Consider the following 57671-nt stretch of genomic DNA (forward strand, 5'->3'; position numbering starts at 1 on the left):
CTTCGTCGATACCCTGCTCACCCAGGCGCGCGAGCACAAGGTGAAGCTGGTGCTGCTGTGGTTCGCCACCTGGAAGAACAATGGCCCGGCGTATGCCCCATTGTGGGTCAAGGCCGACAACCAGCGCTTCCCGCGCGTGATCACCCGCGAGGGCAAGGCGATCGGTTCGTTGTCGCCGCATGCGCAGGCCACACTGGACGCCGACCGCAAGGCGTTCGTGGCCTTCATGCAGCACCTGAAGAAGGTGGACCCGCAACACACGGTCATCATGATCCAGCCGGAGAACGAGCCGGGCACCTATGGCAGCGTGCGCGACTTTTCGCCGATGGCGCAGAAGCTGTTCGACGGGCCAGTGCCGGATGAGCTGATCAAGCGCTTGAACAAGCAGCCGGGCACCTGGGCGCAGGTATTCGGCGCCGATGCCGATGAGTTCTTCCATGCGTGGTCGATCGGCCGTTACATCGACCAGGTGACTGAAGCCGGCAAGGCCGAATATCCGCTGCCGATGTACGTCAATGCCGCGCTGCGCGGGCCGTTCAATCCGGGTCAGCCCGGGCAGTACGCCAGCGGCGGCCCTACCGACAACGTGCTCGATGTCTGGAAGGCCGCCGGCCCGCATATCGATCTGCTGGCACCGGACATCTACATGCCCGAATACCGCATGTACACCACGGTGCTGGAGCGCTACGCGCGCCCGGACAATGCCTTGTTCGTGGCCGAAACCGGCAACCGCCCGGAGTACGCGCGTTACCTGTATCCCACGCTGGGCCACGACGGCATCGGCTGGTCGGCCTTCGGTATCGACTTCACCCGTTACTCCAACTACCCGCTGGGCGCCAAGCACGTCAACGAAGAGACCCTGGCGCCGTTCGCACTGGGCTACAAGGCGGTCAGCATGGGCATGCGCCCGTTCGCCAAGGCCGCGTCCGAAGGCAAGTTGCACGGCACCGCCGAAGAACCCGGCCAGGCCGTGCAGGAACTCAAGCTCAACGATCGCTGGAGCGCCACCATCACCTACGGCGTGCCGCAGTTCTGGTTCAAGGGCGATCCACCGGGCAATCCCGAACCGATCGGCGCCGCCCTGATCGCCGAACTGGGGCCGGACGAGTTCCTGGTCACCGGCTACCATGCGCGCGTGACCTTGCACCCGGCCAGCGACGCCACCGCCAACATGTTCTACGACCGCGTCGAGGAAGGCGTGTACGAGGGCACGCAGTGGCAGTTCCAGCGCAACTGGAACGGCGACCAGACCGACTACGGGGTCAATTTCTCCAGCGTGCCGCAACTGCTCAAGATCAAGCTCGCCACCTACAAGTAATCGCCACGTGAGACGGCGCCGCCTTCGGGCGGGCGGCCGCTGCGCGGAATCGCCATGCAGCACGTCGATTCCGCCGCATCGACAGGGCTTGCCCGACCATCGCCGCCTTGCGTGCTGCTTCATAAACGAAAGCCATGCGCTGCCGCCCCCGCAGCAGCGATTCGACATTCAAAGGGAGTGACCATGCAAACCACCATCCGTTCCGCCGGCCCCGCGCCTGCCAATCGACGTACACCGCTTGCCCATTGCCTGGCGTTGTCGCTGGCCCTGCTGGCCAATGCCGCGCACGCGCAGGAAGTACGCAAGGCCGCCGATGGCGTCACCGTGGTGCCCAGCACCAAGGGCGCCGCACCGGTGCGGCTGCAGGTGGTCGATGCCGGCATCATTCGCGTCAGCGCCGATCCGGATGGCGACTTCGCGCGCAGCCCCAGCCTGATGCGCGTGCCGGTGCAGGGCGACACCGCGTTCCAGCTGGCCGAGCAGGGCGACAGCGTGCAGCTGAAGACCGGCAAGGTCACCGCCACCGTGTCCACCGTCGATGGCCATGTCAGCTTCGCCGATGCCAACGGCAAGCCGGTGCTGGCGGAAGTGGCGGGCGGGCGCAGCTTTGCGCCGCTCAAGGTCGAAGGCAAGCAGTATCTGAGCGTGCGCCAGCGCTTCCAGTCGCCCGACGACGAAGCCTTGTACGGCTTCGGCCAGCACCAGCAGGGCTGGATGAACCAGAAGGGCCGCAACGTCGAACTGCAGCAGAACAACATCGACATGGCGGTGCCTTACCTGGTGTCCAGCCGCAATTACGGCCTGCTGTGGGACAACAACTCGATCAGCCGTCTGGGCGACCCACGCGGCCTGCAGCCGCTGCCCAAGACGCTCAAGCTGTACGACGCCAAGGGCAAGGCCGGTGCGCTGACCGCACGCTATGCCATCAACGGCAAGCAGGTGCTCGAGCGTCGCGAGAAGGAGGTGAACTACCAGTACCTTAGCGACCTGACCAAGTTCCCCAAGAAGGCGATCACCAAGGACAAGGACAGCCGCATGCAGGTCAGCTGGGAGGGCGAGATCGAAGCGCTCACCGGTGGCGAGCACAGCTTCTCGCTGTACTCGAGCGAGTACGCCAAGCTGTACGTGGACGGCAAGCTGGTGATCGATCGTTGGCGCCAGAACTGGAACCCGTGGAATCATGAGTTCACCCTCGATCTGCAGCCGGGCCAGCGCCACACCGTCAAGATCGAATGGGACCTTATCGATCCCAGCTACATCGCGCTGCTGCACCGCGATCCGCTGCCGGCCGCCGAAGCGAAAGACCTGTCGCTGTGGTCCGAAGCCGGCCAGATGATCGACTATTACTTCGTCTCCGCCGATTCCTACGACCAGGCCGTGGCCGGCTACCGCGAGCTCACCGGCAAGTCGGTGATGCTGCCCAAGTGGGCCTACGGCTTCTGGCAGAGCCGCGAGCGCTACAAGAGCCAGGACGAGCTGGTGGGCGCGGTGGCCGAATACCGCAAGCGCAAGCTGTCGCTGGACAACATCGTGCTCGACTGGTCGTACTGGCCGGAAAACGCCTGGGGCTCGCACGATTTCGATCCGCAGCACTTCCCGGATCCGGACGGCATGGTCAAGGCCGTGCACGACATGCACGCGCAGATCATGATCTCGATCTGGCCCAAGTTCTATCCCACCACCGCCAACTACAAGGAACTGGATGCCGCCGGTTTCATGTTCAAGCGCAATGTGGAAGTGGGCGAACTGGACTGGATCGGCAAGGGTTACAAGAACTCGTTCTACGACCCGTACTCGGAGAAGGCGCAGGCCATCTTCTGGCGCCAGGTCAACGAAAAGCTCAACAGCAAGGGCTTCGATGCCTGGTGGATGGACGCCGACGAACCGGACGTGCATTCCAACCTGGACATCGGCGAGCGCAAGGCGCGCACCACGCCCAACGCGCTGGGCACGTCCACCGAGTACTTCAATTCGTACCCGCTGCCGCACACCCACGGCGTGTACGTGGGCGACCGCGCGGCCGACGACAAGCGCGTGTTCATCCTGTCCCGCAAGGGCTACGCCGGTACCCAGCGCAATGCGGTGGCGGTGTGGAGCGGCGACATCGTGTCGCGTTGGGACGATATGCGCGACCAGATTTCCGCGGGCGTCAACATGGCGCTGTCGGGCCTGCCCAACTGGACCTTCGACATCGGCGGTTTCGCGGTGGAGAAGCGCTACGAGAACCAGGATCCTGCGCACCTGCCCGAATGGCGCGAGCTCAATACGCGCTGGTTCCAGTTCGGTGCGTTCGTGCCGATCTTCCGCTCGCATGGCCAGTTCCCGTACCGCGAAATCTGGAACATCGCCCCGGAAGGCACGCCGTTCTACGAGAGCATGGCCTACTACAACCGCCTGCGTTACGCCTTGCTGCCGTACATCTATAGCCTGGCCGGCGATACCTATCAGCGCGATGGCGTGATCATGCGCGGCATGATGATGGACTTCCCGGATGACGCGAAGGTGCGCGACATAAACGACCAGTACCTGTTCGGACCGGCGTTCCTGGTTGCACCGGTGACCCGCTTCGGCGCCACCTCGCGCCAGGTGTACCTGCCGGCCGGCACCAGCTGGCTGGATTTCGCTACCGGCAAGCGCTACGAAGGCGGCCAGAGCATCGAAGCGGCCGCGCCGATCGAACGCATGCCGCTGTTCGTGCGTGCCGGCTCCATCGTGCCGACCGGCCCGGTGCAGGAATACGTGGACCAGACGCCGGATGCAGCGCTCACCGTGGTGGTCTACACCGGTGCCGATGGTGCGTTCTCGCTGTACGAGGATGACGGCAAGGGCTATGGCTACGAGAAGGGCGATTTCAGCCGCATCCCGCTGGTCTGGAACCAGGCCAAGGGCGAGCTGAGCATCGGCAAGCGCGAGGGCAGCTGGACCGGCATGCAGGCCAAGCGCACCATCAACGTGCGTTTCGTCGATGGTCCACGCAGCGATGCCGGTGCGCTGGAGCCCAAGTCCGATACCAGCATCCAGTACGACGGCAAGCCGGTCAGCGTGTTGCAGCGCAAGATTGCGTCCGGCAAAGCGCGTCGTCGATGATCGCAGGCTGTCTTCAGTCGATGAGCGAGCAGATGCCGGAACGCCGCAAGGCAGTCGCGGGCGGGTCCGGTGAGGCAGCACGGCGGTGGCCGTGCTGACCCGGCGCGAACTGTGCAAGGCCAGCGGGGCCGCGCTTGCGGTCCTGGGTGCCGCACCGGTGGCCGCAGAGGCCGCACGCTCCGGCAGCGACGCGGGGTTGCCGGCCGTGGCGCCGGCAGACGCCCTGCAGCTGTGGTATCGCGAACCGGCCAACGAATGGGTGCAGGCCCTGCCGGTCGGCAATGGCCGGCTCGGCGCGATGGTGTGGGGCGGTATTGCCCACGAGCGCCTGCAACTCAACGAAGACACGCTCTACGCGGGCGGGCCCTACGATTCCACCAGCCCGGAGGGTCTGGCCGCGTTGCCGCAGGTGCGTGCGCTGATCTTCGCCGGCCGCTATGCGCAGGCCGAGCAACTGGCCGACGCCAAGCTGTTGTCGCGCCCGCTCAAGCAAATGCCTTACCAGCCGTTGGGCGATCTGTTGCTGGATTTCGATCGTGCCGATGGCATCAGCGACTACCGCCGCCAGCTGGATCTGGACACGGCGGTGGCCACCACCACGTTCCGCTCCGGTGGTGCGCTGCATCGGCGCGAAGTGTTCGTCTCCGCGCCGGCGCAATGCATCGTGGTGCGTCTGTCCTGCGATCGGCCGGGCGGCATTTCGTTGCGGGTCGGCATCGACAGCCCGCAGGGCGGCGAGGTCACGGTGGAGCAGGGCGGCCTGCTGTTCAGTGGTCGCAACGGTGGCTTTGCCGGTATCGACGGCAAGCTGCGTTTTGCCCTGCGCGTAGTGCCGAAGGTCACCGGTGGCACCGTCACCCATGTGCGCGACCAGCTACGTTTCGACGCTGCCGATGAAGTGGTGTTGCTGCTGACGGCCGCAACCAGTTTCCAACGGTTCGATGCGGTGGATGGCGATCCGCTGGCGTTGACCGCAGCAAGCCTGCAGAAGGCCGCTAACTCCGATTACCCCGCATTGCTGCGCGCCCACCTGGCCGATCACCGTCGCCTGTTCCGGCGCGTGGCGATCGACCTGGGTACCAGCGAGGCCGCACGCCTGCCCACCGACGAACGCGTGCAGCGGTTCGCCACCGGCAACGATCCGGCCCTGGCGGCGCTGTACCACCAGTACGGCCGTTACCTGCTGATCTGCAGCTCGCGGCCCGGCACCCAGCCGGCCAACCTGCAGGGCATCTGGAACGACCTGATGCAGCCGCCGTGGGAAAGCAAGTACACCATCAACGTCAACACCGAGATGAACTACTGGCCCAGCGAGTCCAACGCACTGCACGAGTGCGTGGAGCCGCTGGAATCCATGCTGTTCGACCTGGCCCAGACCGGCGCGCACACCGCGCGCAAGTTGTACGACGCGCCGGGCTGGGTGGTGCACAACAATACCGATCTGTGGCGCCAGGCCGGGCCGATCGACGGTGCCAAGTGGAGCCTGTGGCCGATGGGCGGGGTCTGGCTGCTGCAGCAGCTGTGGGACCGCTGGGACTATGGCCGCGACCGGGCGTACCTGAGCAGGATCTACCCGCTGTTCAAGGGCGCAGCCGAGTTCTTCGTTGCTACCCTGGTGCGCGACCCGCAAACCGGCGCGATGGTCACCAATCCATCGATGTCGCCGGAAAACCAGCACCCGTTCGGCGCGGCCGTGTGCGCAGGTCCCACCATGGACGCGCAGCTGTTGCGCGACCTGTTTGCGCAATGCATCGCCATGGGCAAGCTGCTGGGCGTGGATGACGAACTGGCACAGCAGTTGGCACGCCTGCGCGAGCAATTGCCGCCCAACCGCATCGGCAAGGCCGGGCAGTTGCAGGAGTGGCAGCAGGATTGGGATATGGACGCGCCGGAGATCCATCACCGCCACGTCTCGCATCTGTACGCGCTGCATCCTTCCAGCCAGATCAATCTGCGCGATACGCCCGAGCTCGCCGCTGCCGCACGGCGTTCGCTGGAAATCCGTGGCGACAATGCCACTGGCTGGGGCATCGGCTGGCGCTTGAATCTGTGGGCACGGTTGGCCGACGGCGAGCATGCGTATCGCATCCTGCAATTGCTGATCTCGCCCGAGCGCACCTATCCGAACCTGTTCGACGCACACCCGCCATTCCAGATCGACGGCAACTTCGGCGGCACCGCCGGTATCACCGAGATGCTGCTGCAAAGCTGGGGCGGCAGCGTGTTTCTGTTGCCGGCCCTGCCCAGCGCTTGGCCGCGCGGCAGCGTGCGTGGCCTGCGCGTGCGCGGCGGTGCCAGCATCGACCTGGAATGGGATGGCGGTCGCTTGCAGCAGGCACGCCTGCACAGCGATCGTGGCGGGCGCTATCAACTGTCCTACGCAGGGCAGACCCTGGACCTGGAACTGGGCGCGGGCCGCACCCAGCAGGTGGGACTCAACAACAACCGATTGGTGAAGCAATGAGCTTGTACGTAGGACTGGACGTGGGCACGCAGAGCGTCAAGCTGGTGGCCTACGATCCGCAGGACCGCGCCGTGGTCGCCACCATCGCAGCGCCGATGGAGCTGATCAGCCGCGACGATGGCACCCGCGAGCAGCAGGCGCAGTGGTGGATCGACGGCATCGTGCATTGCTTCGCGCAGCTCGATGCCGGGCAGCGCGCGCAGGTGCGCGGCATTTCGGTGTCCGGCCAGCAGCACGGCTTCGTGCCGGTGGCTGCCGACGGCAGCGTTACCGCGCCGGTGAAGCTGTGGTGCGACACCAGCACTGCATTGGAATGCGAGGAGATCATGGACGCCGTGGGTGGCGCGGCAGGCAGCGTGGCGGCCGCAGGCAACCCGATCCTGGCCGGCTACACCTCATCCAAGCTGCCGTGGACGCGCAAGCATCGCCCCGATGCGTACGCGGCCATGACCACGGTGATGCTGCCGCACGACTACATCAATTTCTGGCTCACCGGCGAGCGCTTTGCCGAAGTCGGCGATGCCTCCGGCACCGGCTGGCTGGATGTGCGCACGCGCCAGTGGTCCGAGCGCATGCTCGGTGCGGTGGATGCGCAGCGCGATCTGCGTACCGCACTGCCGCCGCTGGTGGACACCGGCGCGGTCTATGCCTTGTCCGACGCGGCGGCCGAGGCGCTGAACCTGCCGGCCGGCGTGCGCGTGACCACCGGCGGTGGCGACAACATGATGGCCGCCATCGGTACCGGCAACGTGGTGCCGGGCCGCCTCACCATGAGCCTGGGCACCAGCGGCACCTTGTTCGCCTACGCCGATCACCCGGTGGTGGACGACGAGGCGCGCTGGGCCGCGTTCTGCTCGTCCAGCGGCGGCTGGCTGCCGCTGATCTGCACCATGAACTGCACTGTCGCCACCGAAGCGGTGATGCGCATGTTCTCCATCACCCGCGAGCAGACCGAAGCGATGATCGCCGACACCGCGCCGGGCGCCGACGGGCTGGTGTTGCTGCCATTCTTCAACGGCGAGCGCACGCCCAATTTGCCCGATGCGCGCGGCTGCCTGTTCGGCATGGATCTGCACAACACCACCGCTGCGCATTTCTATCGCGCCGCGATGGAAGGGGCGACCTACAGCCTGCGCAATGGCTTCGATGCCTTCGTCGCTGCCGGCCTGCAGTTCGATACCATCCTGCTCACCGGCGGCGGCAGCAAGAGCGCGCAGTGGCGGCAGATGGTCGCCGACGTGTTCAACCTGCCGGTCGTGGTGCCGACCCAGCCCGAGGGCGCCGCCTTTGGTGCCGCCTTGCAGGCGCTATGGGCCTGCGACCGCGACGACGGTGGCACCGATGCGTTGTCGGATGTGGTGCTGGAGCACCTGCAGGTGGACGCCGCGCTGGCCGCCCAGCCGGATCCGCAGCGCGTGGCCCGCTACCAGCAGCATTACCAGACCTTCCTCAAGCACCTGCACGTTGTCAGCCCGCTCTACGCTGACTGATTCACTCCCCCAGAACCAAGGACATCACACCCCATGAGCAACACCGTCTACATCGGCGCCAAGGAATACTTTCCCGGCATCGGCAAGATCGGCTTCGAAGGCCGCGATTCGGACAACCCGCTGGCGTTCAAGGTCTACGACGCCAACAAGACCATCGGCGACAAGACCATGGCCGAGCACCTGCGCTTTGCGGTGGCCTACTGGCACAGCTTCTGCGGCAATGGCGCCGACCCGTTCGGCCCGGGCACGCGTGCGTATCCGTGGGATGTGGGCAATACCGCGCTGGCACGTGCCGAAGCCAAGTCCGATGCCGCCTTCGAGTTCTTCACCAAGCTCGGCGTGCCGTACTACTGCTTCCACGACGTGGACCTGGCGCCGGATGCCGATGACATCGGCGAGTACGAAAAGAACCTGACCCACATGGTGGGCATCGCCAAGCAGCGCCAGGCCGACACCGGCATCAAACTGCTGTGGGGCACCGCCAATCTGTTCTCGCATGCGCGCTACATGAATGGTGCATCGACCAACCCGGACTTCAACGTGGTCGCGCGTGCGGCGGTGCAGGTCAAGGCCGCCATCGATGCCACCGTTGCATTGGGTGGCGAAAACTACGTGTTCTGGGGCGGCCGCGAAGGCTATGCCTGCCTGCACAACACCCAGATGAAGCGCGAGCAGGACAACATGGCGCGCTTCCTCACCCTGGCACGCGATTACGGTCGCGCGATCGGCTTCAAGGGCAACTTCCTGATCGAGCCCAAGCCCATGGAGCCGATGAAGCACCAGTACGACTTCGACAGCGCCACGGTGATCGGCTTTCTGCGTCAGCACGGCCTGGACCAGGACTTCAAGCTCAATATCGAAGCCAACCACGCCACGCTCTCGGGCCACAGCTTCGAGCACGACCTGCAGGTCGCCTCCGATGCCGGCCTGCTCGGCAGCATCGATGCCAACCGCGGCAACCCGCAGAACGGCTGGGACACCGACCAGTTCCCGACCGACCTGTACGATACCGTCGGCGCGATGCTGGTGGTGCTGCGCCAGGGCGGGCTGGCACCGGGCGGGCTGAATTTCGATGCCAAGGTGCGCCGCGAATCGTCCGACCCGCAGGACCTGTTCCTGGCGCATATCGGCGGCATGGACGCGTTCGCACGCGGGCTGGAAGTGGCCAATGCGCTGCTGACCTCCTCGCCGCTGGAAACCTGGCGCGCCGAGCGCTACGCCAGCTTCGACAGCGGTGCCGGTGCGGATTTTGCGGCGGGCAAGAGCACGCTGGCGGACCTGGCCAGCTACGCCGCCGGCCATGCGCCCACGCAGATCAGCGGCCGCCAGGAAGCCTACGAAAACCTGATCAATCAGTATCTGACGCGTTGATGTCCCGTGGCTGGCGGCGCATTGCGTCGCCAGCCGATGGCGCCCACCCCCGTGGCCGCTCCCTTGCATGTTCCCAGGTGAACCCATGTCCAGTGTTTCCATTGACGGCGCCCCCGATGCCGGCGAGAACACCCGTTTCATCATCCTGATCAGCTGCGTGGCCACCATCGGCGGCTTCCTGTTCGGCTTCGACAGCGGCGTGATCAATGGCACCGTCGATGGCCTGAAACAGACCTTCCACTCCACCGCCGCCGAGACCGGTTTCGAGGTCGCCTCGATGCTGCTGGGCTGCGCCATCGGCGCCTTCTTTGCCGGCCGCCTGGCCGACCGCTGGGGCCGCCGTGCGGTCCTGATCATTTCCGCCGCGCTGTTCCTGCTCTCGGCCATTGGTGCCGGCGCCTCGCACAGCTCTGGCTTCTTCATCTTCGCCCGCGTCATGGGCGGCTTCGCGGTGGGTGCGGCCAGCGTCATCTCGCCGGCCTACATCGCCGAGGTCGCTTCGGCGCGCTATCGCGGTCGGTTGGCCACCATGCAGCAGATCGCCATCATCAGCGGGCTGTTCTGCGCGTTCCTGAGCAATTACCTGCTGGCCAACGCCGCCGGTGCCTCCACCGAGCCGCTGTGGGCGGGGCAGGCCGCCTGGCGCTGGATGTTCTGGATGCAGGCAGTTCCCTCGGTCCTGTTCCTGGTGTTGCTGCTGGTCATCCCTGAGAGCCCGCGTTTTCTGGTGGTCAAGGGCCGCCGCGAGCAGGCGCTGGTGGTGCTCAAGCGCCTGTACGGCAACGCGGCCGCGCAGACCAAGCTGAGCGAGATTTCCGCCTCGATGTCGGCCGACCAGCACAAGCCCAAGTTCTCCGACCTGATCAACAAGGCCACTGGCAAGATCCGCCCCATCGTCTGGATCGGTATCGGCCTGGCGGTGTTCCAGCAGCTGGTCGGCATCAACGTGGTGTTCTACTACGGCGCAGTGCTGTGGCAGGCGGTGGGCTTCTCCGAGCAGGACGCACTGCTGATCAACGTGCTCTCCGGCGGCCTGAGCATCGGTGCCTGCCTGGTCACGGTGATGCTGGTGGACAAGATCGGCCGCAAGCCGCTGCTGTGGATCGGCTCGGCCGGCATGGCGGTATCGCTGGCACTGGTGACCTACGCGTTCGCCACCGCCTCGCTGGACCCCAACGGCAAGCTCGCCATGTCCGATTCCATGGGCATGCTGGCGCTGGTGGCGGCCAACGTCTACGTGGTGTTCTTCAACGCCTCCTGGGGCCCGGTGATGTGGGTCATGCTGGGCGAGATGTTCCCCAACCAGATCCGCGGCTCGGGCCTGGCCATCGCCGGCGCCGCGCAGTGGACCTCCAACTTCGCCATCACCGTCAGCTTCCCGATCCTGCTCGGCAGCATCGGCCTGGCCGGCGCCTACGGCATCTACACCGTCGCCGCGTTCATCTCCGTGTTCTTCGTGCTCAAGTACGTCTACGAAACCAAGGGCAAGGAATTGGAGCAGATGGAGGGTTGATTTCAGTGCGTTGTGCCGATATCGGCATGGGAAGCGAAGAAGGCCGCGCATTGCGCGGCCTTCTTCGTTAATGATCCCGCATGAGGTCTTTCCAAAGTCCCGCATACCTGCATCGCTTCAGGCGCCTCGACTGCCTGCAGTGATGGCCTGCGCTGTGTCAGGCCGCTTGATTCCGCGTGGCCCAACGCACCAGCAAAGTGCAATGCACATCTTCAACGGCGATAACCGCCTGGAAGTGCACCGGCTCTTTTTGCAAATTGTGCGCCACCGCTATACTCCAGTAGGCAGTTTCCCTCCAAACTAGGGCGAATCGTGGGACCAAGGAGCGGTGGTATGGCGGTAGCTAAAGAGCTTGTCAGGGGCATGCTGATCAGCGTGTGCTACTGCTTGGTGTTTCTGATGCTTTGGCGTTTGTCGATCGACCAATGGTATCTGCCGGTTGGTTTGCGTGTAGTCACCTTGCTCTTCCGGCCTTATCGTGAATGGCCTTTTCTGTTGGCAGGTGACGCTGCGGCAATGTTGTTCTTGCGTATTCCGCTTGGAGAATTGCAAGGCTTCAATCCATTATGGTCATATCTGAGTCCCTTCCTGCATGCGCCTTTGATTGCTGGGGCGATTGGCCTGCTTCGGTACCAGGTCCCTCACATTGTCAAAAGCCAGCAATGGTTTATTCCTGCTGTTCTTGTCGTGGCTCTCTGGAATGCTATATGTAGCTTGGTATTAAATTCGACCCTAGGCGGACCGCGGGCTGACCCCGTGCTTGACCTGCTATTGCGCTATTGGTCGGGCAGCTATCTGGGCATGCTGGTCTTGGTTCTTCCTGCGATCTTGTGGTCGAACTGGAACGATGGTCCTGTACGCCTGACTCTTCAACGAGATCTCGCAATCGCGGTAGCTGTTATTCTAAGCCTGTTTTTCTTGTTGGGGGTTTCACAAGATCCATCGACCCGAAACATCTTGATGATTGCGATGCTTGTGCCAATGGTCGTGTTGACTTTCAGGCATGGGTGGAGAGGCGGCGCTCTTGGATCACTATTGGCAAGCTTCGCAATTGAGTTCTCGCTTCCTCGGGTGTATCAGATCGGGTTCTTTGATCAAGAGGTTTTTAGTATCCAGTTGCTTTATGCGGTCACCACGACAGCTCTTTTTGTCTTCAATGCTCGTTTGCGCGAGCCTGCCCGCGATAAGGTTTCGAATCAGCCAGGAGATGACGCCTTCACGCTAGCCCGGGCGAGCTATTCCAGCGCTGAACGCATGCTGCGCAATCGGGTACTCGAATACTCGGATATCAACGTGCAGATCAACAAGATGCGCAAAGACGTGGTAGCCGATTTGAGGCTGAAAGGGCAACATTCTGTGGCGATGGAAATGACGCGAGTCGGTGTTCTTGAGTCGCGATTGCTTCAGCAGTATGTGGCTGCGCTGTACCCGCTGGAAATCGAGACACATGGGCTGTATCAGGCGTTGCGTTCGCCAGCGCTTGAACGTTTCTGCCAATCTCAGTTTCAATGCGTGTTTCGTGGTGACTGTAGGAAACTATCACTGGAACTACAGTTGAGCGCTTATCGCAGTGCGCTAAATTGTGTTGAGCTCTTGCCATCGGCTGGTAGACACTTCATCCAGGCTCGTGCGTGGACAGGGAAAGGTGCTAGAGGCGTTTTGCTGCGTGTGATTTCGGATTCGTCGTCAGCTAAAGCGGCCAAGTGCGACACAAACGATGCAGAGGCCGAACTGAAGGCGCGATTGAAAGCGCATGGCGGCATATTTCGCCGCCGCCATGCCTCGGTTCTAACCTTTATGGTTGCCGAGCCCATCTCCGTTGAAGTCAGGGGGAGACTATCCAGTATTCCCCAGTTGCTTCCCGCCGGTTGAACACCGTGAAGTTCTTTGTCTTGTAGACGAGTCGTGCTTGATCGCTCTGAGTTGCATCAACCACCGTCGGATTGTTTGAACTCGTGCTTGCCGAAATCCTGTTTGCTGCAGGCAACACGACGCGTTCTACATCCTTGCCCATTGGCAAGGTCCAGAGTGCGTTGTCTACTCTTGCTACCACTGCGTGGACGACTCCCGTTACATCGTTGATCTGAAGATATGTCACTCCATCACGATGGAGTTCATAAATGGCAAACGAAGGGTCCATGGTCAGGTTGGCAGCCTTGGGGTTGCTATCGCCAAGTCCTGTCGTTGCATGTATGCCGACACCACCATTGCCACAGCACTGAGCCATGGTCACGCCTGATGCCAACATTCCAGAAATGGCGCAAAAAGCCATAAGCCAAATTTTTGCGTTCTTCATGATTTTGCCTTCCCCCTGCATGGGGCAACTCCGCCTGCGATTCAGGCGCCTATACGTTACGTGGTGAATGGCACATTTTGTTGATCGTTTGTCGCAGAAAATCGTTGCGGCATACCGTTCTCCGATCAGCGAGCAATAGTTAACCGTGTCAGCTGTTAGTTGGACTTATCCGATCAAGCGCAATGTACGTTGCTGAGGCGCGCTATCTAGCGACTTGGCTTGAGTTCGCCATCTGCACGCTCAAACCATGCAATCACCCGCCGGTGATGAGGTTCGCCCCAGCGACGCAGGAATTGCTGGGTGTGGTGCTCCCTGGGATCGCGCAGGCTGGCGAGCCGTTGGGCGATGAAAGGCGCGGTCAGTGGCTGGGCGCAGTCGACTTCGATGCAGTGGCGCCAGGCGCTATAGCTGGCTGGGATGACAGCGGATATCGTGATGCTCTCTGGTAAGAGTGAACGTCGGGGTATTGGCGGTGCGCGGTGGGCTTGATTTTGCGCCGAAAGTGTTACTTTATAACACTTGATCTGTCATTTCTTCTGGTCACCTTGTGTCGCGTTCCTTGCTGCCGAGTGTTGTTTGCCTACTCACCATGCCGGACCTTCCATGCTCCAAGTGGGGCGGTGGCTGCGCCCGCTCTTCGGGATTGGCCCGATGAGGCGGCGGCAGGTCTTGGGTTTGGCAGGCGCAGCCTTGGTGCTGTCGCCGAGCCTGGTCCATGCGCAGTCGCTGCCGAGGCTGCGCACCTTCGACCTGCAGCGTCAGGATGGAGGGCTGCGGCTTCGACTCGCTCTGGGTACGCAGGTCGCCTACCGCAGTTTCAGCTTGTCCAATCCGGCGCGCTTGGTCGTCGACCTGTCGGGTATTTCGACGCAGGCACCGCAGATGGATCCAGTGCCCGAAGGTTTTGCAGTCACCGCCATCCGCAGCGGCCCGCATGGTGATGGGCTGCGCGTCGTGCTCGATCTGGCGCAGCCGCTGACGGCCACAGCGCGATGGGAGGACAGCGTGCTGGTGTTCGATCTTGCTGCCGCTCCCGGCGCTGCGTCGTTGCCCGCGGCGGATCCGGCTGCTGCGACGGCAGCGGTCACACGCTCGCGCCTGCATCCGTACGTGATCGCCATCGACGCTGGCCATGGCGGCAAGGATCCTGGCGCGGTCAGCGCGGATGCGCGTTACGAAAAGCATGTGGCCATGGCGGTGGCAGGGCGGCTGCATCGGCGGCTGGCCACCGATCCGCGCTACCGGCCGACCATGATTCGCAGCGATGACAGCTTCGTGCCGCTGCACGAGCGAGTCATGATCGCGCATCGCCGCAATGCCGATCTGTTCGTCTCCATCCATGCCGATGCGGCTCCGAATGCGCAGGCGCGCGGTGCGTCGGTGTTCGCCCTGTCCGAAAACGGTGCCAGCTCGGCGCTGGCGCGCTGGATTGCCGATAGCGAGAACGCTGCCGACGCTATGGGCAATGCCGCGCGCCGGTTGCGGGTGCCCAGCAATCCGGTGCTGTCGCAGGTGCTGGCCGACCTGTCGTTGAGCGGCACCATCGCCAGCAGTGTGGCGTTCGGCAAGTTGATGCTCGGGCGTCTGCAGCAAGTCACGCACCTGCATCAGGGCGAGGTCGGGCAGGCCGGTTTTGCGGTGCTGAAATCGCCGGATATTCCGTCGTTGCTGGTGGAGACCGGCTTCATGAGCAATCGCGACGACTGTCGACGCCTGTGCGGCGACAGCCATCAGGACGAGCTTGCGCAAACGCTGCACGCCGGCATCGACGACTACTTCGCCCTCAACGCCCAGCACATCAGCCGCTCTTAGGCCTTCCCCGCTCGCGTATGACGCGTACTCCCACTTTTTGATCGACGAGTTTGCAATGTCCGCCACGCTTCCCGATGTTGCCGTTTCCGAACCTTCCGTGCCGGGCGCGCCGTTGCGCTGGGTGGGTATGCATGACATCGCCATTCCAGTGCGCCTGGACGAGGCCGCACCTAGCGGGACAGTGAATGCGCGCGCCAGCGTGCAGGTGGATCTGCCGCGCGCCGACCTCAGGGGGATCCATATGTCGCGGTTGTATCGCCTGCTGGACCGGCACCTGGAGCAGCCGGTGGCGCCGGCGATGCTGTCGCAGTTGCTGCAGGTCTTGATCGACAGCCACGCCGATTGCGGTAGCCGTGCCGCGCGGGTCTCGCTGGCGTGCGAGGTGATGCTTCGCACGCCGGCCTTGCTCAGCGAAGGCCTTTCCGGCTGGCGCGCATACCCGGTGCGCATCGATGCACAGCGCGTGGCAGGGCGCTGCCAGCTGCAGCTGCAGATCGAGGTCCTGTACGCCTCGACCTGCCCGTGCTCGGCGGCGTTGTCGCGGCAGCTGTTGAGCGAGGCGTTTGTGCAGCACCACCACGGCCGCACCGCGATGCCGCTCGACGAGATTGCGCAGTGGCTGCAGGCACACGGTTCGTACGCCACCCCGCATAGCCAGCGCAGCGTGGCGCAAGTGCGCGTTGATCTGGACGATAGCGCATCGCAGCTGGACATTCGTGCGTTGGTCATGCTGTGCGAACGCGCACTCGCTACGCCGGTACAAGCTGCGGTACGTCGCATCGACGAACAGGCATTTGCGCGGTTGAACGGCGCCAACCTGATGTACGTCGAAGACGCCGCCCGTCGGCTGCGCGCGGCATTGGCCGAGCGCCACGCGGCATTCCACGTGGCAGTGCGCCATCTGGAAAGCCTGCATGCGCACGATGCCGTTGCCGAAACCGGCAGCGATCGCGCCGACATCCATCCGCTGTCCAGTTGAGGAGTGCGCATGTTTTGCAAAGGCCGCAGACGCATCACACCCACGCCGCGCAAGCGCGCGGTGTCGTTCAGTGCAATGAAGTGTGGCGAACATGCCTTGCGTGGCGCGTTGTTCGTCGATCCTGCCGTGCTGCTGGCACTGATGTGGCTGGTGTGAGCGACGCCGCTGGTAGGCGCGCCGGGATAGGGCGCCGGGCTCGGGGTGGAGCGGCCATCGCAGGTCGAACACGCTGGTGGGCCACAGGACGTGGACGAGAACCGGCCTCGACCATACAGTTCCAAGCAGCATGCACCAGATCCGAGCCGCGCGTGCCGTTGCCGCGGCGCTGCCGCCGCCTGTAGTGGCGTGGCGGCTCGCCTATCGCAGGACACCGGTGCCATAACGCAAAAACCCCGCATTGCGGGGTCTTGGCGTCCTCTGCGGCAAGACCAACGTGGCGCTCCCTAGGGGGCTCGAACCCCTGTTTTAGCCTTGAGAGGGCCACGTCCTAACCACTAGACGAAGGGAGCGTTTTGTCGCGTCTTGTGCAGCGCGCTAGTATAGTGAGGTAATAGCCGTTGGGCAATCCTGCAACACAAGACGGAAGCGCCATCATCGAACCCTCAGTTACATCCCCGTTCACGCTGCGCGTCATTCCACGCGATCAGCACACCATCTCGCGCAAGGACATCAGCCCCAACGCGCTGCGCGTGTTGTACCGCCTGCGCGAATCGGGCTTTGGCGCCTACCTGGTCGGCGGCGCGGTGCGCGACCTGCTGGTCGGCGGCCATCCCAAGGATTTCGACGTGGCCACCAGTGCGACGCCGGAAGAGGTCAAGGCGCTGTTCCGCAATTGCCGCCTGATCGGCCGCCGCTTTCGCTTGGCGCACGTGGTGTTCGGCCGCGAGATCATCGAGGTGGCCACCTTCCGCGCCAACAGCGACGATGGCAGCGGCGACCGCGAGCTGGATAACGGCCGGCTGGTGCGCGACAACGTCTACGGCACCATCGAAGACGACGCGATCCGCCGCGACTTCACCTGCAACGCGCTGTACTACGCCATCGAGGATTTTTCGGTGCGCGATTACTGCGGTGGCTTCGAAGACGTGCAGGCGCGGTTGATGAAGCTGATCGGCGATCCGGAACTGCGCTACCAGGAGGATCCGGTGCGCATGCTGCGCGCGGTGCGGCTGGCGGCCAAGTTGAATTTCGAGATCGAGGCTGGCACGGCCGAGCCGATCCCGCGCCTGGCCGGGCTGTTGTCCGAAGCTGCGCCGGCGCGCCTGTTCGAAGAAATCCTCAAGCTGTTCCTGTCCGGGCATGGCGTGGCCAGTTTCGAAGGCCTGGAACGCTATGGCCTGCTCGGCGTGCTGTTTCCGGAAAGCGCGGCGGCGTTGAAATCCAACCGCAGCGGCGCGCTGCGCGCGATGGTGCTGGAAGGCTTGCGCAATACCGATGCGCGGGTGGCCAACGACGAGCCGGTGTCGCCGGCGTTCCTGTTCGCGCTGCTGCTGTGGCCGGCGTTCTGCCGCACGCTGATGGGGCTGCAGGCGCAGGGCGTGCAGCCGGAAGATGCGCAGCGCCGCGCGGCCGACCGGGTCACCTTGCACCAGCTGGAGCGTGTGGCCCTGCCGCGCCGTTTTTCGTTGCCGATGCAGGAAATCTGGCTGCTGCAGACGCGCTTCTCCTCGCGTCAGCGCAAGCGCGTGTTCCGCACCCTGTCGCATCCGCGCTTTCGTGCCGCGTTCGATTTCCTGGCCTTGCGCCAGTTCGCCTCGCCCGATCATGCGGCCGATGTCGAGTTCTGGCGCGAGGCGCAGAAGTCATCCGGCCAGGAGTTGGTGGATGCGATCGAATCGGCGCAGGCCGACCACGAGGGCGAGGACGGCGCGCCGCGCAAGCGTCGCCGCCGCCGTCGGCGCACCGGCACACCGGCAGGCGAGTAGAGCATGCACACCGCCTTTGTCGGCCTGGGTGCCAACCTGGGCCCGGCCGAGGCCAGCGTCCGTGCGGCCATCGCCGCGCTGGCTGGGTTGCCGCAGTCCACGCTGGTCGCGGCTTCGCGCCTGTATCGGACCCCGGCCTGGGGGCGCGAAGACCAACCCGATTTCATCAATGCCGTCGCCCAGCTGCATACCGCGCTGGCCCCGCTTGCGCTACTGGAGGCCTTGCTCGGCATCGAGCGGGCCTTTGGCCGCGAGCGTCTGGCCGGCGAGCGCTGGGGCCCGCGCACGCTGGATCTGGACCTGCTGCTCTACGCCGACCAGATGCTGGACCTGCCCCGGCTGCAGGTGCCACATCCGCATCTGCACGAACGCGCCTTCGCCCTGCTGCCGCTGTCCGAGCTCGCGCCGGAGGCGATCATTCCGGGGCATGGAACAGTGCGGCACGCCCTGCAATCCATCGATGCCTGCGGGCTGGAGCCGATTGGGTAGATAATGGCCGGCTCATCACCCCACGTAATGACTTCATGAGCAGCCATAGCGACAGCAAGCCCTGGACCGTGCCCGCCCTGGCCGAGGCCAAGCGGGCGGGTCGAAAACTGGTCATGTTGACCGCCTACGACGCCGGCTTTGCCCGCACTTTCGACGCCAATGGCGTGGACCTGATCCTGGTCGGCGACTCGCTGGGCATGGTGGTGCAGGGGCACGATTCGACCTTGCCGGTGACCACTGCCGACATGGTCTATCACACCGCCGCGGTGGCACGGGCGCTGCGGCAGGCACTGCTGGTGGCCGATCTCTCGTTCCAGGCCGACGCCACGCCCGAGCGTGCGCTCGATGCGGCCACCCGGCTGCTGCAGGCCGGTGCGGAGATGGTCAAGATCGAAGGCGCCGGGCACAAGCTGGAGGTCATCCGCTACCTGGTCGAGCGCGAGATCCCGGTGTGTTCGCACCTGGGGCTGACCCCGCAGTCGGTGCTGCGCTTCGGCGGCTACAAGGTGCAGGGCCGTGGCGAAGCCGGCGAGCAACTGCGCCGCGACGCACAGGCGGTGGCCGATGCCGGCGCCAGCCTGGTGGTGCTGGAATGCGTGCCGACGCCGATCGCCGCGCAGATCAGCGCCGAGCTGCAGGTGCCCACCATCGGCATCGGCGCCGGCCCCGGTTGCGACGGCCAGGTGCTGGTGATGCACGACATGCTGGGCCTGGACAGCGGCCATCGCCGTCCCAAGTTCGTCAAGGATTTCCTGGCCGAGGGCGGCTCGGTGGCGGGCGCGGTGCGTGCCTATGCACAGGCTGTGCGCGATGGCAGTTTCCCCGATGCAGAGCACGCGTACGCCGCATGATCCAGACCATTACCGATCTTTCCGCCCTGCGCGCCCTGGTCACCGGCTGGAAGCGCGAGGGCCTGCGCGTAGCGCTGGTACCCACCATGGGCAACCTGCATGCCGGGCATTACTCGCTGGTGATGCTGGCACGCCAGTACGCCGACCGGGTGGTGTCCAGCGTGTTCGTCAACCCGACCCAGTTCGGCCCGAACGAGGATTTCGCCCGCTACCCGCGCACCCCCGAGGCCGACCTGCGCGGCCTGGAAGATGCCGGCTGCGATGCGCTGTGGCTGCCGGACGTGGACACGATGTACCCGCTGGGTACGGCGCTGGCCACGCCGATCCACGCGCCGGGCGTCAGCGACGTGCTCGAAGGCGTGTGCCGGCCAGGCCATTTCGACGGTGTCTGCACCGTGGTGGCGCGCCTGTTCAACCAGGTGCAGCCTGACGTGGCGGCATTCGGCAAGAAGGACTACCAGCAGCTGGCGGTGATCCGGCAGATGGTGGCCGACCTGGCGTTCCCGATCGAGATCCTGGGCGGCAGCATCGTGCGCGAGGCCGACGGCCTGGCGATGAGCTCGCGCAACCAGTATCTGTCGGCCGACGATCGCCCGGCTGCCGCGCAGATCCGCAAGGTGTTGCTGCAGATGCGCGACAGCTACACCGCCGGCACGCCGCGTGCGCAGGTCGAACAGGCCGCCACCGGCGCGCTGCAGCAGGCCGGATTCCAGGTCGATTACGCGGTGGTGCGGCTGCCGGACCTGAGCGAGCCGGGCGAGGGCACCTCCGGTGCACGCGTGGCGCTGATCGCCGCGCGGCTGGGCGGCACGCGGCTGATCGACAACCTGGAATTCTGATCCGGCCGGCCGGCCGGTCGTGCGCCAGCCGCCGGCGCTGATGTCTGGCTGCGTGGCCTGCTCTGGGCGAGGTCAGGCCGTTGCCTCGGCAGCGGCCTGAAGCCCTCACGACCGCCTGCAGCGCAGACCGGTGGGCGCGGGCGCTTTCCGCTAAAATGCCGGCTTTCCTTTCGTTGTTGCCTTCCGTCCATGCATCTGTCCCTGCTGAAAGCCAAGATCCACCGCGCCACCGTCACCCACTCCGAGCTGAACTACGAGGGCTCGATCGCCATCGACGGCCTGCTGCTGGAAGCGACCGGCATCCGCGAATTCGAACAGGTCCACATCTGGGACGTCACCAACGGTGCGCGCTTCAGCACCTACGCCATCCGCGCCGAAGAGGGCAGCGGCATCATCTCGCTCAACGGCGGCGCCGCGCGTCACGTGCAGGTGGGCGATCTGATCATCGTGGCTGCGTTTGCCAGCATGAGCGAAGACGAAGCCAAGACCTTCAAGCCCAATCTGGTATATGTGGGCGCGAACAACGCGATCTCCCACACCAACCACAGCATCCCCACCCAGGCCGCATGACACATACCAACGGATTCGACGCGCTTCACGCCCACGCCCAGCGCCTGCGCGGCGCTGCCATCCCCGCATTGCTTGCCGCCGAGCCGCAGCGGCCTACGCAGTACGCCAGGCAAGTCGGTCCGTTGTATTTCAATTTCGCGCGACAGAAGTACGATCGCGCCGCGCTCGACGCCTTGTTCGCCATCGCGCGCGAGCGCGATCTGGCAGGCGCGTTCCAGCGCCTGTTCCGTGGCGAGCAGGTCAATGTCACCGAGCAGCGCGCCGCCTTGCATACCGCATTGCGTGGCGATCTGACCGACGCGCCGGTGGCATCGGAGGCGTATGCCATCGCTGCAGAAGTGCGGCAGCGGATGGGTGCGCTGATCCAGCAGCTCGAAGGCACCGACGTCACCGATATCGTCAGTGTCGGCATCGGTGGGTCGGACCTGGGCCCGCGTCTGGTGGCCGATGCACTGCGGCCGGTCTCCGGTGCGCGCTTTCGCGTGCACTTCGTTTCCAACGTCGACGGTGCCGCCATGCAGCGCACCCTGGCGACGCTGGACCCGGCGCGCACCGCCGGCATCCTGATCTCCAAGACCTTCGGCACCCAGGAAACCCTGCTCAACGGCAGCATCCTGCACGCCTGGCTGGGCGGCAGCGAACGCCTGTACGCAGTGAGTGCCAATCCCGAGCGCGCCGCCAAGGCCTTCGACATCGCACCGGGCCGGGTGTTGCCGATGTGGGACTGGGTTGGCGGCCGCTATTCGCTGTGGTCGGCGGTGGGCTTCCCGATCGCGCTGGCGATCGGTTTCGAACGTTTCGAACAATTGCTGGAGGGCGCCGCGCAGTTCGACGCGCATGCGCTCGACACCCCGCTGGAAGAAAACGTCGCGGTACTGCATGGGCTGACCGCGGTGTGGAACCGCAATCTGCTCGGCAGCGCTACCCATGCGGTGATGACCTACGACCAGCGCCTGGCACTGTTGCCTGCCTATCTGCAGCAGCTGGTGATGGAGAGCCTGGGCAAGCGCGTCAAGCTCGATGGCTCGGCGGTGGACAGCGACACCGTCTCGGTGTGGTGGGGCGGCGCAGGTACCGATGTGCAGCACAGCTTCTTCCAGGCGCTGCACCAGGGCACCAGCGTGGTGCCGGCCGATTTCATCGGCACCGTGCACAACGACGACCCGTATGCGGAAAACCATCTGGCGCTGATGGCCAACGTGTTGGCACAGACCGAGGCGCTGGCCAATGGCCAGGACAGCAGCGACCCGCACCGCAGCTATCCGGGCGGCCGCCCGAGCACGGTGATCCTGCTCGATGCGCTCACCCCGCAGGCGTTGGGCGCGTTGATCTCGATGTACGAGCACAGCGTGTACGTGCAGTCGGTGATGTGGGGCATCAATGCGTTCGACCAGTTCGGTGTGGAACTGGGCAAGCAGCTGGCCAGCCAGTTGCTGCCGGCGCTCAAGGGTGAGTCTGCCGATGTCGCCGACCCGGTGACGCGCGAGCTGCTGGGCAAGCTGCGCGGCTGAGCGTTCGCGCAGTGCTCGTGAAAGACGACGGGGCCTGCGGGCCCCGTTTCGTTTCGAAATGGCTGGCAGTCGTGCAGCCATTTAGAAATGGCCAAATTTCCCAAAATGGGACGTCAGGAGTAGGCTGGTGACCAACGCCGCGCGCAGGACCGTCTCATGTCTCGCCTCCACGATCTGCCCGAGCTCGAAAAATCGCCCGCCGCCGACATCAAGGTGAAGGGCTGGCCCAGCCTGATGCGCAAGGTGCGCTCGCATGGAGCGGTGGTCATCACCAACCACAATCACCCCGAGGCGGTGGTGGTGGATGCGGAGGAATATCGCCGTTTGGTGAGTCAGGCAAGCGCGTCGGACCAGGCGCTGGCGCGCGCGCAGGCATTGCAGGCGCTGCAGGCCCGGTTCGATACGCATCTTGCCGCGCTGAGCGATGGCGCAGCGTTGACCCAGGCGATCGTCCGGCCGGCGCACCGCGGCAGGAAGGTGAAGCTGGGGCCTTCGCTCTGACCCATGGGCAACATCCTGGTACCGGCTGGCGTCAACGGCGCCGGCAAGAGTTCGCTGCTGGGGCAGATGCTGCAGGAAGACGGCGCCACCTGGTTCAATCCGGACGCGTTCACCCGGCAACTGGTGGAGCAGGGGTGGGCGCACGACGAGGCGAACGCGCAGGCCTGGCAGGAAGGCGTACGGCGACTGCGCCGGGCCATGGCCGATGGCAGCGATTTCGCATTTGAAACGACGTTGGGCGCGAGGACCATTCCGCGTCTGCTGCGCGAGGCCTGCGCGCAGCACACGGTGGCGGTCTGGTTCTGCGGGCTGGCGACAGTGGACCTGCACCTCCAGCGCGTGGCAGCGCGGGTCGCTGCCGGCGGCCATGCCATTGCTGAGCATAAAATCCGCGAGCGTTACGACGCATCGCGCGCCAACCTGATCGCGTTGCTGCCGCATCTGGCAGTACTGCATGTCTACGACAACAGCGCGCCGGCCGACGCGGCGGGGCAGGCGAGGCCAATGCTCGTGCTGGAACTGGACCGCAGCGGCCTGCACTACCCGCAAACGCCGGCCGAATTGGCGCAGGTGCCCCATTGGTCCAAGCCCATCGTGATGGCGGCATTGGAAACGCGCGGCGTGTCTTGACGCGCGTCCGGTCCTGCGAGCGGTGAGGGCGCCATGCGCACGACTCACTCAGCTTCTGACTGTATCCAGACACTGCGACGACGCAACTTCTTGGCTGCTTTTACATGTTGTGTCTGGATGGATTGGACGTTTCGGATAGACCAATGCTGAGCGAATGATTTGCAGCTTGGCTGCAGGGCCCTTGCCCGCCCACCATCGCGGGACACGCCGTGAATCCGTCCATGGAGGCTCATGCGGCATCCATGCCGCATAAGGTCACGCGACGGTGAGCGGGCAAGGACCAGTCGAGATGGTCGGTGTGCATGTTTTCCAATGAAGCAGCCAGCAAACTCTCTGGTGCGGTGTCCTTACCGTTTGCGGGACCCTGTGGTGGCATGGATGCCGCCACGGAGCCTACAGGGACGTACTTGCGGCGTGTCCCGCGAGCGGTAAGGGCACCGCGCTCTCGACGCATCAGGCGTTTGACTGCATCCGAGAGGATGACGACATCCTGCGCAGCGCTGTTCAATGTGGCAGGAAAATCCAGTGGATGCTTCAGTCACTTAGCGATAGGGCCGCGGCTTGGCTGCAAGGCCCTTGCCCGCCCACCATCGCGGGACACGCCGTGAATCCGTCCGTGGAGGCTCTTATGCGGCATCCATGCCGCATAAGGTCCCGCGACGGTGAGCGGGCAAGGACCCGTCGGGCAGGTCGGTGTGCAGAGTTTCACTGCAACGAGTAACCCTGGACCGCGCGACCTGATGTCCTTTGCTCTTCAACGAACCACCAGCCAACTGTCTGGTGCGGTGTCCTCGCCGATTGCGGGACCGTGTGGCGGCATGGATGCCGCCACCGAGCCTATAGGGGCGTACTTGCGGCGTGTCCCGCAAGCGATGAGGGTGCCGCGCTCTTGACGCTGCGCGATGGCCATACATCCGCAGGCCCTCATGCAAGCCTCCGTCGCGCAGTGATACGACGGACGAAAGACGATGCCGCTCGCAGCGCCTTGCCAGTACTGCGAGCGACACCATCTGCGCTTACGCCTTGCTCAATTGCACCGCCACCGGGTCGCCAGTGAGATAGCCCACCGCGGCCCCGAAGCGGTCCTTGTAGTTGGCGCGTACCAGCGGATCCAGCGTGGCCTTGACGGTATCGTGCAGCGGGCTTTCCCAGTCGCCTGGATGCTGGAAATTGCTCATGACATAGGTCCAGCCGTGGATCTGGTCCACCGCGTGCAGGCCGGTGGATTCGGCGCCCGCCGGCACCGATAGCAGCCGTGTGAGCGTGCCGTTGTCCACGTGGTAGGCCCACAGGAAATTGTTGACGTGCAGGCTGCTGTCTTCGCCGATGAACAGGGTGCGCAGTGATTCGGAGAACTTGAGGTTGTCCGGGTTGGCCAGCCGCTCGGGATCGGCCAGATTGCCCAGCGCGTCGGGCTGCGCCAGGTCGTGGCCGGTCAGCGCGGCAGGCGCGGCCATGTCGATCGGCACCCAGTCGCTGTGGATCGGTGCACCGCTGCTGTCGCGGCGCCCGCCGCGCAGATTCAAGGCATACACCGCGCCGGCATCCGGGCCCTCCACTTTCACGTCGCCCGAGCCGTTGCGCATGCTGGTGACGATGTAGGACATGGCCATGTAGGCGATCTTGTCGCGGGCGTTGACGGTGGTGCCTTCGAGCTTGGTGAAGCCCAGGCTGCCACCGGCCAGTGCGGCATAGCGGTGGGTTTCCAGATAAGCGGCGGCCTTTTCCATGCCCGGCTTGATGCGGATCCAGTTGAAGGTGCCGTTGAACGGGATCTTGGTGAAGCTGGCATCGCCTGGGTCGCTCAGATGCACGTCGAGGATGTCGGCGGCGGTGAGGCGGTCGGCCAGCGCTTGGATCTCGGCGCTGGTGGCGTGGCCCAGCCTGATCCAGCTCAGCGTGGCCGCGCCCGGGCCGACGCCGGAGGTCTGGTGCCACTTGCCGACATACAGGGTGCCGGCGGAAAGGTCCGCCTTGCGGTCGGCGATGAACATGAAAAGTCCACCATTGGTGGCGTCGTCGCCCATCAGCACGGTGCGTTGGTCGGGCATCACCTGCACCAGCTCATGCGAAATGCGGCCCAGGCAGTAGTGCTTGCGCACGCTGCCGGTGCCGTCCGGATGCACGGTGATCTCGGGCAGGTGGCCGTAGTGATAGGGGTTGGCCTTTTCCGGGTCGCCGTACAGATGCGTGCTGTAGCTACGGAACTGGGTATTGCCAGCCAGCGCAGTGGCGTCGGGTTCGTACTCTTCGCTGGACAGGTGGGTATTCCACGGCGACAGGCTGGCGCCGCAGGTGGTCCACAACCCGTGCACCGGCGCGGTGTCGACGTTGTGGTACTTCACCAGCGACAGCTTGCCGGTGGCCGGGTCCTGATCCAGGGTGAGCACGGCGATGGGCGCGGGCAGGTGACGATTGGTGTCGTTGCCGGCCTGGTCGCGGGTGGTGTATTCGAACTGCACCACCGCGAACACGTGGTTGCCCTTGACGCCCGGGACCTTGGCGTTGGGCAGGGTCAGCAGCGAGGAGCCGTCCGGGCAGTCGGAAAAGAACGGGCGTTCGGCACCGGGTTTGGAGCGGTCGATGATGGGGCGGTGCTGGATGTCGTAGTAGCCGCCGGCCAGCACGGTGCCGCCCTTGCCGTCGGGCACCTGGTCGCCGGTGACGAAGAACGGGTGGTAGGCCAGCGCGTAGCGCTGGGTGGTGCCGTCGTTGCGGGCAACGCTCAGCGACGAGCCCACCGTGGTGGTGGCCATGGCGGCAGGATTGGCCAGGCTGGGGGCAGGCATGCCATGGAAGGTGGCCGACACCAGTCGGGCCGGGGTTTCCGAAGGCCGCAGCGGGCGCGCCGCCAATGCGGCGCTGCCCAGCTGCTGGAGTGCGGCGGCGCTGGCGCTGCCGAGCGGCAACAGGGGAACGGCTGCCATCACTTGCATGAGGCGGCGACGGGTAGGGTCGGGGGAGGCGGACATCGAAACTCCAGGCAAAGGCGACGATCAACGGTGGCGGGTACACCGGCAGGCTGGTCACGCTAGGCTCGGCAGATGACGCTTGTTTGACAGCGAGCTCACCCGTTGGCTTGCGTTGGGATGTGCTGGGCCGGGCAAGCGCCATCGCCCGTATGGTCGGCGACGGCTGCGCACTACGGCGCTCGTCGGGTGGTGCGATGCAGCAAAGTGGGCTTCCGCCCAATCCCAGGCGGCGCGCCGGATTCAGCGAATTTCCGTGGTTTGACAGCAGCTGCCGGTATTCCAAGGCTATAGCTCCGGCCAATAAGTTGGCCGTGATTTGGCATAGGGGCGAGCGCGGTTGACAGGGTAGGGGATTCACGCAAGCGTACGCCGCCTAATGGCCTGCGGCGCACGCAGCGTCGTGGGAGAACCACCCTGGAGACCCGTATCTTGGACATGTTGCTTCGTCGTACCGCCGCGCCCGTCGCGCGTCGCGCGCTCTCTCTGGCCACCGCCGCAGCGGTGCTGATGCTGGCCGCGTGCCAAGGCAAGGACACCGCCTCCGCCGAGGCCGGCAAGACCGCGCCGGCTGCAGCGCCCGCCGAGGCCTCCACCACCATCCATCCGGACCAGTGGCCGTCGCCGAAGTGGCCGTTCGCGCAGGACGCCGCGCTGGAGCAGCGCATCACCGATGTGATGTCCAAGATGAGCGTGGAAGAAAAGGTTGCCCAGACCGTGCAGGGCGACATCGCCAGCCTGACCCCGGACGATGTGCGCAAGTACCGTATCGGCTCGGTATTGGCTGGCGGCAATTCCGATCCCGGCGGCAAGTACAACGCCAGCCCGGCCGAATGGCTGAAGCTGGCCGACGCCTTCTATGACGCCTCGATGGATACCTCCAAGGGCGGCAACGCGATTCCGATCATCTTCGGTATCGATGCGGTGCACGGCCAGAGCAACATCGTCGGCGCCACCCTGTTTCCGCACAACATCGGCCTGGGCGCCACGCGCAACCCGGAACTGATCAAGAAGATCGGCGAAGTCACCGCCGCCGAAACCCGCGTCACCGGCATGGAGTGGACCTTCGCGCCCACCGTGGCGGTGCCGCAGGACGACCGCTGGGGCCGTAGCTACGAAGGCTATTCGGAGTCGCCCGACGTGGTGGCCAGCTTCGCCGGCAAGATGGTCGAAGGCGTGCAGGGCACGCCAGGCACACCGCAGTTCCTGGATGGCAGCCACGTGATTTCGTCGGTGAAACATTTCGTCGGCGACGGCGGCACCACCGACGGCAAGGACCAGGGCGACACCAAGGTGTCCGAAGCCACCATGCGCGACATCCACGCCGCCGGCTATCCGCCGGCCATCGCGGCCGGTGCGCAGACGGTGATGGCCTCGTTCAACAGCTTCAACGGCGAGAAGATGCACGGCAACAAGGTCATGCTGACCGACGTGCTCAAGGGCCGGATGAACTTCGGCGGCTTCGTGGTCGGCGACTGGAATGGCCACGGCCAGGTCAAGGGCTGCACCAAGGACAACTGCCCGGCCTCGTTCATTGCCGGCGTCGACATGGCGATGGCTGCCGACAGCTGGAAGGGCATCTATGAAACCGAACTGGCGGCAGTGAAATCCGGCCAGATCAGCACCGAGCGCCTGGACGATGCGGTGCGCCGCATCCTGCGCGTCAAGATGCGCCTGGGCCTGTTCGAGGCCGGCAAGCCGTCCAAGCGCCCGCTCGGCGGCAAGTACGAATTGCTGGGCGCGCCCGAGCACCGCGCCATCGCCCGTCAGGCGGTGCGCGAGTCGCTGGTGCTGCTGAAGAACCAGGCCGGCATCCTGCCGCTGGATCCGAAAAAGCGCGTGCTGGTGGTCGGCGATGGCGCTAACGACATGGGCAAGCAGTCCGGCGGCTGGACGCTGAACTGGCAGGGCACCGGCACCAAGCGCAGCGACTACCCCAACGGCAACACCATCTGGGAAGGCCTGGACAAGCAGATCAAGGCCGCCGGCGGCAAGGCCGAGCTGGCAGTCGATGGTGCGTACAAGACCAAGCCCGACGTGGCGGTGGTGGTGTTCGGTGAGAACCCGTACGCCGAGTTCCAGGGCGACATCGCCACCCTGCTGTACAAGCCGGGCGACGACAGCGAGCTGGCACTGCTGAAGAAGTTCAAGGCCGACGGCATCCCGGTGGTGGCGGTGTTCCTGAGCGGCCGCCCGCTGTGGATGAACCAGTACATCAACGTGGCCGATGCGTTCGTCGCCGCGTGGCTGCCGGGTTCGGAAGGCGAGGGCATTGCCGATGTGCTGCTGCGCAAGGCCGATGGCAGCGTGCAGAACGACTTCAAGGGCAAGCTCAGCTTCTCCTGGCCCAAGACCGCGGTGCAGTTCGCCAATAACGTGGGCCAGAAGGACTATGACCCGCAGTTCAAGTTCGGCTACGGCCTGACCTATGCCGACAAGGGCGATCTGGCGGCGCTGCCGGAAGAATCCGGCGTGTCCGGCGAGCAGTCGGTGGGCGGGGTGTACTTCGTGCGTGGCAAGCCGGCACTCGGCATTGCGATGCAGCTGTCCAACGCCGGCCAAGCCAACATGCCGGCAACCACGCTGCCGGTGGGCCTGTCCGATGGCAGCCTGAAGATGACCGCAGTCGATCACAAGGCGCAGGAAGACGCGCGCCGCCTGGTGTGGTCCGGTGCCACGCCGGCCAGCGTGCTGCTGGTGTCCGGCAAACCGTTGGACGTGTCGCGCGAGAGCAATGGCGATGTGCAGCTGCAGCTGACCGTGCGTCGCGACAGCGCGGTGACGGCGCCGGTATGGCTGGGCGTGGGCTGCGGCGACAAGTGCGGTGGCCGCGTGGACGCACAGAAGACCCTGGCCGCATTGCCGCAAGGCCAGTGGAAGGTGGTGGGGGTGCCGCTCAAGTGCTTCGCCGCAGCCGGTGCCGACGTGACCAAGCTGACCCAGGTCGCCAGCATCGAGAGCGGCGCGGCGCTGGACCTGTCGGTGTCGAGGGTGGCGCTGGGCGCGCTCAACGAAGCCGAAGTCACGGTGGATTGCCCGGTCAAGTAAGCCGCAGGTCCGCAGGCTTGCCTGCGGACGATGCGTCGATTCATTGGAACAAGCGCGTCGCCGACATCGGCGACGCAACTCAGCGGCCACCGATCGCGGTGGCGTCATCAGCCGCCGCGGGGGCGGTGTTGTCGATCGGCCGGGACGGCCTGCAGACGCGGTTCGCCGCGCTGCCATTGCGCACCTGTTGCGCGGCGGCGGCATTCTGCAGCCCTGCCTGATCGGTCGGCGCATACCCCAGAGCCAGACAGGAGAGTGCAGTGGGTTTGGCGACGTTGGATATCGTGATCGTGCTGGTCTACCTGACCGGCATCTTCGTGCTCGCGCAAGTGGTCTCGCGCGAGAAGGCAGGCCACAGCAAGAGTGCCGAGGATTACTTCCTGGCCAGCAAGTCGTTGCCGTGGTGGGCGATCGGCGCGTCGCTGATCGCCGCCAACATCTCGGCCGAGCAGATCATCGGCATGGCCGGGTCCGGCTATGCCATCGGTCTTGCGATCGCCTCCTACGAATGGATGGCGGCGTTGACGCTGCTGATCGTCGGCAAGTTCTTCCTGCCGATCTTCCTGCGCAACGGCATCTACACCATGCCGCAGTTCCTGGAGCAGCGCTACGGCAAGTGGATCCGCACGCTGATGGCGGTGTTCTGGCTGCTGCTGTACGTGTTCGTCAACCTGACCTCGATCCTGTGGCTGGGATCGATCGCGGTCAGCCAGGTCACCGGCATGGACCAGACCCTGGCGCTGGCGCTGATCGGCGTGTTCGCGCTGGTCTATCAGTTGTATGGCGGCCTGAAGGCGGTGGCGCTGACCGACATCGTGCAGGTCACGCTGCTGGTGCTGGGCGGGCTGCTGGTGGCCGGGCTGACGCTGGCGCGGATCGGCGATGGCGGCGGCGTGCTGGCCGGCTTCCAGCATCTGTGGAGTGCGCACCCCGAGCACTTCCACATGATCCTGAGCAAGGACAACCCGTTCTACAAGGATCTGCCGGGCCTGAGCGTGCTGCTGGGCGGGCTGTGGATCATGAACATCAGCTACTGGGGTTTCAACCAGTACATCATCCAGCGCGCGCTGGCGGCCAAGAACATCGGCGAGGCGCAGAAGGGCATGGTGTTCGCCGCGTTCCTGAAGCTGCTGATGCCGCTGGTGATCGTGGTGCCGGGCATCGCCGCGGTGGTGCTGGCGCCGGATCTGGCCAAGCCCGACCAGGCCTATCCGACCATGATGCAGCTGCTGCCCACCGGCATCCTGGGCCTGGTGTTCGCTGCGTTGGTGGCGGCGATCGTGGCCTCGCTGGCCTCGAAGATCAACTCGGTGGCGACCATCTTCACCCTGGATTTCTACGCCAAGTTCCGCCCCCACACCGAGCAGAAGACGCTGGTGCGCGTGGGCCGCATCGTGGCCGCGGTGTCGGTGCTGATCGGCATCCTCACCGCGCGGCCGTTGCTGGGCAACTTCGACCAGGGTTTCCAGTTCATCCAGGAATTCACCGGCTTCTTCACCCCGGGCGTGGTGGTCATCTTCATGCTCGGCCTGTTCTGGAAGCGCGCCAACGAAGCCGGCGCACTGACCGCGGCGATCGGCTCGGTGGTGTTGTCGTTCGCGCTCAAGTTCGCGTGGCCGGAACTGCCATTCATGGACCGCATCGGGGTGGTGTTCCTGGCCGCGCTGGTGCTGGCGGTGCTGGTCTCGCTGATGACGCCGGCCACGCAGGCGCGCGACCTGATCCGTACCGACGATGTGGCCTATGGCACCACCCTGGGCTTCAAGCTCGGCGCGGCCGGCGTGATCGCGATCCTGATCGTGCTGTATACGGTGTTCTGGTGAGCCAGACCGGTTTTCGGGAGCGGCTGACGCAGCATGGTCAGCCGCCCCGATCTGCACCTTGACGGAGCGGCATGCCGATGCCGGGCTGCGGCGCGTTCGAGCGCCGCAACCGGCACCGGCCCCGGCGAGTAGCCCATGCGCCGGGCAGGGACACGGCGGTCAGGCGAGCGCTTCGCCACGCCATGGCCATCGCCGCCGTGCCGCCGTCCACTGCTGCTGCCGAATCCCGACCAACGCTGCCGACGGCCGTCTGCGCTCAGACCCGCGCCGCCGCCATGTTTGCTGCAAGCAGCGTGACCGGCGCGGCGAACTGCGCCTGCCAGGGCGTCTGCAACCAGGCTTCCAGCGCGGCGGCCGGCATGGGTTTTGCGATCCAGTAGCCCTGGCCTTCGTCGCAGCCCCAGGCGCGCAGTTGCGCATAGGCCTCGGCCGATTCGATGCCTTCGGCCACCACGCGCTGGCCCAGGCTGTGGCCGAGCTGGATCATCGCCGGCACCAGGGTGCGGTCGGTGCGATTGTCCGGCAGCGAGCGGACGAAGGATTGATCGATCTTCAACGAGCTGGCCGGTAGCTGCTTGAGATAGCTGAAATTGCTGTAGCCGGTGCCGAAATCGTCGATGGCGATGTGCACGCCCAGCGCGGCCACGGCGGCGAGCTGTTCGGCCAGCTGTTCGGGGTGGCGGATCATCGCGCTTTCGGTGAATTCGATTTCCAGCCGGCGTGGATCCAGCTTGTGGCGTTCCAGCCCGCGCCGCAGCAGCAGCGCAAAGCCGGGGCGGTCCAGGTCGGCGGCCGACACATTCAAGGCCAGGTTGAAGTCCAGGCCTTGCTGCTGCCAGCGCGCGGCCTGGGCGATGCCGTTATCGATCACCCAGGCGGTGATGCGGTTGATCAGCGCGGTCTTCTCGGCCATCGGCACGAAGTCCGACGGCATCACCGGGCCGATCATCGGGTGCTGCCAGCGCAGCAGCGCTTCCACCGCCACGCAGCGATGGTCGTGCAGATCCACGCGCGGCTGGTAATGCAGGCGTAGCTGGCTGGCGCTGTCCAGCGCGGCCGGCAGCGCGGCGAGCAGGCGGAAGGTGTTGCGCTGGGCCACGTCGTGCTTGCGTTCGTACATGCTCCAGGTCAGGCCGCGCTGGCGCGAGACATCCACCGCGGTGGTGAGCGAACGGATGGTGTCGGACGCGCCATAACTGGTGTGCAGCGACACCGCGCCGATCGAGGCCACCGCGGTATGCGGGATGCCCTGGTGATCCAGCGGTTCGGTGAACGCCTTGGACAGCCTGTTGCACAGGCCGGACAGACGCTGGTTTTCGGCTGGGGTGAGAAAGCCGAAGGTGGTCGGGTCCAGCCGGTAAAGCAGGGTGCCGGCGGGCAGGTAGGCGGTCAGGCGACGTTGCGCCAGCGCGACGTACCCATCGGCGTAGTCCCAGCCCAGCGCCTTGACCATATCGCGGAAGTAATCGCTGCCGCAGACGTCGATGGCGACCGCGGTGGTGGCCGGCGCGGTCTCGCGCTGGGCCAGCCAGGTATCCAGGTCTTCGCCGAAGCGCGAGCGATTGGGCAGGCCGGTGGCGCCATCGCGATAGGTGGTGCTGCGCAGGTTTTCCACCCGCAGCACGGCCAGGTCGCGCAGCCCCTCCAGATGCAGCAATGCCTCCGCATCCAGACCCTCGCGTGGGCTGGTGCCGATCACGCACAGCGTGCCGATGCGGTGGCCGTCGCGCAGTTGCAAGGGCGCGCCGGCGTAGAAGCGGATGAAGGGCGGGCCCAGCACCAGCGGGTTGTCGCTGAAGCGCGGGTCCAGTTGCGCATCCGGCACCACCATCACCTGGTCGGAGTGGATCGCATGCGCGCAGAACGCCTGCTCGCGCGGTGTCTCGGGCGCCGGCAGGCCAACGCGTGCCTTGAACCACTGGCGGTGCTCGTCCACCAGCGACACCAGCGCAATCTCCGTGCCCAGCGCACGTGCGGCCATCGCGGCGATGGTGTCGAACACCGGGTCCGGTGGCGAATCCAGCAGGCAGAGGCCACGCAGGACGGCCAGACGGGTGGATTCTTCGGACATGGGGGACGGCTGACTGACGGGGGCGGGCACGGAGGGCATGTGGCTGTATCGGCCTCGGCCGTATCCACTTGACGTGACCGCACCGGCTTATTCAGCTGCCAGCAGCGCAAACGCATGGTGCAGTGCGAGGCGTCGGCATCCGTCGTACCGGCAACCGCCGGTGCGTTTCGCGCTGCAGCACAGCGCTGCGCAACACGACGCGGCAGCAAAACGCTGCGCTCTCGGGCTGGGCGCCCACCCAGGCCAACCTGAGCGGGCGCGCGGTTGTACAGAAGTTAACGTTACCAGCCCTGCGGCGGTGCGGTCTGAGCACTTGGTCCGCATCCGCGGCTTTTGTCGATTCTGTGACCGGGCCGCAGATCGCCGCAGGGCACGGCGGGCACGGTCGGCGTGCGCGGGACAGCCCATGCGATGGCATGTCGGTACGTCCGCGGCACCCACCCTCAGGAGCGACTCATGACACTCTTCACTCGCCTGACGCAGCGCGCCGCGCTGCTGATCCTCGGACTTGCGCTGGCATCGGCCGCACACGCCGGCTTATCCGTTTCCGGCACGCAATTGCGCGAAACCAATGGCAACACGCTGGTCCTGCGCGGCATCAACCTGCCGCATGCCTGGTTTGCCGATCGCACCGATGCCGCACTGGCGCAGATCGCTGCCACCGGCGCCAACAGCGTGCGCGTGGTACTCAGTTCCGGTCACCGCTGGACCCGCACGCCCGAAGCGGAGGTCGCGCGCATCGTCGCGCGCTGCAAGAGCCTGGGCCTGATCGCGGTGCTGGAGGTGCACGACACCACCGGCTACGGAGAAGAAGGCGCGGCCGCCACCCTGGCCCATGCCGCCAGCTACTGGACCAGCGTGCGCGGCGCGCTGGTGGGGCAGGAGGACTACGTCATCATCAATATCGGCAACGAACCGTTCGGCAACCGTCTCAGCGCCAGCGAATGGGTGACCGGCCACGCGCGTGCGATCGCCACCTTGCGCAATGCCGGCCTGACCCATGCGTTGATGGTGGATGCACCCAACTGGGGCCAGGACTGGCAGTTCTACATGCGCGACAACGCCGCGGCCTTGCTGGCCCAGGACAGCCGCCGCAATATCGTCTTCAGCGTGCACATGTACGAAGTGTTCGGCAGCGATGCGTCGGTGGACAGCTATCTGCGCGCGTTTCGCAGCAATGGCCTGGCGCTGGTGGTGGGTGAGTTCGGCGCCGACCATCGCGGCGCGCAGGTCGACGAAGCGGCGATCATGCGGCGCGCGCGCGAGTACGGGGTCGGCTACATGGGCTGGTCGTGGTCGGGCAACGACAGCAGCAACCAGTCGCTGGATATCGTGCTGGGCTGGGATCCGACCCGCCTGAGCAGCTGGGGGCGCAGCTTGATCGACGGCCCCGACGGCATCCGCGCCACCTCGCGCAGGGCCAGCGTCTTCGGTCCGAGGCGTCGCTAGATCCAGGAGCGGCTGACAGACCTACGGCGCAACCGTCAGGTGGGCGCGGTTGGTGTTCGGAACCGGCGTGTACCGCTCGTACGCTCCGGTTCCTGCGCGCTGCCCGCCTGCGATCAGCGTCCGGGTTCGCGCTGCGGTCCCGGGCTGGGGCGCTTGGTCAGCTTGCGCTGCAGCGAGCGGCGGTGCATGCCCAGCAACCGTGCGGCCGCGGACACGTTGCCGCCGGTTTCGTGCAGCGCCTGCTGGATGTGTTCCCACTGCAGGCGGCTGAGCGGGGTCATCATTTCCTGCGCGGTTTCTTCTTCGTCCGGCTCGGGCAGGTCGTCGTCCTCCTCGCCCAGCGCGCGCATGATGGTGGGGATGTTGGCCGGCTTGGGCAGGTAGTCGTCGGCGCCGAGCTTGATGGCCTCCACCGCGGTGGCGATGCTGGCGTAGCCGGTGACCAGCAGGATGCGCATGTCGGCGCGGATCTGCCGCAGCGGCTGGATCAGGCTCAGGCCGGAATCGTGGCCGAGCTTGAGGTCGATCAGGGCGAAATCCGGCAATGCGCTGCGCGCGGTGGACAGCGCGCTGTCCGCATCGGTGGCGGTCAGCGTTTCCACGCCACGCCGCGCCAGGCTGCGCTGCAGCGTGCGCAGGTACAAGGTGTCGTCGTCGACCAACAGGCCGGTACGGATCGGGGTGCTTGTCATGCCAGGGCCTCGTGTTCGGAAAGCGGCAGGCGGAACCCGACGCGGGCGCCGCTGCCTTCGGCGGGCAGCATCCACAGCTCGCCCTGCAGGCGTTCGACGGTGGCATGCGACAAGGCCAGGCCCACGCCCATGCCGTCGTGCTTGCCGCTGTTGAACAAGGTGCCGGGCAGCATGGCTTGCGCGGTGTCGAAGCCGGGGCCGTAATCGCGTACCTCGCCGCTGAGATGGTCGTCCTCCACCCGCAGCGTCAGGTCGATCTGCGGGCGGCCGGCGCGCTCGCCGGCATCGGCGGCATTGTTGAGCAGCACCATCAGCAGGTGGCTGACGCCGGGTTGCAGCATCAGCCGCATCGGTGCGTCCTCGTTGCGGCGTAGCTCGATGGTGGGGCGCACCAGCCGCCATTGTTCCAGCACGTCCTTCACCGCCACCTCGCGGCTCAGATGGCCGTTGTCGGCCGGTGCGGCCAGCGCCAGCACGCGCTCGTGGCACTGCACCAACAGCTCACGCAAGGTGTCCAGATCCTCGCGCAACTCCACTTGGTCGCACTGGTCGGCGATGTCGTCCACCAGCAGCGTCATCGTCGCCAGCGGGGTGTTGAGTTCGTGCGCCACCGAGGCCGCATGCGTGGCCAGCGCCACGATGCCCTCGTTGCGGGCGAAGCGCTCGCGCAGGGTGGAGATTTCGCGTTCGCGTTCGCGCATCGACAACGCCAGCCGCGTGGCGAACGCCAGCACCACCACGGTGGACAGCAGGAAGTTGGCCGCCATGCCCCACATGTGCAGGCTCAAGGGGTCGAAGCTGCCGTACGGCAGTGGCAGGCCGAATGCCGCGCTGACCACGTAGCCGGCCACGCACGACGCCGCCACCGCCATCGCCCAGCCCAGCGGCAGGGCCAGCGCGGCCAGGGCGATCAGCACCAGGAACAGCGAGCCGAACGGGTTGGCGATGCCGCCGCTCCAGCCCACCATCCAGGTCAGCACGGTCACATCGACCAGGATGTGGCCGAACTCGGTGGCCGGGCTCACCGCGCCGCGATGGGCCACGCGCAGCTGCGCATACAGGTTGAACACCGCCAGCGCGGCCACGCCGGCCCACAGCGGTTGCTGCGGCAGGTTCAGGCCCATCAGGCCGGTGGCGACCAGGATGGTGGCGGCCTGGCCGGCGGTAGCCAGCCAGCGCAGGCTGCACAGGGTCCGCAGGAAGGAGGCGTCGGAGCTGTTCATCATCGCAATGCTATGCGCTTGGGGGCGTGGCAGCCTGCGACAAACCGTCGCATCGGCCCGGAATGCCGGCCGCAGCACGCTTCAGCTGTGAGCGGACGGAGGACAGGCTAAAATACCGCGATGCATGACGCCGTGACCCGCCCAACCCCTCCCGCCGACGCCACCGCCTGGCCGCGCCGCATCACCCAGGCCGTCAGGATCGGCAGCGTGATCGTGGGCGGAGGCCACCCGGTGGTCGTCCAGTCGATGACCAATACCGACACCGCCGACATTGCCGGCAGCGTCAAGCAGGTGGCCGAGTTGTGGCGCGCCGGCTCGGAGATGGTGCGGCTGACCGTCAACAATCCCGAGTCCGCCGCCGCCATCCCGCGCATCGTCGACAAGCTGCGCATGATGGGGATCGAGGTGCCGCTGATCGGCGATTTCCATTACAACGGCCACCAGCTGCTCGCCGCCGAGCCGGCCTGTGCGCAAGCGTTGGCCAAGTACCGCATCAACCCGGGCAACGTCGGTTTCGGCAAGAAGAAGGACCTGCAGTTCGGGCAGCTGATCGAATTCGCCATCAAGTACGACAAACCGGTACGCATCGGCGCCAACTGGGGTTCGCTGGACCAGTCATTGGCCGCGCAGCTGATGGATGAGAATTCCCGGCGTGACTCGCCGTGGGATGCCGGCCGCGTGCTGCGCGAGGCGTTGATCCGTTCGGCGGTGGACTCGGCCGAGCGCGCGGTAGAACTGGGCCTGCCGCGCGAGCGCATCATCCTGTCGGCCAAGGTGTCCGGTGTGCAGGAGCTGATCGCGGTGTATCGCGACATGGGCAGCCGCTGCGACTTTGCGCTGCACCTGGGCCTGACCGAAGCCGGCATCGGTAGCAAGGGCATCGTGGCTTCGGCCGCGGCGCTGAGCGTGCTGTTGCAGGAAGGCATCGGCGACACCATCCGCATCTCGCTGACGCCCGAGCCGGGGCAACCGCGCACCCAGGAAGTGGTGGTGGCGCAGGAACTGCTGCAGACCACCGGGCAACGCGCGTTCACTCCGATGGTCACCGCCTGCCCGGGCTGCGGCCGCACCACCTCGGAGTTCTTCCAGGAGCTGGCCGGCGTGGTGCAGAACCACGTGCGCGCGCGCATGCCGGAATGGAAGATCTCCAATCCCGGCGCGGAGAACATGACCCTGGCGGTGATGGGCTGCGTGGTCAACGGGCCGGGCGAATCGCGTCACGCCAACATCGGCATCTCGTTGCCGGGCACTGGCGAAGCGCCGTCGGCGCCGGTGTTCGTGGATGGCGAAAAAACCGTCACCCTGCGTGGCGAGAACATCGCGCAGGACTTCATCGCGCTGATCGACCAGTACGTCGAACGCACCTATGTCCGCCGCGCCGGCTGAGTCGCCGGCCGGATTCAGGGGATGGCTGCGCAACAATGCGTGGCGCATGGCGTTGCTGTTTGCCGGCGTGTTGCTGCCGCTGGGGCTGTTCGTGGACCTGGCCGACGAAGTCCACGAGCTGGAAAACTTCTACTTCGACGAACCGCTGCTTTGGAGCCTGCGCAGTATCGCCACCCCGGAGCTAAATACGTTTTTCGGGGTGATCTCCAAGATCGGTTATCAGTACGGCGTGATTCCGGCCGACATCGCCATCGTGCTGGTGCTGCTGGCGCTGCGTCGCTGGCGCGAGGGGACCTTTGCCGCGCTGGGCTTCGGCGGTTCGGCGCTGCTCAACATGGGAGCCAAGCAGTTCTTCCAGCGCGACCGGCCCAGCCTGTGGGAGTCGATCGCGCCGGAAAGCACCTTCAGCTTTCCCAGCGGCCATGCGATGGGCTCGATGACGCTGGCGGCGGTGGTCATCGCGCTGGCCTGGCGCACCCGCTGGCGCTGGCCGGTGACCATCGTGGCCAGCACGTTCGCGTTGCTGGTCGGCGTGTCGCGTATCTACCTGGGCGTGCATTATCCCTCCGACATCCTGGGCGGCTGGTCGGCGGCGCTGGTGTGGGTGGTCGGCCTGTACCTGGTGATGTTCCGCGGTGCGCGACGCCCGCATTGGCGCCGCACCGCCGCATCGGTCTGACTACCCGGCTGTGCGGCTTGCACGCCATCGCGCTTCGGCGCGTGGCGCGATCGCACGGCGTGGTTGCACCCGTGGAAATCAGCTCAGTCTGGCGTCCATGCCCATCGCGGCGGCGTCACGCACCAGCCGGTGCAGTCTGGTTCACGCGGCGTGCGTCGGGCGATGCGGGTGCGCCGGTGACCTGCGCCAGAGCCCTGCGCCGATCGCGCTGCCGATCAACGCCAGCAGCATCACGTAATAGCCCGCGCCCATCGGGTGCTGCTTGACCAGCATCACCACCAGCAGCGGCGTCAGCCCACCGAAGACGGCGTAGCCCAGGTTGTAGGCGAACGACACGCCGGACAGGCGCACGGCCGGCGGGAACGCCTCGACCATGATGCGCGGGATCACGCCCAGGATGCCCAGTGCCGCGCCCAGTAGCGCATACAGCGGAAACACCAGTTGCGGATCGCCGGCCAGGCGGTAGAACAGCCACGCCGCCACGCCGAGAAATAGGCTGCCGATGAGCAGCACGCGTGCGTTGCCATGGCGGTCGGCCAGCGCACCGGCCACCACCGAACCCAGTGCCTGCAGCACGATCGCCAGGCTGTTGGCCTGCAGCGCCACCGCCGCCGGGTAGTGATAGCTGCTCTGCAACAGGCCGGGCGTCATCAACGACACCACCAGCACGCCACCGGCCACCATCCAGGTCAGCGCCAGCGACAGCAGCACGCCGCGCCGGTGATCGCGCAGCACCAGTTTGAGCGGGGTCTCGCGCGCGAGCGCCCGCATGGCGACCAGCTCCGCGAACACCGGCGTCTCGTGCAACCAGCGCCGCAGATAGACCGACACCAGCCCGAACACCCCGCCGGCCAGGAACGGCAGACGCCAGGCGTAGTCGGCGATCTCGGCAGCGCTGAAGTGGCGGTTGAGCGCGCCGGCGCCCAGCGAGCCAAGCAGCACGCCACCTGCCAGGCCGGCAGTCAGCGTGCCGCAGGCCAGCCCGGTGCGGTGTGGCGGCACATGCTCGGCCACGAACACCCAGGCGCTGGGCACTTCGCCACCGATCGCCGCGCCCTGCAACAGGCGCGCGGCCAGCAGTAGCAACGGTGCAGCCACACCAATCTGCGCATAGCTCGGCAACAGGCCGATGCACAGTGTGGGCAGCGCCATCAGCAACAGGCTCAGCGCGAACATGCGCTTGCGGCCGACCAGGTCGCCGAAATGGGCCATCACCATGCCGCCGAGCGGGCGCACCAGGTAGCCGGCGGCGAAGATGCCGAAGGTCTGCAGCTGCCGCATCCACTCCGCAATGCCGGGCGGGAAGAACAGCTGGCCCAGCACGCCGGCAAAGAAGATGAAGATGATGAAGTCGTACAGTTCCAACGCCCCGCCCAGCGCCGACAGCGCCAGGGTCTTGTAGTCGCTTGCGCGCAGGGGCCTGGGAGTGGTGGGCGAGGGCGAGTCAGTGGTCACTGGCAGGCATCCTTGTAGGCGTGGACGCGCGCAACGCCGCGCGTTGGTATGCCGCCATGCTAGCGCGGCCCCGCGGGCGCTGCGGCGCGGCGTACTTGCCGGCGTGTGCGCGAACACGAATCGGCCGCCACGCTCAGCCCAGACTGGCCCGCGCTGCCGCCTCGGCATGCAGGGCGGTGGTATCGAACAGCGGCACCTGGGCGTCGCTGGCGTCCACCAGCAGCGCGATCTCGGTGCAGCCCAGCACAATGGCCTGCGCGCCGTCGGCGGCCAGGCTGGCCATGATCCGGCGGAACAGCAGGCGCGAGGATGCCTGGATCACGCCCTGGCACAGTTCTTCGTAGATCACCCGGTGCACCTGCACGCGCGCCTCTTCCGGCGGGACCAGTACCTGCAGGCCGCGTGCTTGCAGGCGCTGGCGGTAGAACGGCTGCTCCATGGTGAAGCGCGTTCCCAGCAGCCCCACGCGGGTGATGCCTGCGGCATCCAGCGCATCGGCGGTGGCGTTGGCGATATGCAGCAGCGGCATCGGCGTGGCGGCGGTGATGGCATCGGCCACGCAGTGCATGGTGTTGGTGCACAGCACCAGCAGCTCGGCACCGGCTGCCTGCAGCGCACGCGCGGCGTCTGCCATGGCATCGCCGGCCGCGTCCCAGTCGCCGGCCTGTTGCAGCCGTTCGATGGTCTGGAAGTCCACGCTGTACAGCACCAGCCTGGCCGAATGCAGTCCGCCACAATCGCGCCGCACCGCCTGATTGATCAGCCGGTAATAGGTCTGGGTGGATTCCCAGCTCATGCCACCGATCAGGCCGAGCGTCTTGACGGGTTTCAACGCGGTGGATGCAGGTGGCATGCCGTAAGGCCCTGGAGTGGCGAACACAACATTGCGAGCGGTTGTCGGGTGGGCGTGGACGATGCATCCAGACCCGGGAGTGTACGAGCGCCGCGGAAGATTTCGCGCATCGGCCGCGCCGCTGCGGTGTTGGCCGCGTTTATTCGCCGGGTTTGGCGCCTTCCAGCGGTGCATGGGTGGCGGCGCGGCGCGCCAGCACCGCTTCGCGGTGGGCGATGTAGACGTTGGCGCCGATGATGATGGCCGCACCGATCAGGGTATGCCGCTCGATCGCCTCGCCGAACAACCACCAGCCCAGCAGCGCCACCAGCGGCAATTGCATGAAGCTGATCGGCTGCAGCGCCGAGACCTCGCCCAGCTTGAGCGCGCGGGTCCAGAACAACTGCCCGGCGGTGCCGAAGATGCCGGTGGCCACCAGCCATAGCCAGTCGATGCCCTGCGGCCAGCTCCACTGGAACAGCGCGGGAATCAGCGACATCGGCACCCAGAACACGTAGGTGTAGAACACCACCGTGTCGGAGTCGTCGCTGCGCGAGAGCTGCTTGATCTGGATTGCCACGATGGCGCTGATCACCGCGGCCAGCAGCGCCACCAGCAGGCCCGGGCTGAAGGTGGACGAGCCCGGCCGCAGGATCACCAGCACGCCGATGAAGCCTGCCGCCACCGCCAGCCAGCGCCGCATGCGCACCTGTTCCTGCAGCCACACCACCGCCAGCACGGTGACGAACAGCGGCGTGGAGTAGGACAGCGAAATCGCCTGCGACAGCGGCAGGTGCCCGATCGCCCAGAACCCGCACAGCATCGAGGCCAGGCCGATCAAGGTGCGGGCGAAATACTGCGGCAGCTGGCGCGTGCGCGGCAGCGGCTTGCCCGGACGCACGATCAAGGGCAGCAGCGCCAGCAAGCCGAAGGCATTGCGGAAGAACGCAATCTCGGTGGTCGGGATGTGCGCTGAGGCAAACCGGATGCTGATGGCCATCAGGCCGAAGGCGAGCGTGCTGATCAGCATCCAGATGGCGGCGCGCACCGGCGCCGACGCTGCCCTCACCAATGCGCTCCGATGATGCGCGGCTCCGGTTCCAGGATCACCGAATAGCGCTCGCGCACCGACTCGGCAATGCGCCGCGCGAAATCCAGCAACTGCGCGCCCGTGGCGGTGCCGTAATTGACCAGCACCAGCGCATGCTCGGGCGACACGCCGGCATCGCCTTCCCGCTTGCCTTTCCAGCCGCATTGCTCGATCAGCCAGGCGGCGGACAATTTGCCCTGGCCGGCCTGCTCGCCCGGATACACCGGCATGTCGGCAAAGCTGGCCTGCAAGGCGGCAATCTGTTCGCTCGGCAGCAATGGGTTCTTGAAGAAGCTGCCCGCATTGCCCAGCACATCCGGGTCCGGCAACTTGCGGCGCCGGATGTTGATCACCGCCTGCGCCACATCGGCCGCGCCCGCCAGTTCGGCGCCCATGCGCGCCAGTTCCTCGCGAATGCCTGCGTAGTCCAGTCGCAGTTCGTGCAGCAGCGGTAGATTGAATTCCACCGCCACGATCAGATAACGCTCGGGCTGCTGCTTGAACACGCTGTCGCGGTAGCCGAACGCGCAATCGGCCGCATCCAGCCGCACGAACTGCTGGCTATGCCGGTCGAAGGCTTCCACCACGTGGATGAAGTCGCCCACCTGCGCGCCGTACGCGCCGATGTTCTGGATCGGGCAGGCGCCCACGGTGCCCGGAATCAGTGCCAGATTTTCCAGCCCCGACAAGCCCTGCTGCAGCGAGTACAGCACCAGCGCATGCCAGTTCACGCCGGCGCCGGCCCGCACGATGGCGTGGTCGGCACGGTGCGCGATGATGGACGTCTGGCGGTTGTCGAAGCACAGCACGCAGCCGGGCGGATCGCCGGCCAGCAAGACATTGCTGCCGCTGCCCAGCACCAGCAACGGTTGTCCGGCGATCTCGGGCGCGGCCAATGCCTGCGGCAATGCCTCGGGCGCGTGGACGTTGAGCAACCAGCGCGCGGTGGCCTCCACATGGAAGGTGTTGAGCGCGCGCAGCGGCGCCTGTTCGCTCAGCTGCCAGCCTGTGTGCACTGCATCTCTCATAACGGCGACACCGCACCGCCGCTGGGTGCTTCGCGACGGCGTCGGATGGCGTTGACGCATTCGCCGATGAGCTGCGGGCCGCGGTACACCAACCCGCTGTAGCACTGCACCAGGCTCGCACCGGCTGCCATCTTGGCCACCGCATCGGCGCCGGAGTTGATGCCGCCCACGCCAATCAACGGAATCGATTCGGGCAGGCGCGCGCGCAGGCGCCGCAGCACCAACGTGGATTGCCCCAGCAGCGGCGCGCCGGACAGACCGCCGGCTTCGGCAGCCAGCGGGTGATTGGCCACCAGTGTGCGTGTCACCGTGGTGTTGGTTGCGATCACGCCATCCACTGCCAGGTCGGCCAGCACGCGTGCGGCGGCATCGATGTCGCGGTCGTTGAGGTCCGGCGCCACCTTGACCAGCATCGGCACCCGTTTGCCGTGTTGCGCGCTTAGCACTTCCTGGGTTTCGCGCAAGTCGGAAATCAGACGGCGCAACGATTGTTCTTCCTGCAACTCGCGCAAGCCTGCAGTATTGGGCGAGGAGATGTTGACCGTGATGTAGTCGGCCAGCGGATACACGCGCTCCATGCAGTAACGGTAGTCACTGGTGGCCTCCTCGTTGGGCGTGTCCTTGTTCTTGCCGATGTTGATGCCGAGCAGGCCTCCCGTGCGGCGTGCGCGCTGCACGTTGGCCACCAGCGCATCCACGCCCAGATTGTTGAAGCCCATGCGGTTGATCACCGCCTGGTATTCCGGCAATCGGAACATGCGTGGCTTCGGGTTGCCCTCCTGCGCGCGCGGCGTCACCGTGCCGATCTCGACAAAGCCGAAGCCCAGCGCAAACAACGCATCGATGTGCTCGCCGTTCTTGTCCAGCCCGGCACCCAGCCCGACCGGGTTGGGGAACATCAGGCCGAAGGCCGGAGTAGGCAGCGGCACCGGGCGCCTGGCCAGCAATGCCGTGGTGCCGGTGCGGTAGGCGGTGTCGATGGAGCGCAACGCCAGCGCGTGGGCGCGCTCGGCATCCAGGGAAAACAGAAAGGGGCGGGCAAGCGAATACATGCGGGTCAGTTCAATCTCCCGGCGAACACGCGGGTTTGGTATTGGAAGTCGATCAGCCCATCGTGCGCATATGCATCGAACAACGTGCGGAGTGCGGCGAGCATCGGGGCATGACGTGGGTCGTGCGCAAGCGGGGCGTACGAGGACGATAGCAGGCGGCCGCGCAAGCTCTCGAAGTCCAGCCGCTGCACGTTCGGAAAGCGCGCCATCGCGCAGAAGCCATCGCCGAACCACGCCTGCATGGTGGCATCGTCTTGATACCGCTCGGCCACTGCGGAATAGTCGGTGCCGTAATCCAGCAGCAACTGCTCGTAGCCGCGCAGGAACGCGGTGCTGTCCAGTTCGCGCGAATTCCAGTACACCACCGCCAGCCCGCCGGGCTGCAGGATGCGCGCCCATTCGGCGTGCACGGCCTGCATGTCGAACCAGTGGAAGGCCTGCGCCGCAGACACCAGGCCCACGCTGGCATCGGCCAGCCCGGTGGCTTCGGCGGTGCCGTCGATCGCCTGAAACTTGGGAAATTCCGCCAACCACTGCAGCGCCGCGTCACGCATGGCCTGGTTGGGCTCCACCGCCGTCACCGCATGCCCGGCTTCCAGAAACAGGCGGCTGGAAATGCCGGTGCCGGCGCCGATGTCGGCCACTGCCGTTGCGGGCGTCACGCCCAGTTCGTCATGCAGCCAACGCAGCAGCTGCGGCGGGTAACTGGGCCGGTAGCGCACATAGGCCGCTACGCGGTCGTTGAAGCGCTGGGCGGAGGAGGGCGTGGCCATGCTCAACTGTTGGCGGCCGCAAGCCAGGCCATGCCGCCAAAGAACAGCAGGAAAAACGCGATTCCCACCACCCAGAGCGCCACCGCCAGCCAGCCCATGATGAGGCCGCCGATGGCCAGGCCGTCGCCGTCCAGACCCTGGGGATTGCGGCGGATTTCCGCGCGGGCCAGATGCCCGGTAATGATGGCGCAGATGCTGCCCAGGAACGGGATCAGCGTCCAGCCGAGAATGCCCGCAACCAGGCTGACGATCGCCATGGCGCTGGTCTGTCGAACGACAACGTTCATCATGAACTCCTTGAAAGGCGGGCAGCCGAAGGCTGGCGTCGCATGATTATCCCAGAGCCGCCGGGCAAAAGGCGTGCCGTTTGCGGCCAAACGTCGTTGCGGGGCTGGTTTTGCGGGCGGGAGCGGCTGAAATGGCTGCTCGTGCGGGTAGGGCGTGGTCATGCCCGTCGAGACGCGTCCTGCCGGACGCTGGCTGTCGGTGGTGCCGAACGGGCGCCATGTGGCCCGGCGGGTTCAAGCCGGGCCGGTGCCACGGGGCGCCTGCGTTGTATCGCCGGCGGACGCTGCGCCCCGTGCAGAGGTGGCGTACGTTGCACAGAGCCGGATCGGCGAACGTCGCCTGCCGCCGCCGGCGCTTCCTGGCTGCCACTGCCGCTGCGATGGCGAGAACCACCGGATTGTGTGCGTCGGCTACGCAGCGCGGGCCGCTGCAACAGGCTCGTTGCGACCATGCGGCGCGCCGAGCATATGCCCGGCGCGCCATGCAATCTCGATCAAAGATCGAACTTGATGCCCTGCGCCAGGGGCAGCGAATCGGAGTAGTTGATGGTGTTGGTCTGACGACGCATATACACCTTCCACGCATCCGAGCCAGACTCGCGCCCGCCGCCGGTTTCCTTCTCGCCGCCGAACGCGCCACCGATCTCCGCACCCGAGGTGCCGATGTTGACGTTGGCGATACCGCAGTCGCTGCCTGCCGCCGACAGGAACTTCTCGGCGGCCTTGAGGTTCTGGGTGAAGATCGACGACGACAGGCCCTGCGGCACGCCGTTCTGCAGCTCGATCGCCTCATCCAGCGTGCTGTACTTCATCACGTACAGGATCGGCGCGAAGGTCTCGTGCTGCACCACTGCGTCGCTGTTCTGCAGCCCCGTGACAATGGCCGGCAGCACGAAGTTGCCCGGGCGATCGATCGCCGTGCCGCCCACTTCGACGGTGCCGCCGGCCGCCTTGGCCTTGGCGATCGAGTCCAGGAACTGCGCAACGGCGCCCTGGCTGTTGAGCGGGCCCATCAGGTTTGCCGGGTCGGTGGGGTCGCCGATCTTGCTGTCGAGCTGCTTGTACGCCTTGACCAGCGTCGCCAGCACGGTGTCATAGATGGAAGTGTGCACGATCAGGCGGCGCGTGGTGGTGCAGCGCTGCCCGGCAGTGCCGACGGCACCGAATACGATGCCCGGGATGGCCAGCTTCAGATCGGCGGTTTCGTCCAGGATGATGGCGTTGTTGCCGCCCAATTCCAGCAGGCAGCGGCCCAGGCGACGGGCGACTTTCTCTGCCACCACGCGGCCAATCTGGGTCGAACCGGTGAAGCTGATCAGCGGCACGCGGGTGTCTTCGACCAGCTTTTCCGACAGCGCCGTGCCGGCATCGTTGATCAGGAAGAAGATGTCCGGGAAGCCGGCGTCCTTCAGTGCCGCGTTGCAGATCTTCATCGTCGCGATCGCGGTCAGCGGCGTCTTGTTGGACGGCTTCCAGATGCAGATATCGCCGCAAATCGCCGCCAAAAACGCATTCCAGGCCCACACCGCCACCGGGAAGTTGAACGCGCTGATGATGCCCACCAGCCCCAGCGGCTGGTACTGCTCGTACATGCGGTGGCCGGGGCGCTCCGAATGCATGGTGTAGCCGTAGAGCATGCGGCTCTGGCCCACGGCAAAGTCAGCGATGTCGATCATCTCCTGCACTTCGCCGTCGCCTTCTGGCTTGCTCTTGCCCATTTCCAGCGCCACCAGCGAACCGAGCGCATCCTTGTGCGCACGCAGCGCCTCGCCGCACAGGCGCACGGCCTCACCGCGACGCGGCGCCGGCGTGGTACGCCACACCTTGAAGGCTGCCTGGGCGCGCCGGACGATCAACTCGTAATCTTCCGGCGTGGTGGCCTGCACCTCGGCGATCACCGCATTGGTGGTCGGATTGAGCGGCTGCAGCACCCCGGCGCCGGTGGCCTGCGACCAGGTCGCCTCGCCAAGATAGGTGCCGGAATTGGACGCAGCGAGGTCGAGCGCCTTGAGCAGGTCAGCGGACATGGGATCTCCTGGAAACAGTGGCGGTCACGGTGGCCGAGCCATCCGCAACACGGTAGCCGGCGATTTTAGCAGGCTCCACCCACCCCGGCCGGCTTGGCAAGCTGGCTGAACATGCGACAATGCCGCCCTTGGCCCCGTAGCTCAGCTGGATAGAGCGTCCCCCTCCTAAGGGGAAGGTCGCCCGTTCGAATCGGGCCGGGGTCACCAGACCGAGCGCCTCTGTTCCAGATGGCCGCAAGAGCTGGCAGGACGATAGGGGCCTGCCAGCTGCCGCGTTGAGAAGGCAGGGCGTTGACGGCACCGCGTCCGTAGAGGCTTGCGCATCGTTTCCCAGGTCAGCGCATTGGGCTCAGATCGGCTGCCACAACTCTGCCTTGTTGCCGTCGGGGTCGATGACCCAGGCAAACAGCCCGAATTCCGAGGTGGTGACGGTCTCCGACACCTGGCAACCTGCAGCTCTCAGCCGTTCAACCAGCGACTCCAGATCATCGACCCGATAGTTCACGATGAACGGGGCTGTGGTGTTTTCGAACTGAGTGCTCGCCTGATCATGAATTGCCCATGCCAGCGGGTTCTCGGGGCCTCCCTCTCGCGATCCTGCATCGAACACGGTTCCGCCCCAGGCTTGTACATCGATTCCCAGCTGCGTTGCATACCAGGTGCGTAATGCAGCTGCGTCCTTGGACTTGATGATGATCCCGCCGATCCCGTTCACTGCGTGCATGCCCGATTCCTTTGACTGAGTGGGTTGACGACCAACAGCGGAGCCGCTCCATGCATCCCGACTCGGCTGCCGCGCAACGACGATAAAGTACTGCGCGTTCAGCCGCTTGCCAGATCTTGCTCAGATGACGATCAGCCAAACGCCATCCCTCACCACGATCCAGAGCGTGAATCGTGCGCTCGACTACATCGAGGTCAATCTCGCCGGCAAGCTTTCGCTGTCCCTGATTGCTGGCGCTGCCTGTGTGTCACCTTTTCATCTTCAGCGAATCTTTCGTGCCGTGATGGGTGAAACCCCTCGCGCGTTCGTGCTGCGTAGAAGGCTGGAAAACGCCTTGGGCGATATGTCTCACCAGCCGGGCCGGCCCCTGACGGAAATAGCGCTGGCCCGCGGGTTTTCTTCGCTGTCGGATTTCTCGAGAAACTTTCGAAAGCACTTTGGATATTCGCCCGCCAGGTTGGATCTCGGCGCCTGTCTGGATGCGCGCCAAAGCGCACTGGATGCCACCCTGGCACTGACCTCGCATGGCGATGGAGGTGGCGCCGCCAACGACTGGGAATTTTCGGTCAATCTTCGCGAGATTCCCGAACGCACGGTCCAATACGTGCGCGTGCATCGCCATTCGAGCAGGGCGCGGTTCGGGCGGCGGCCCTGCGCCTGCTGGCGTGGGCGCGAGATGCCGGCGTAGCACACCATCAGTGGCTAGGCTATCTCTGGGATCAACCGCGACTGGCATGCACCGGCGACTGCCGTTATGACGTCGCGGTGGAAGTGACGCATGGGCGGCCCTACGGCGATATCGGCCTGTTCCGGTTTCCGCCGATGAAGGTGGCTGAAGTGGTGATTCGCGGGGATTTGCAGCTGGAGGCGCGCGCCTTCACCTGGCTGCGTACCGTCTGGCTGCCGGCAAGCGGCTACCTGCCAGCAGACTTGCCCGCCTTCGAGGCATGGCTGGGGTTGCGTACGCACACGGGGACGATCACTTCGAGCTTGCGTGCCAGCTTCCGATCCGAGCCCGGTACCGATCGGATGGATTTGCTCTGGGTTGATGAGATCTTCATCGATCTAACCCGCTTGCAGTGCGAAGGACATCCGCTCTGAGGTCAGGGAGGTCACTGCGGGATTCTGGCGATCACCAGTTGATGCCTGGGCAAGGCAGGCAACAATCCGGTGGGACCCTTCATGAAAACTGTCATGCCTTAAGAGCATTGCTCGAATTAGCTTCTTGACCGCCTGTTGGCCGAACTTCATCCCTCTGGATGCCCCGCATCAAGCCGTTGCAGCGATCCTGCCGCGGCTGCATCCAACTATTTTAGTGATATCCATCACATTAGTCTGATTGTCGGGTTTTTCTTACAGGGTGGCCCCTACAGCAAGCGTTGACGTTTCGTTAACGCTACAGCAAAGTCCCGCAGCACTCGCCGCGCTGACGGGTTGTGCCGCCGTTTTGGCGGCCAGGCGCGGTGGTGCGAGTAACGGCATGTCACGGCATGACCGTTGCACAGGGGGCATGACAGATGTGGATGCGATCGCCGCCATTGGCGCTGGCGGCTTGCCTATGGGCGGTCGCCGGGCTGGCGGCTGCTCAACAAACGGCACCTTCCAGCCTGGATCGGCAGGAACAACTGCGCCAGGCCGAAGAGATCCAGCGCCGGCAGGAGCAGGAGCGCCAGGCGCCCTTCGCCGGCCCGCGCGAGGATGCCGAGCGCGTGGATGCACGTAGCACCGCATTGCCCACGGAAGAGCTGTGCTTTGCCATCACGCGCGTACGCCTGTCCGGTGCGGGCGATGCAGCGGACCGTTTTGCCTGGTTGTGGAAGTCCTTGCGTCGTTATGAGGGCCGCTGTATCGGACGCGCCGGGATCGACATCATTCGCCGCCGCGCACTGGATCGCCTGGTGGCACGTGGTTTTGTCACCACCCGGATCGGGGTGCCCGAGCAGGATCTGTCGCGTGGAGAACTACGTTTCGAATTGATGCCCGGACGTCTGCGTGCGGTGCGTGTGGTCTCCGATACCGAAGGCGCGCACTGGAAAACCGCCTTGCCGTTACGCAGCGGGGATCTGTTGGATCTGCGTGCGATCGAGCAGGCGGTGGAGCAATTCAAGCGCCTGCCATCGCAGGACGCCAAGATCGATATCGCGCCCGGGCAAGCGCCAGGTGAGTCGGATCTGGTGATCACGCTGCAGCACGGCCGACGCTGGCGTGGCGTGGTCAACGCAGAAGACTCGGGTGTGGAGGCCACGGGCCGCGTGCAGGGTGGGCTGGATCTTTCGCTGGACAATCCACTGGGGCTCAACGATCTGCTCAGCGTGGGCTACAGCCACGATCTGGCCACGCGCGACGAAGAGCGCGGTACCCGCGGCAACAGCCTGAGCTATAGCCTGCCCTGGGGTTGGTGGACATTCGCATTGTCGGCGTCGTCGTATCGGTATCACCAACGCGTGGATGGCTTCCTGCAGACCTTCCAGTCCAGCGGCCAATCCAGCAACGCCCAGCTGGATATCCAGCGCGTGCTGCACCGCGACGGCACCAGCAAGACCTCCGCTGGCGTGACCATCGGGCGGCGCCGCGCACGTAGTTATCTGGATGGCGTGGAGATCGGGATCCAGCGGCGCGATACCAGTAGCGCGGAATTCTATTTCGCGCATCGTCGCTATCTCGGCGCCATGCAACTGGATGCGCGTATCGCGCATCGGCGCGGAACGCCCTGGTTCAACAGCCAGTGGACCGGATACGACCCACAAATCGGCTTTCCGACCTTCCGCTATGGCGTCACCACGCTGGACATCAGTACCGCGCTGCCCTTCAAGCTTGGCCCGGTGCCGATGGCCTGGGAGAGCAGCCTGCGTGCGCAGACGGCCGGCGAACTGCTGCTGGGTTCGGAATTCGTCACCATCGGCGGCCGCTACAGCGTGCGTGGCTTCGACGGTGAAGCCACCTTGGGTGCAGAAAAGGGCGCGTACTGGCGCAATACCTTGAGCTTTCCGGTACAGCGGATCGGGCTGACGCCCTACCTGGGCCTGGACGCCGGCCGTATCGATGGCACCAGTGCGAGCGGGCTGCGCGGACGCAGCCTGGTGGGTGGTGCGGTGGGACTGCGCGGCGGATGGTTCGGCGCCAGCCTCGATGCTTTCGCCGGTTGGGCGATCCACCGGCCTGAAGGTTTTGGAAGCGCGCAGCCAGCCTATGGCGCGCGGGTGATCTACCAGTTCTGACATGGATCGCGCAGCCAGCCGGCCGCGCGCTAGCGGATTGATGCCGTCCACAGGCGGCCAGAGAGAAACGATGGATATCGAAGCGATGAGCGTGCGTGGTTACGTGGTCGAGCAGGGCAAGCGCGCCTTGGCGCTGCTGCTGTGCGTCACCATCACCTGGACCTCGTTCCCGGCCTGGGCCCAGGTTGCACCCACGCCCAATCCCGGTGGGCAGACCCCCGGCCAGCAGGTCGCTGCCAATGGGGTGCCGGTGGTGGACATCGTCGCGCCCAATGCGCGCGGCATCTCGCACAATCGCTACAGCAATTTCAATGTCGGCCCGAACGGGCTGATCCTCAACAACAGCGCGCAGATCTCCAAGACCGAGCTGGGCGGCTATGTCGCGGGCAACAACAACCTGCAGCGCAGCGGCGCGGCCTCGCTGATCCTCAACGAGGTCACCTCGGCCAGCAGCCGGTTGCAGGGCTATACCGAGATCGCCGGTGCCAAGGCGCAGTTGGTGATCGCCAACCCCAATGGCATTTCCTGCGATGGCTGCGGCTTTCTCAACACCTCGCGCGTCACGCTCGCCACCGGTACGCCGACCCTGGGAAGCGATGGCGCCTTGAATGGTTTCACCATTACCGGCGGCGCACTCAGCATCGGCAGCAATGGCCTGGATGCGTTCAACGTGGATCGCCTGGACCTGCTCTCGCGGCAACTCAGCGTCGACGGCTCGATCTGGACCAGGGAACTGGTGGCCAGTGCAGGCACCGGACGTGTCAATGTCGATGGCATGTTGCTGGAAGTGTTGCCCGGCACCGATGGCGCAGCACCGTCGATCGGCATCGACGTGGCGCAGCTGGGCGGCATGTACGCCGAGCGGATTCGCCTGATTGCCACCGAAGCCGGTGTTGGCGTGGTCAGCCGCGGCACCCTGGCGGCACAGAGCGGCGATCTGCAGATCGACAGTGCCGGCCAGGTGAGCCTGAGCGGCACCACCGTGGCGCGCGATGGATTGAACGTGCGTGCCGCCGGTGACCTGGACCAACGCGGCGTGCTGGGCTCGCAGCAGGGCGATGTCAACCTGCGAGGGGCGCAGCTGCGCCTGTCCGGCGACCTGGTGGCCGCCGGAGCGTTGACGGCGCAGGCCGGCGGGACCTTGCAGCATGCCGGCCGCAGCAGTGCCGGCGCGATTCGCCTGTTTGGTTCGGAGTTGAATGCTGACGGCAGCCTGCATAGCACCGGCGCACTGGAGCTGGGAGCCGATGGCCTGTTGCGCAGCGGCGGTGTCGCGTATGGCGGCGCAGGCGCGGACCTACGTGCGGCAAGCATTGCGCTGTCCGGTACCTTGCAGAGCGGCGGTGCGATTGCATTGAACGCAAACACGATCGACGCGCTTGGTACGCTGGATGCAGCGACCGCGTTGCGAGTGACCGGCAGCGGCGATGTGCGGATGGGCGGGCTGGCGCAGGCCGGGCGGGACGCGCAGGTGCAGGCCGGTGGCCGGCTGGGGCTGCAGGGGCAACTGGTCGCTGCCGATGCGGTTGCGTTGAGTTCCGGCGCGCTCGATGTTGCGCAGCGCGCTGCCGTGTCTGCGGGAGCCGATCTGGATCTGCGCAGCACTGCCGCGCTGAATAACGCGGGCAGCGTTTACGCCGGTCGCGACCTGCGGCTCCAGGCGGGCACCGTGGCCACCGCCGGCAGCATGACCGCTGCGCGCGATGCGCAGGTTGCTGTCGCCGGAGGCTTCGTCAACAGCGGCACGGTGGTGGCCGGAAACGCATTGACGGTGGACGCCGCACAGTTGGAAAGCCGTGGCGACATCGGCAGCCAGCGCGGCGATACCACCCTGCGCGCCGGTAACGGCGTCATTTTGAGCGGCAACACCGTGGCGGGCGTGGCGCTGGCAGTGGATGCCGGCACCACGGCGCAACTCTCCGGGGAAGTCAATGCTGCGAGCATGGCCTTGCGCAGTGGCGGCAATGCCGAGGTATCGGGCACCTTGCAGACCACACGCGGCGACGTCGCCATGGTCGCCGGCGGTGAGCTGGTCAACGCTGCGCTGGTGAGTGCTGCGGACGCGATCGACCTGCAGGCGGATGGCGCGCTGCGCCAGCGCGGCCAGCTGCGCAGCGCCGGCGCTTTGCAATTGCGTGGTGGCACGGTCGAGCACGAGGGGGCGATCGATGCCGGTGCCGATCTGCGCGTTGCAAGCGCCGCCGATCTGGCGTTGAACGGCACCTTGCAGAGCGCAGGTGCTATCACCTTGCAGGCGGGCAACGCGCTGGAAAATCGCGCAAACGTGGTGGCGAATGGCGCGCTGCAGGTCGATGCGGCCTCGCTGCGCAATGCGCAGGGCGCGGCACTCTCCTCCAACGCCGGTGCGGTTGTAAGAACTAGCGGGGTGCTGGATAACGCTGGCAGCCTTTACGGCGCTGATGCAGTGCAGCTGGCGGCTGGCACGCTGCTCCAGAGCGGCCGGATTGGCAGCGGCAATACGCTGACGGCAACGGTTGGCGATGCGTTCGACAACACCGGTAATGTGGTTGCCCGAAACGCGCTGCAGATCGACGCTGCCAGCCTGCGCAGTGATGGTCAACTGGGCAGCGAGGCCAGCAGCGTCCGGCTGGCGAGCCTGGGCGACATGCGGGTGCAGGGCGTCACGGCAGCAGCGACGTCGCTACAGGCCAGTGCTGGTGGCGATCTGCAGCAGGCGGGCGCGCTGACGGGACAGTCGGTCGCCTTGGTGGCGGGGCGGGATCTCACCACGGCCGGCACAGTGCAGGCGTCGACGCTGGATCTGCAGGCGCAGCGTGCGCTGACGTTTGCTGCACAAGCCCAGGTACAGGGCAATACATCCGTGCGTGCGAACAGCGTGACGACAAGCCAGGACGCCGTGCTGCATGCTGGCGGCGCCTTGACCTTGGAGGGGGGCGCCATCGACAGTCGTGGCACGCTGGACGCTGGCACCGATCTGCAGATCCGCAGCCAGGGAGATCTCACGCTGGCTGGCGTGGCTCAGGGCGGCCGCGACGTGCATCTCACCGCCGCCAATGCGGTAAGCAACGCTGCGCATGTCGTGGCTGGACGTGATCTGACCCTTCAGGCGCAGCAGCTGGACAACGCTTCCGCCGGCGTCCTGGCCGGCGAGAGCGATGTGGCGTTGACCACGGTAGCGCAGCTCGCCAACGCCGGCCGCGTGCAAGCCGGCGGCAATGTCCAGCTCACCTCGGCGGCGCTGGACCAAAGCGGCAGTGTCTCCGCGGGCAAGGCCTTGAAGGTTGCGGTGGCTGGCACGCTGGATAACCGCGGTAGCCTGGTGGCCAGGGACGCGTTGCTGGTCGACGCAGCAAGCCTGCGCAGCAGCGGCCAGCTTGGCAGCGAACGTGCCGATGTCACGCTGGCCAGCCAGGCGGATCTGCAGTTGGACGGCGTGGTGGCTGCCGCGACCGCACTGCGCGCCAACGCCAGTGGCGACTTTCAACAAGCCGGCACGCTCACTGCGCAGTCGCTTGCGCTGCAGGCCGGCCGCGACCTTGCCGTCAATGGCGCCGTCCAGTCTGCCTCCACTCTGGATCTTCAGGCGCAGCGCACGCTTGCGGTGAACGGGCAGGCATCGAGCACAGGCAACGCCGTGCTCACCGCTGCGGCCATCACCACTGGCAGCGCGGCCGTGGTGAAGAGCGGCGCCGACATCACCCTGGACGGCAGCGCCATCGATAGCCGCGGTGCACTCGATGCAGCCGCCGATCTGAGCGTGCGCAGCACAGGCGATCTTGCACTGGGCGGTGTGGCCCAGGCCGGGCGCGATGTCACCCTGACGGCCGACGGTGCATTGCGCAATTCCGCGCAGGTGATTGCCGCGCGCGATCTCGGCGTGCGCGCGGCCAGTGTCGACAATGCAGCCGACGCAACCCTGGGCGCATTGCGCGATCTGCGTATCGACGTGGCTGGCACGCTGCAGAACAGCGGCACCCTGCATGGCGAGCGCGGGCTTGCAGTGTCGACAGGCGCGTTGTTGCAGCGTGGCCGCCTGTACAGCGGAGAGGCGATTTCCATTGCTTCGAGCGGAGCCTTCGAGAATGTCGGGCAATTGGTGTCCGGCAAGGACCTGACCATCGGGGCGAGCAACATCGTCAGCAACGGCCAGCTCGGCTCGGTGACGGGCGCACTCACGCTGACCAGCCAGAACGCCATCGACCTGCGCGGCGTCGTGTCTGCCGCCACTGCGCTGCAGGCCACCGCAGCTGGCGACCTGCTGCAGGCGGGCACGCTCGGTGCGCAGAGTGTCAGCTTGCAGGCAGGGCGCAACCTCACTGCCGGCGGCACGTTGCAATCCGCCTCCACGCTGGATCTGCAGGCGCAGCATACGCTCGCCTTGAACGGCCAGGCGCAGGCAGGCGGTGTTGCCGCCCTGCGTGGCGACAGCATTACGACCGGGGAGGCCGCCGTGCTGAAAAGCGCTGGCGTGATCACCCTGGACGGCGCAGCCATCGACAGCCGCGGCACGCTCGATGCGGGCAGCGATCTGCGCGCGACCAGTACCGGTGGCCTCGCCTTGGCAGGGGTGGCGCAAGCCAACCGCGATGTGGTGCTCAACGCAGCGGGTGGCCTGAGCAATGCGGCTCAAGTTGTTGCAGGCCGCGATCTTTCCGTGCAGGCAGGCACGGTCACCAACGCCGGGTCCGGCGTGCTGGCTGCCGAGGGTGTCGTCACCCTGACGACCGGTGCGTTGCAGAACGCCGGCAACGTGCAAAGCGGCGGCGACCTGCGTATCACTGCAGCCAGCCTGGATCAAAGCGGTTCGGCGAATGCCGGCAAGGCGTTGACTGCCACTGTCACCGGGTTGCTGGACAATCGCGGCAGCCTGATCGCCGCCGACCACCTGGTCGTGGATGCAGGCAACCTGCGCAGCAGCGGCCAGCTCGGTAGCCAGACAGCCACTGTCGATCTGACCAGCCGTGGCGAAATGACGCTGCAGGGCTTGGTTGCGGCTGCGACCACGTTGCAGGCAACCGCGGCTGGCGATCTGCAGCAAGGCGGTTCGCTGAAGGCGCAGTCGGTTGCACTGCATGCCGGGCGCGATCTGATCGCGGCAGGCACCTTGCAGTCTGCCTCCGGGCTGGACCTGCAGGCGCAGCGCACGCTCGCATTGAACGGGCAGGCGTCCAGTGGTGGCGATGCCACCCTGCGCGCTGCCACCATCGGCACGGCGCAAGCGGCGGTGCTTCAGGCCGGTGGCGCGATCAGCCTGGATGGTGCGGCGATCGATAGCCGCGGCGCCCTCGATGCATCCACCGATTTGAATTTGCGCAGTACCGGCAACCTGGCCGTTGCCGGAGTTGCGCAGGCCGATCGTGCCGTGGTGCTGAGCGCTGCCGGGACGCTGGCCAATGCCGCGCAGGTCGTTGCCGGCCAGAACCTGAGCGCTACCGCCGCCAGTGCAAGCAACACCGGTACCGGCGTGCTGCTTGCGCAAGGCGATACCACGCTGACCATTGCCGGTTTGCTCGACAATGCCGGCGCCATCCGCGCAGGCAATCAGCTGACGCTCGGCGTTGGCGCGCTGCGCCAGAGTGGGCAGGCGTACGGCTTGCAGCGTCTGGGCCTGACGGCATCGGGTGCGGTGGACAATCGCGGTGACCTGATCGGCGGCAACGGCCTGCGCGTGGAGGCCGAACAGCTGAGCAGCAGCGGTCAACTGGGCAGCGAGCGCGGCGATGTCGCGTTGATCAGCCGCGGCAACCTGCAGCTGGACGGTAGTCTGGCTGCGGCTGGCGCCTTCTCGGCGCAGGCCGATGGCGCCTTGGCGCAAAGCGGCAGCTTGAGTGCTGGCAGCACGTTGGACCTGCACTCCAAGGGCGATCTCACTGTTGCAGGGCAGCTCTCTGGTCAACAGACCACGCTGGCAAGCGATGCGGTGCTGCGTCAGCAAGGTGTCGTCAGTGGCGCGACAGTGGGTCTGCAAGGTGCACGCATCGACCATGCAGGGCAGACCACGGCAGCAGGCAACCTGAGTCTGCGTGCCGGCGATATCAATGTCGCCGGTACCGTGGGCGCAGGCATCGCGGCCGATGGCAATCTGGGGATGGGAAGCACCCTGAGCCTGGTCGCAGACCGCCAGCTGGGCGTGTCCGCCAAGCTGCTGGCCGGTGGCAACCTGGTGGCGCAAGGCGGTCAGCTCGACCTCAGCGGTTCCAGCACGCGGGCCACCGGT

The 57671-nt window shown here is 65.9% G+C and carries 43 protein-coding genes and 2 tRNA genes (2 of these 45 only partly in view); 29 read left to right on the forward strand and 16 right to left on the reverse strand.

Translation table 11 applies throughout. The annotated features are described in order from the left end of the window. The 7 genes from galD to XcodCFBP4690_RS08085 form a co-directional block, all read left to right on the forward strand. On the forward strand, positions 1-1318 hold the 3' portion of the coding sequence (gene galD / locus XcodCFBP4690_RS08055; RefSeq protein ID WP_104540499.1) for a GH35 family beta-galactosidase GalD. Its footprint begins 353 nt before the window's first position; the window shows 1318 of its 1671 coding nt (coding positions 354-1671); the start codon falls outside the window, past its left edge; its stop codon occupies positions 1316-1318. Between the two features lie 183 nt (positions 1319-1501). Beyond that, positions 1502-4405 (forward strand): TIM-barrel domain-containing protein, encoded by a 2904-nt coding sequence (locus XcodCFBP4690_RS08060; RefSeq protein WP_104540462.1) that lies wholly within the window; start codon positions 1502-1504, stop codon positions 4403-4405. A gap of 91 nt (positions 4406-4496) precedes the next feature. Further along, positions 4497-6869, forward strand: coding sequence for a glycoside hydrolase family 95 protein (locus XcodCFBP4690_RS08065; protein WP_167394526.1), 2373 nt, complete (start codon positions 4497-4499; stop codon positions 6867-6869). Continuing rightward, a complete protein-coding gene (gene xylB, locus XcodCFBP4690_RS08070; RefSeq protein ID WP_104540464.1) occupies positions 6866-8359 on the forward strand; it encodes a xylulokinase in 1494 nt (497 codons plus the stop codon). Before XcodCFBP4690_RS08065 ends, xylB begins: the two co-directional genes overlap by 4 nt. A gap of 33 nt (positions 8360-8392) precedes the next feature. Continuing rightward, a complete protein-coding gene (gene xylA, locus XcodCFBP4690_RS08075) occupies positions 8393-9730 on the forward strand; it encodes a xylose isomerase (protein ID WP_104540465.1) in 1338 nt (445 codons plus the stop codon). A gap of 85 nt (positions 9731-9815) precedes the next feature. Then, on the forward strand, positions 9816-11243 hold the full coding sequence (locus XcodCFBP4690_RS08080) for a sugar porter family MFS transporter (protein WP_167394520.1): 1428 nt from the start codon (positions 9816-9818) through the stop codon (positions 11241-11243). 333 nt (positions 11244-11576) lie between these two features. Further along, the gene (locus XcodCFBP4690_RS08085) at positions 11577-13115 is read left to right on the forward strand and encodes an MASE1 domain-containing protein (protein ID WP_104540467.1); all 1539 of its coding nucleotides are present in this window, start codon (positions 11577-11579) and stop codon (positions 13113-13115) included. On the opposite strand, the gene XcodCFBP4690_RS08090 is transcribed toward XcodCFBP4690_RS08085, so the two are convergent. Beyond that, positions 13069-13539 (reverse strand): hypothetical protein, encoded by a 471-nt coding sequence (locus XcodCFBP4690_RS08090; protein ID WP_228962088.1) that lies wholly within the window; start codon positions 13537-13539, stop codon positions 13069-13071. The two genes, XcodCFBP4690_RS08085 and XcodCFBP4690_RS08090, sit on opposite strands and share 47 nt — an antisense overlap. Before the next feature lie 206 nt (positions 13540-13745). Then, the gene (locus XcodCFBP4690_RS08095) at positions 13746-13976 is read right to left on the reverse strand and encodes a hypothetical protein (protein WP_167394527.1); all 231 of its coding nucleotides are present in this window, start codon (positions 13974-13976) and stop codon (positions 13746-13748) included. A 214-nt stretch (positions 13977-14190) separates the two neighbouring features. Here XcodCFBP4690_RS08095 and XcodCFBP4690_RS08100 point away from each other — a divergent pair, with 214 nt between their 5' ends. From XcodCFBP4690_RS08100 to XcodCFBP4690_RS22700, 3 genes are read left to right on the forward strand one after another with little or no spacing between them, the layout of a single operon-like run. Beyond that, entirely contained in the window at positions 14191-15351 is a 1161-nt protein-coding gene (locus XcodCFBP4690_RS08100; RefSeq protein ID WP_104540469.1) for an N-acetylmuramoyl-L-alanine amidase, read from the forward strand. A 55-nt stretch (positions 15352-15406) separates the two neighbouring features. Continuing rightward, entirely contained in the window at positions 15407-16330 is a 924-nt protein-coding gene (gene folE2, locus XcodCFBP4690_RS08105) for a GTP cyclohydrolase FolE2 (RefSeq protein ID WP_104540501.1), read from the forward strand. A 9-nt stretch (positions 16331-16339) separates the two neighbouring features. Continuing rightward, the gene (locus tag XcodCFBP4690_RS22700; protein ID WP_167394521.1) at positions 16340-16486 is read left to right on the forward strand and encodes a hypothetical protein; all 147 of its coding nucleotides are present in this window, start codon (positions 16340-16342) and stop codon (positions 16484-16486) included. A gap of 278 nt (positions 16487-16764) precedes the next feature. On the opposite strand, the gene XcodCFBP4690_RS08110 is transcribed toward XcodCFBP4690_RS22700, so the two are convergent. Continuing rightward, positions 16765-16839, reverse strand: a tRNA-Glu gene (locus tag XcodCFBP4690_RS08110). Positions 16840-16887: 48 nt separating this feature from the next. Here XcodCFBP4690_RS08110 and pcnB point away from each other — a divergent pair. The 8 genes from pcnB (at position 16888) to XcodCFBP4690_RS08150 (ending at position 23646) form a co-directional block, all read left to right on the forward strand. Further along, positions 16888-18255 carry a polynucleotide adenylyltransferase PcnB gene (gene pcnB, locus XcodCFBP4690_RS08115; RefSeq protein ID WP_104540470.1) on the forward strand — a complete coding sequence of 456 codons (1368 nt, stop codon included), beginning with the start codon at positions 16888-16890 and terminating at the stop codon, positions 18253-18255. 3 nt (positions 18256-18258) lie between these two features. Next, positions 18259-18744: a 2-amino-4-hydroxy-6-hydroxymethyldihydropteridine diphosphokinase gene (gene folK, locus XcodCFBP4690_RS08120; protein WP_104540471.1), complete on the forward strand. Its 486-nt coding sequence runs from the start codon at positions 18259-18261 to the stop codon at positions 18742-18744. A gap of 35 nt (positions 18745-18779) precedes the next feature. After that, the gene (gene panB / locus XcodCFBP4690_RS08125) at positions 18780-19595 is read left to right on the forward strand and encodes a 3-methyl-2-oxobutanoate hydroxymethyltransferase (RefSeq protein WP_104540472.1); all 816 of its coding nucleotides are present in this window, start codon (positions 18780-18782) and stop codon (positions 19593-19595) included. After that, positions 19592-20434 carry a pantoate--beta-alanine ligase gene (gene panC / locus XcodCFBP4690_RS08130; protein WP_104540473.1) on the forward strand — a complete coding sequence of 281 codons (843 nt, stop codon included), beginning with the start codon at positions 19592-19594 and terminating at the stop codon, positions 20432-20434. The genes panB and panC overlap by 4 nt, the downstream gene beginning before the upstream one ends. A 189-nt stretch (positions 20435-20623) precedes the next feature. Next, positions 20624-21004 carry an aspartate 1-decarboxylase gene (panD, locus tag XcodCFBP4690_RS08135; RefSeq protein WP_104540474.1) on the forward strand — a complete coding sequence of 127 codons (381 nt, stop codon included), beginning with the start codon at positions 20624-20626 and terminating at the stop codon, positions 21002-21004. Then, positions 21001-22515 carry a glucose-6-phosphate isomerase gene (pgi, locus tag XcodCFBP4690_RS08140; RefSeq protein WP_104540475.1) on the forward strand — a complete coding sequence of 505 codons (1515 nt, stop codon included), beginning with the start codon at positions 21001-21003 and terminating at the stop codon, positions 22513-22515. Before panD ends, pgi begins: the two co-directional genes overlap by 4 nt. A gap of 156 nt (positions 22516-22671) precedes the next feature. Next, the gene (locus tag XcodCFBP4690_RS08145) at positions 22672-23016 is read left to right on the forward strand and encodes a type II toxin-antitoxin system prevent-host-death family antitoxin (RefSeq protein WP_104540476.1); all 345 of its coding nucleotides are present in this window, start codon (positions 22672-22674) and stop codon (positions 23014-23016) included. Between the two features lie 3 nt (positions 23017-23019). Beyond that, the gene (locus tag XcodCFBP4690_RS08150; RefSeq protein ID WP_146091861.1) at positions 23020-23646 is read left to right on the forward strand and encodes an ATPase; all 627 of its coding nucleotides are present in this window, start codon (positions 23020-23022) and stop codon (positions 23644-23646) included. A 1016-nt stretch (positions 23647-24662) separates the two neighbouring features. Here XcodCFBP4690_RS08150 and XcodCFBP4690_RS08160 read toward each other — a convergent pair. Continuing rightward, on the reverse strand, positions 24663-26618 hold the full coding sequence (locus XcodCFBP4690_RS08160; protein ID WP_104540478.1) for a PhoX family protein: 1956 nt from the start codon (positions 26616-26618) through the stop codon (positions 24663-24665). Positions 26619-27047: 429 nt separating this feature from the next. On the opposite strand from XcodCFBP4690_RS08160, the gene XcodCFBP4690_RS08165 reads away from it, so the two are divergent. From XcodCFBP4690_RS08165 to XcodCFBP4690_RS08175, 3 genes are read left to right on the forward strand one after another with little or no spacing between them, the layout of a single operon-like run. After that, complete coding sequence (locus XcodCFBP4690_RS08165; RefSeq protein ID WP_104540479.1) at positions 27048-29663, forward strand: glycoside hydrolase family 3 protein; 2616 nt, start codon at positions 27048-27050, stop codon at positions 29661-29663. A gap of 17 nt (positions 29664-29680) precedes the next feature. Then, complete coding sequence (locus tag XcodCFBP4690_RS08170) at positions 29681-29884, forward strand: hypothetical protein (RefSeq protein ID WP_104540480.1); 204 nt, start codon at positions 29681-29683, stop codon at positions 29882-29884. A 39-nt stretch (positions 29885-29923) separates the two neighbouring features. Then, entirely contained in the window at positions 29924-31486 is a 1563-nt protein-coding gene (locus XcodCFBP4690_RS08175) for a sodium/sugar symporter (protein ID WP_104540481.1), read from the forward strand. A 256-nt stretch (positions 31487-31742) separates the two neighbouring features. Here the strand turns inward: XcodCFBP4690_RS08175 and XcodCFBP4690_RS08180 are convergent, their stop codons facing one another. Then, complete coding sequence (locus XcodCFBP4690_RS08180) at positions 31743-33596, reverse strand: putative bifunctional diguanylate cyclase/phosphodiesterase (RefSeq protein ID WP_104540482.1); 1854 nt, start codon at positions 33594-33596, stop codon at positions 31743-31745. A gap of 417 nt (positions 33597-34013) precedes the next feature. On the opposite strand from XcodCFBP4690_RS08180, the gene XcodCFBP4690_RS08185 reads away from it, so the two are divergent. Beyond that, complete coding sequence (locus XcodCFBP4690_RS08185) at positions 34014-35006, forward strand: glycoside hydrolase family 5 protein (RefSeq protein WP_104540483.1); 993 nt, start codon at positions 34014-34016, stop codon at positions 35004-35006. 113 nt (positions 35007-35119) lie between these two features. Here the strand turns inward: XcodCFBP4690_RS08185 and XcodCFBP4690_RS08190 are convergent, their stop codons facing one another. Continuing rightward, entirely contained in the window at positions 35120-35698 is a 579-nt protein-coding gene (locus tag XcodCFBP4690_RS08190; protein ID WP_104540484.1) for a response regulator transcription factor, read from the reverse strand. Next, on the reverse strand, positions 35695-36921 hold the full coding sequence (locus XcodCFBP4690_RS08195) for an ATP-binding protein (protein WP_167394522.1): 1227 nt from the start codon (positions 36919-36921) through the stop codon (positions 35695-35697). The genes XcodCFBP4690_RS08190 and XcodCFBP4690_RS08195 overlap by 4 nt, the downstream gene beginning before the upstream one ends. A 120-nt stretch (positions 36922-37041) precedes the next feature. Here XcodCFBP4690_RS08195 and ispG point away from each other — a divergent pair, with 120 nt between their 5' ends. After that, positions 37042-38307, forward strand: coding sequence for a flavodoxin-dependent (E)-4-hydroxy-3-methylbut-2-enyl-diphosphate synthase (gene ispG / locus XcodCFBP4690_RS08200; RefSeq protein WP_104540486.1), 1266 nt, complete (start codon positions 37042-37044; stop codon positions 38305-38307). Next, complete coding sequence (locus tag XcodCFBP4690_RS08205) at positions 38288-38986, forward strand: phosphatase PAP2 family protein (protein ID WP_104540487.1); 699 nt, start codon at positions 38288-38290, stop codon at positions 38984-38986. The genes ispG and XcodCFBP4690_RS08205 overlap by 20 nt, the downstream gene beginning before the upstream one ends. A 141-nt stretch (positions 38987-39127) precedes the next feature. Here the strand turns inward: XcodCFBP4690_RS08205 and XcodCFBP4690_RS08210 are convergent, their stop codons facing one another. From XcodCFBP4690_RS08210 to amaB, 8 genes are all read right to left on the reverse strand, one after another. Then, entirely contained in the window at positions 39128-40441 is a 1314-nt protein-coding gene (locus XcodCFBP4690_RS08210; RefSeq protein WP_104540488.1) for an MFS transporter, read from the reverse strand. Positions 40442-40574: 133 nt separating this feature from the next. After that, a complete protein-coding gene (locus XcodCFBP4690_RS08215) occupies positions 40575-41294 on the reverse strand; it encodes an aspartate/glutamate racemase family protein (RefSeq protein ID WP_104540489.1) in 720 nt (239 codons plus the stop codon). A 139-nt stretch (positions 41295-41433) separates the two neighbouring features. Then, positions 41434-42345 carry a DMT family transporter gene (locus tag XcodCFBP4690_RS08220; RefSeq protein ID WP_167394523.1) on the reverse strand — a complete coding sequence of 304 codons (912 nt, stop codon included), beginning with the start codon at positions 42343-42345 and terminating at the stop codon, positions 41434-41436. Then, positions 42339-43391: a UDP-N-acetylmuramate dehydrogenase gene (gene murB / locus XcodCFBP4690_RS08225; RefSeq protein ID WP_104540490.1), complete on the reverse strand. Its 1053-nt coding sequence runs from the start codon at positions 43389-43391 to the stop codon at positions 42339-42341. Before murB ends, XcodCFBP4690_RS08220 begins: the two co-directional genes overlap by 7 nt. Continuing rightward, complete coding sequence (locus XcodCFBP4690_RS08230; protein WP_014090028.1) at positions 43388-44443, reverse strand: quinone-dependent dihydroorotate dehydrogenase; 1056 nt, start codon at positions 44441-44443, stop codon at positions 43388-43390. Before XcodCFBP4690_RS08230 ends, murB begins: the two co-directional genes overlap by 4 nt. Positions 44444-44448: 5 nt before the next feature. Next, positions 44449-45216, reverse strand: coding sequence for a class I SAM-dependent methyltransferase (locus XcodCFBP4690_RS08235; RefSeq protein WP_008571242.1), 768 nt, complete (start codon positions 45214-45216; stop codon positions 44449-44451). Positions 45217-45218: 2 nt separating this feature from the next. After that, complete coding sequence (locus XcodCFBP4690_RS08240) at positions 45219-45503, reverse strand: DUF4190 domain-containing protein (RefSeq protein ID WP_011347158.1); 285 nt, start codon at positions 45501-45503, stop codon at positions 45219-45221. Positions 45504-45997: 494 nt separating this feature from the next. Next, positions 45998-47530, reverse strand: a complete 1533-nt coding sequence (amaB, locus tag XcodCFBP4690_RS08250; RefSeq protein ID WP_104540491.1) for an L-piperidine-6-carboxylate dehydrogenase — start codon at positions 47528-47530, stop codon at positions 45998-46000. A 130-nt stretch (positions 47531-47660) separates the two neighbouring features. On the opposite strand from amaB, the gene XcodCFBP4690_RS08255 reads away from it, so the two are divergent. Next, a tRNA-Arg gene (locus tag XcodCFBP4690_RS08255) sits at positions 47661-47737 on the forward strand. A 142-nt stretch (positions 47738-47879) separates the two neighbouring features. On the opposite strand, the gene XcodCFBP4690_RS08260 is transcribed toward XcodCFBP4690_RS08255, so the two are convergent. After that, a complete protein-coding gene (locus XcodCFBP4690_RS08260; RefSeq protein ID WP_104540492.1) occupies positions 47880-48254 on the reverse strand; it encodes a VOC family protein in 375 nt (124 codons plus the stop codon). A 124-nt stretch (positions 48255-48378) separates the two neighbouring features. Between XcodCFBP4690_RS08260 and XcodCFBP4690_RS23025 the strand changes: the two genes are divergently transcribed. The 4 genes from XcodCFBP4690_RS23025 to XcodCFBP4690_RS08275 all read left to right on the forward strand — a co-directional run. Continuing rightward, positions 48379-48942 carry a helix-turn-helix transcriptional regulator gene (locus tag XcodCFBP4690_RS23025; RefSeq protein WP_244183588.1) on the forward strand — a complete coding sequence of 188 codons (564 nt, stop codon included), beginning with the start codon at positions 48379-48381 and terminating at the stop codon, positions 48940-48942. Then, entirely contained in the window at positions 48915-49355 is a 441-nt protein-coding gene (locus XcodCFBP4690_RS23030; protein ID WP_244183591.1) for a GyrI-like domain-containing protein, read from the forward strand. Before XcodCFBP4690_RS23025 ends, XcodCFBP4690_RS23030 begins: the two co-directional genes overlap by 28 nt. A gap of 416 nt (positions 49356-49771) precedes the next feature. Beyond that, on the forward strand, positions 49772-51472 hold the full coding sequence (locus tag XcodCFBP4690_RS08270) for a ShlB/FhaC/HecB family hemolysin secretion/activation protein (protein WP_104540493.1): 1701 nt from the start codon (positions 49772-49774) through the stop codon (positions 51470-51472). A gap of 70 nt (positions 51473-51542) precedes the next feature. Next, positions 51543-57671, forward strand: partial view of a two-partner secretion domain-containing protein gene (locus XcodCFBP4690_RS08275; protein ID WP_104540494.1) — the beginning only. It continues 8094 nt past the right edge of the window; the window shows 6129 of its 14223 coding nt (coding positions 1-6129); its start codon is at positions 51543-51545; the stop codon falls past the right edge of the window.

The sequence above is a fragment of the Xanthomonas codiaei genome (genome assembly GCF_002939785.1).
Classification (GTDB): Bacteria; Pseudomonadota; Gammaproteobacteria; order Xanthomonadales; family Xanthomonadaceae; genus Xanthomonas; species Xanthomonas codiaei.

Excerpts from the sequence above, each read along its gene's own strand:
- XcodCFBP4690_RS08060 (WP_104540462.1), top strand. The coding sequence starts at position 1,502 with ATGCAAACCACCATCCGTTCCGCCGGCCCCGCGCCTGCCAATCGACGT.
- xylB (WP_104540464.1), top strand. The coding sequence starts at position 6,866 with ATGAGCTTGTACGTAGGACTGGACGTGGGCACGCAGAGCGTCAAGCTG.
- xylA (WP_104540465.1), top strand. The coding sequence starts at position 8,393 with ATGAGCAACACCGTCTACATCGGCGCCAAGGAATACTTTCCCGGCATC.
- XcodCFBP4690_RS08080 (WP_167394520.1), top strand. The coding sequence starts at position 9,816 with ATGTCCAGTGTTTCCATTGACGGCGCCCCCGATGCCGGCGAGAACACC.
- XcodCFBP4690_RS08085 (WP_104540467.1), top strand. The coding sequence starts at position 11,577 with ATGGCGGTAGCTAAAGAGCTTGTCAGGGGCATGCTGATCAGCGTGTGC.
- XcodCFBP4690_RS08090 (WP_228962088.1), bottom strand. The coding sequence starts at position 13,539 with ATGAAGAACGCAAAAATTTGGCTTATGGCTTTTTGCGCCATTTCTGGA.
- XcodCFBP4690_RS08100 (WP_104540469.1), top strand. The coding sequence starts at position 14,191 with ATGAGGCGGCGGCAGGTCTTGGGTTTGGCAGGCGCAGCCTTGGTGCTG.
- folE2 (WP_104540501.1), top strand. The coding sequence starts at position 15,407 with ATGTCCGCCACGCTTCCCGATGTTGCCGTTTCCGAACCTTCCGTGCCG.
- XcodCFBP4690_RS22700 (WP_167394521.1), top strand. The coding sequence starts at position 16,340 with ATGTTTTGCAAAGGCCGCAGACGCATCACACCCACGCCGCGCAAGCGC.
- folK (WP_104540471.1), top strand. The coding sequence starts at position 18,259 with ATGCACACCGCCTTTGTCGGCCTGGGTGCCAACCTGGGCCCGGCCGAG.
- panB (WP_104540472.1), top strand. The coding sequence starts at position 18,780 with ATGAGCAGCCATAGCGACAGCAAGCCCTGGACCGTGCCCGCCCTGGCC.
- panC (WP_104540473.1), top strand. The coding sequence starts at position 19,592 with ATGATCCAGACCATTACCGATCTTTCCGCCCTGCGCGCCCTGGTCACC.
- panD (WP_104540474.1), top strand. The coding sequence starts at position 20,624 with ATGCATCTGTCCCTGCTGAAAGCCAAGATCCACCGCGCCACCGTCACC.
- pgi (WP_104540475.1), top strand. The coding sequence starts at position 21,001 with ATGACACATACCAACGGATTCGACGCGCTTCACGCCCACGCCCAGCGC.
- XcodCFBP4690_RS08145 (WP_104540476.1), top strand. The coding sequence starts at position 22,672 with ATGTCTCGCCTCCACGATCTGCCCGAGCTCGAAAAATCGCCCGCCGCC.
- XcodCFBP4690_RS08150 (WP_146091861.1), top strand. The coding sequence starts at position 23,020 with ATGGGCAACATCCTGGTACCGGCTGGCGTCAACGGCGCCGGCAAGAGT.
- XcodCFBP4690_RS08160 (WP_104540478.1), bottom strand. The coding sequence starts at position 26,618 with ATGTCCGCCTCCCCCGACCCTACCCGTCGCCGCCTCATGCAAGTGATG.
- XcodCFBP4690_RS08180 (WP_104540482.1), bottom strand. The coding sequence starts at position 33,596 with ATGCCCTCCGTGCCCGCCCCCGTCAGTCAGCCGTCCCCCATGTCCGAA.
- XcodCFBP4690_RS08185 (WP_104540483.1), top strand. The coding sequence starts at position 34,014 with ATGACACTCTTCACTCGCCTGACGCAGCGCGCCGCGCTGCTGATCCTC.
- XcodCFBP4690_RS08190 (WP_104540484.1), bottom strand. The coding sequence starts at position 35,698 with ATGACAAGCACCCCGATCCGTACCGGCCTGTTGGTCGACGACGACACC.
- XcodCFBP4690_RS08195 (WP_167394522.1), bottom strand. The coding sequence starts at position 36,921 with ATGAACAGCTCCGACGCCTCCTTCCTGCGGACCCTGTGCAGCCTGCGC.
- ispG (WP_104540486.1), top strand. The coding sequence starts at position 37,042 with ATGCATGACGCCGTGACCCGCCCAACCCCTCCCGCCGACGCCACCGCC.
- XcodCFBP4690_RS08205 (WP_104540487.1), top strand. The coding sequence starts at position 38,288 with ATGTCCGCCGCGCCGGCTGAGTCGCCGGCCGGATTCAGGGGATGGCTG.
- XcodCFBP4690_RS08215 (WP_104540489.1), bottom strand. The coding sequence starts at position 41,294 with ATGCCACCTGCATCCACCGCGTTGAAACCCGTCAAGACGCTCGGCCTG.
- murB (WP_104540490.1), bottom strand. The coding sequence starts at position 43,391 with ATGAGAGATGCAGTGCACACAGGCTGGCAGCTGAGCGAACAGGCGCCG.
- XcodCFBP4690_RS08230 (WP_014090028.1), bottom strand. The coding sequence starts at position 44,443 with ATGTATTCGCTTGCCCGCCCCTTTCTGTTTTCCCTGGATGCCGAGCGC.
- XcodCFBP4690_RS08235 (WP_008571242.1), bottom strand. The coding sequence starts at position 45,216 with ATGGCCACGCCCTCCTCCGCCCAGCGCTTCAACGACCGCGTAGCGGCC.
- XcodCFBP4690_RS08240 (WP_011347158.1), bottom strand. The coding sequence starts at position 45,503 with ATGAACGTTGTCGTTCGACAGACCAGCGCCATGGCGATCGTCAGCCTG.
- amaB (WP_104540491.1), bottom strand. The coding sequence starts at position 47,530 with ATGTCCGCTGACCTGCTCAAGGCGCTCGACCTCGCTGCGTCCAATTCC.
- XcodCFBP4690_RS08260 (WP_104540492.1), bottom strand. The coding sequence starts at position 48,254 with ATGCACGCAGTGAACGGGATCGGCGGGATCATCATCAAGTCCAAGGAC.
- XcodCFBP4690_RS23025 (WP_244183588.1), top strand. The coding sequence starts at position 48,379 with ATGACGATCAGCCAAACGCCATCCCTCACCACGATCCAGAGCGTGAAT.
- XcodCFBP4690_RS08270 (WP_104540493.1), top strand. The coding sequence starts at position 49,772 with ATGTGGATGCGATCGCCGCCATTGGCGCTGGCGGCTTGCCTATGGGCG.